Raw genomic sequence first — 57,671 nt, 5'->3', positions numbered from 1 at the left:
GGTTGACTGGACCCCGGTGGCCGGTTGCGGGGCGGCACGGCCCACGACGATCTGCTCCCCGTCGGCCAGCAGGCGGGCCAGGTTCAGGGCGCTGGTGTCCGTACCGGGCAGCGCTCCCCCGGCGGCGTCCACGGCGTCCGCCACGCGGGCCCCCGCGGGCAGCCGGCGCAACCCCGGCCTCCTGACCTTGCCGGCGACGTCCACGACCAGCACCGGCTTCGCCCCGGGCGCGGGGCTCGGCGCCCGTGGCCCGGCCGCCGCGGAAGCCCGCGCGGCGACGGGGGCCTCGGCCGCGGCGGGCAGCGCCGCGGCGACCGGCGGCACCGCCACGGTGCGCGGCCGGCCGGTCCAGAAGTGGTGCACCGCGAAGGCGAGGGCGACGAGGAGGACGAGGGCCAGGGCGGCCGCCGTCTTCGCCTCGATGCCGCAGCGGACGGAGAGCCAGGTGGGGAGGCGCTCGGTGAGCGCCAGGCGCCAGGCGCCCGCGGCGCGGCGCCCCGGCGGATCCGGCGCCCCCGGCGCAGCCGCTCGTTCCGGCACGGCCAACCGCTCCGGCCCATCCGGTCGTTCCGGTGGATCCGGAGCCGCCGCGCCCGCCCCACCCCGTGGCGCGGGACGGGTCGGCGGACGGTCGAAGAGGGCGGCGGCCCGTTCCCGGACCGCGCCGGCGGCGGGCCCGGGTGCGGGCACGCGTGCGGACGGGTGCCTGCGGTGGCGAGGAGTTGCGGTGGTCGATCCCATGTCAGGGACGGTAGGCGGACCGGCGCCAACGAGATGATCTTGCCCAAGTCCTGTGGATCGTCCAGAGGTTGTGGATAACCCCGTCACCCGAAGGAGGTCACAGCGGGGAGACGACCGCCCCCAGCAGCCCGGGCCCCGTGTGGGCGCCGATCACCGCCCCGACCTCGCTGAGGACGAGGGTGTTGAGCCCGGGGACCCGCGCCCGCAGCCGCTCCGCCAGGGCGGACGCGCGGTCCGCGGCGGCCAGGTGGTGGACGGCGATGTCCACCGGACGGGTGCCCGCCCGTTCGACGACGATCTCCTCGAGCCGCGCCAGCGCCTTGGAGGCCGTACGCACCTTCTCCAGCAGCTGGATGCGGCCCTCGTCCAGCTGCAGCAGCGGCTTCACCGCGAGCGCCGACCCGAGCAGCGCCTGCGCCGCGCCGATGCGTCCGCCCCGGCGCAGGTAGTCCAGGGTGTCCACGTAGAAGTACGCCGACGTGTCCGACGCCCGCTTCTCCGCCGCCGCCACGATCTCGTCCGCGGAGCCGCCCGCCTCCGCCGCCTCGGCGGCGCTCAGCACCGGGAACCCGAGGGCCATGGCGACCATCGCGGTGTCCACGACGCGCACCGGGACGGGCGCGTCCGCCCCCGCGAGCAGCGCGGCGTCGTAGGTGCCGGAGAACTCCGCCGACAGGTGCAGGGAGACGATCTCGGTCGCGCCCGCCTCCGCCACCGTGCGGTAGGCGGCGGCGAATTCCTCGGGGCTCGGCCGCGACGTGGTGACGGGCTTGCGGCGTTGCAGGGCGCGGGCGACCGCGGGCGCCGACACCTCGGTGCCCTCTTCCAGCGCTTCGTCGCCGATCACCACCGCCAGGGGGACCACGGTGATCCGGTGCCGGGTCAGGGCCTCCTGCGGCAGGTAGGCCGTGGAATCGGTGACGATAGCGACATGGGACGACATGTGCGGGAGGTTACCCGCGCCGAAGGCCGGGCGACAGTACGGCTCCGTCGAGGTGAACCCCGGTGAACGTCCCCGCGGCCCGTCCCGGCCCCGCCCGGCCCCTCACAGCGCCTTGGGCGGCTGTCCGGTGCCCGGCTCGGGCATCCGCCCGCGCCGCGTCCCCGGCTGAGTGCGCGGTTCCGGTTCCGGCAGCGCCGAGGGCGCCCAGTGCCGCAACGCCCCGGCCTCCAGGTCGATGTCGCGGCCCAGCGCCGCGAGGTCGTCGTCGGCGAAGCGACGGGCCCGGTCCTGGGCGGCCCAGCGCAGCGAATCCGCGGAGTGGGTGATGCGCCGCGTGCGCTCCTCCAGCTCGCCGATCCGGGCCGCGATGCGGGTGCGGTCGGGCTCGCGCTCCAGCAGCCGCAGCTCCGCGTCGAGCTCCCGGGCGTGGGAGCTCAGCCTGGCGAGCAGCGCCACGGCCTCGCTCAGCGACGGGTCGACGGCGGCCTGCCCCTCCAGTGCCGCTTCCGTGCTCGTGACGGACGTACGCAGCGCCAGGCGCAGCTCGGCGAGCTTCCCGGCGGGCCCGGGCCTGCTGTACCGGCGGGCCTTCAGGCCGGTGTCCTCGACCACGCGGCGGGCCTCGATGCTGGTGCGCTCCACCCCGCGCTTGACCGCCCGCGCCGTCTTGACCGCGGCGACGACACCGAGCGCCACGAAGGAGGCGAAGAGCAGCAGGATCACGGCGACGGCGACATCCACGGCGGCTCCTCTGCCCGGTCGGCCCGGTCCGTCCGACCGGCCCGATCTGCTCGATCGGTTGTATGCCCACCGTAAACGGACGGGGGCGGGCGAGGGTTCCGGGAGAACCCCCACCCGCCCCTTACACCGAGTGCGCCGACCTGCTCCGGCCTGCTCCGACCTGCTCCGGCCTGCTCCGGCCTGCTCCGGCCTGCTCCGGCCGGACGATCAGCCGCGCATCAGGCGCTCAGGCCATCACGCGGGGACGATGTTCACCAGCTTCGGCGCCCGCACGATCACCTTGCGGACCCCTGCGCCGTCCAGCGCGGCCACGACCGCAGGGTCGGCCAGGGCCTGGGCCTCCAGGTCGGCGTCGGAGATCGTCGGCGGCACCTCCAGACGGGCCTTGATCTTGCCCTTGATCTGGACGACGCAGGTGACGGTCTCGTCCACCACGTACGCCGGGTCGGCCACCGGCAGGTCCTCGTGCGCCAGGGAGCCCTCGTGCCCCAGCCGCCGCCACAGCTCCTCGGCGATGTGCGGGGCCAGCGGCGCGATCAGCAGCACCAGCGGCTCGGCGACCGAGCGCGGCACCGGACCGCCCGCCTTGGTCAGGTGGTTGTTCAGCTCGGTGATCTTGGCGATGGCGGTGTTGAAGCGCAGGCCCTCCAGGTCCTGGCGGACGCCGTCGATCGCCTTGTGCAGGGCGCGCAGGGTGTCCTCGTCCGGCTCGGCGCCGGTCACCGTGACCTCGCCGGTCGTCTCGTCCACGACGTTGCGCCACAGCCGCTGCAGCAGCCGGTACTGGCCGACGACCGCGCGGGTGTCCCAGGGCCGGGAGACGTCCAGCGGGCCCATCGCCATCTCGTACAGGCGCAGGGTGTCGGCGCCGTACTCGGCGGCGATCTCGTCCGGGGTGACGGCGTTCTTCAGGGACTTGCCCATCTTGCCCAGCTCGCGCTTGACCTGCTCGCCGCCGTACCACCAGCCGCCGTCGCGCTCCTCGACCTCGGCCGCCGGGACGGGGAAGCCGCGGCCGTCGCGGTAGACGTAGGCCTGGATCATGCCCTGGTTGAACAGCTTGTGGAACGGCTCCACCGACGACACGTGGCCCAGGTCGAACAGCACCTTGGACCAGAAGCGCGCGTACAGCAGGTGCAGCACCGCGTGCTCGGCGCCACCGACGTACAGGTCGACGCCGCCGTGCGGCTGACCCTCGCGCGGCCCCATCCAGTACTGCTCGATCTCGGGGTCGACCAGCTTCAGGTCGTTGTGCGGGTCCAGGTAGCGCAGCTCGTACCAGCAGGAACCGGCCCAGTTGGGCATGGTGTTGGTCTCGCGGCGGTAGCGGCGCACGCCGCGCCCGTCACCCAGGTCCAGCTCGACGTGGACCCACTCCGCGTTGCGGGACAGCGGGGTCTCCGGCTCGGTGTCCGCGTCGTCCGGTTCGAAGGTGCGCGGGGAGTAGTCCTCGACCTCGGGCAGTTCCAGCGGCAGCATCGACTCGGGCAGGGCGTGGGCGACGCCGTCCTCGTCGTAGACGATCGGGAAGGGCTCGCCCCAGTACCGCTGGCGGCTGAACAGCCAGTCGCGCAGGCGGAAGTTGATGGTGCCCTCGCCGATGCCGCGCTGCTCCAGGTACGCGATGACCTTGCGCTTGGCGTCGGCGACCTCCAGGCCGTTCAGGTCGATCTCGTCATTGGCGGAGTTGATCGCCGGGCCCTGGCCGGTGTACGCCTCGCCCTCCCAGCCCTCGGGCGGCCGGACGGTGCGGATGATGGGCAGCTCGAAGACGGTGGCGAACTCCCAGTCGCGCTCGTCCTGCCCGGGGACGGCCATGATGGCGCCGGTGCCGTAGCCCATCAGGACGTAGTCGGCGACGAAGACCGGGACGCGGGTGCCGGTCAGCGGGTTCACGGCGTACGCGCCGCTGAAGACGCCGGTCTTGTTCTTGCCTTCGGTCTGCCGCTCGACGTCCGACTTGGACTGGGCCTGCTTGCGGTACTCCGCGACGGCCTCGGCCGGGGTGGCCGCGCCGCCGGTCCAGGCGTCCTTGGTGCCCTCCGGCCAGGCGGCCGGCACCACGGTGTCGACCAGCGGGTGCTCGGGGGCCAGCACCATGTAGGTGGCGCCGAACAGGGTGTCCGGACGCGTGGTGAAGACGGTGATCGGGCTCTCGCCGTGGCCCTCGACCGCGAAGTCGACCTTGGCGCCCTCGGAGCGCCCGATCCAGTTGCGCTGCTGCAGCTTGATCGCCTCGGGCCAGTCCAGGGCGTCCAGGTCGGCCAGCAGGCGGTCCGCGTAGGCGGTGATGCGCATCATCCACTGGCGCAGCTTGGCCTTGAAGACGGGGAAGTTCCCGCGCTCGGAGCGGCCGTCGGCGGTGACCTCCTCGTTGGCCAGCACGGTGCCCAGGCCGGGGCACCAGTTGACCGGGGACTCCGAGGCGTACGCCAGGCGGTAATCGCCCAGGACGGCGTCACGCTCGGCGGGGCTCAGCTCGGCCCACGCCCGCCCCCCGGGTGTCTGCCGCTCGCCCTTCTCGAACTGCTCGACCAGCTCGCCGATGGGGCGGGCGCGGTCGGCCTGGGGGTCGTACCAGGAGTTGAAGATCTGCAGGAAGATCCACTGGGTCCACTTGTAGTAGTCCGGGTCGATCGTGGCGAACGACCGGCGCTTGTCGTGGCCCAGGCCCAGCCGGCGCAGCTGGGACTTCATGTTGTTCATGGCCGCCTCGGTGGTGACCCGAGGGTGCTCGCCGGTCTGCACGGCGTGCTGCTCGGCGGGCAGGCCGAAGGCGTCGAAGCCCAGGGTGTGCAGCACGTTGTGCCCGGTCATCCGCTGGAAGCGGGCGAAGACGTCGGTGGCGATGTAGCCCAGGGGGTGGCCGACGTGCAGTCCCGCACCCGAGGGATACGGGAACATGTCCATGATGAACTTCTTGGGCTTGGCCAGCTCGCCGTCCCCGGCCAGGTCACCGGTGGGGTTCGGGGCGGCGAAGGTCTGGTGCTCGTCCCAGAAGTCCTGCCAGCGGCCCTCGATGTCGGCGGCCAGGGCGGCCGTGTAGCGGTGGGGCGCAGCCGCCTCCGCGGCGGGGGTGGTCTCGCTCATCGTCCTTCGTACTCCATCGCTGTCATGACGGCCTGCGGCCCGGCCGCCGTACGGACATCTGCCTGCTCACTGCGGAAACGAAAAAGCCCCTCGCACAGGAGGGGCGCCGCACTGACATCGATCGTGGTCAGCGCGGCTTGCTAAGCAGAAGGCGTACGGCACGCATGCGGTCAGGGTACCCCAGAGCGGGAAGGGCCCGCACCGAGGTTCCCCCCGGTGCGGGCCCTTCCGTGCCGTTTCCGGACCTGATCAGCGGTGGTGCGGCCGGTACGAGTCGAGGTAGCCGCGTGCCGGGGTGCCGACGCCGGTCACGTCGTCGTAGCCGACGACCGCGGACAGCGAGCTGTCCTTGCCGAGGCTGCGGAGCGAGGTGATCGTGCCGTCCGCCGCGTCGAAGCCGTTGGCGTAGTCCACGCGGACGACCGCGAGGTCCTTGCCGCGGCCCAGCGGGTGGTCGGTCACGTCGTGGTACGCGCCGGTGCCGTAGCGGTCGTAGATCAGCGGGTTGGCGAAGCCGATCGGCACGCCGTGCCGGGCCTGCTGCGCCAGCGCCTGGACGCCCGCGATCACCGGTGCGGCGAGCGAGGTGCCGCCGATCCGGTACTCGCCGTACTGGAAGGACCCGTCCGGGAAGGCCTGGGTCTGGCCGACCAGGAAGCCGGTGTTCGGGTCGGCGACGGCCGAGATGTCCGGCTCGACGCGCTGCTTGACCGTGCCGCCGTTGGCCAGCGCGAGCGAGTTGGGAACCACGCCGCGCTGGTAGAAGGGCTGCGCGTAGAGCTTGCTGGTGCCGCCGCCGGCGCCGGAGGTGTAGGCGCCGGGGAAGGCCGTCCAGCTCGAGCCGTCCTCGGCCAGCGTGGCCTTCAGGGTGCCCCAGCCGGTCTCCCACTGGTACTTGTCGCCCTTGCCGACGGCGAGCGAGGTGCCGCCGACGGAGGTGACCCAGGGGGAGTTCGCCGGGGTGTCGACCTGCTTCGCGCCGTGCGCCGCGACGTTGTCGCCCGCGTCGCCGGAGGAGAAGTAGAAGCCGATGCCCTCGACCGCGCCGATCTGGAAGATCTGGTCGTACGCGGCGGCGATGTCAGGGGTCTCGTTGCTCTCGATGTCGCCCCAGGAGTTGGAGACGATGTCGGCGAGCCGGTGGTCGACGATCTTGCCGAGCGCGTCGAGCAGGTCGTCGTCGGTGCAGGAGGAGGCGCCGACGTAGGTGATGTCGGCGGCCGGGGCGACCGCGTGCACCGCCTCGACGTCCAGGGTCTCCTCGCCGTACCAGCCGGAGGCGTCGCACTCGTCGGGGCTCGTGTAGCGGTAGTCGGCCGGCAGCACCTGGGAGAGCTGGCCGCGCTTGTAGGCCGCGTCGCCGTTGCGGGCGGCGTACTTCTTGGCGTCGGCGACGATCGTCGGGGACGCGAACGCGTCGGTGATGGCGACGGTGACGCCCTTGCCGTTGTACGAGCCCGCGCCGTAGGCGGCGCGCAACTGCTTGCCCGTGTAGCCCTTGACGGCGTACGGGGCGCGCGTGCCGTAGGCGACCGGCAGCTTCTTGTTCGTGTTCGACCCGTAGTAGGTGGAGAAGGGGCCGGAGTTCTTGAAGACGGCGCCGGGCGGCGGCAGCGTGTCCTGGTGCTGCGCGCGCCGCGGGGAGTTGTCCAGGCCGGTGACGGTGAGCACCGCGCCGCCCAGGGAGGCGGGGACGGAGGCGGTCCCGGTCGGGGCGTGGTAGGTCTTGGCGCCCTTCGCGTAGTTGTGGAGCTGGGTGCCGAACGCCTGCTCCGCGTCGGCGACGTCGCCGGTCACGGTCAGGTAGTGCTCGTCGACGCCGGTGACCTTCAGCCCGGAGGACTCCAGCCACTGCCGCGTCTGCGCGATCTGCTGCGCGGAGGCGCCGAAGCGGGCCTTGGCCTGCTTCGCCGAGAGGAACGTGCCGTACGAGGCGGAACCGGGGTCGGACACGGCCTGGGCGTAGGCGGCCAGGCCCTGGGCGTCACGGCCGGCCAGGTACACCCGGAGGGTGACCTTGGCCGAGTCGGCGGTGGCGCCCTTGTCGGCCTTGGCGGTGGCCCAGGCCGGCTTGCTTCCGGCGAGGCTGTGACGTCCGTGCGGTGCGTCGGCCTGGGCGGTGGGTATGCCCATCGCCAGCGCACCGGCGACCAGAGGCAGTGTCGCTGCCAGGGCCAGGCCGGCCCGCCTTCTCGAGCGGGTTGAGCTCATGAAACCCCCTGCTGTGTGAAGTTCGCGCGGAGTGGCGGCGCGCCGGAGACGGCAGCGCGCGTGGACCGCCACGCCACTCTCGCGGTGAACAGCTCATGCCAGGGACATGTGTTCGCCAAGAAGGACTCAAGGAAGGCCCACGAAAGGGCAATTGGGGCGGCAATCCGATCCGGAATGCGGACATATGGTGCCGGAGAGCGGACGCTCCGGTGAAGGACCGATCATCCTTGCCGAACGGAGCCCGAACAAACCAACGTTAGCAGTTCGTAATGATCCTCATCCCGGGTTGTCGAAAGACGATCGTTCAGGCCACCCGTACGAGTTAGCGTCTGCCGCATGCGCACCAACCGACAGTCCCCGGACGGTCGCCGGACCCCCCCGATACCGGCGAGCGACATCCTGTCCGGGGCCCTTCGCGCCGCACGGTCGCCCCGCGCCTGGGCGATCGCCGGCACCGCCGCCGCCCTGCTCGTCCTCGCCGTCACCGCGGGTCCGTACCTGCGGGCGTTCCTGGACTTCGGCGCCGGCGTCCTCACCCTCGTCTCCCTGAGCTGCACCGTCATCTGGGGCCTGGTGTCCACCGACACCGTCTTCCTCGGCCCCCGCGAACGCCTGCTCACCCAGGGCATCCACCGCGGTCTGGGCGTCGCCGCTATCGGATTCCTGGTCCTGCACGTGACGACGAAGGTCGTCGAGGTGCGGGTCACCACCGCCGGCGCCTTCCTCCCCCTCGGCGTGACCGGCCGGGACGGCCTCATCGCCCTCGGCGTGCTCGCCGCCTACCTGATGATCCTGGCCGCCGCCACGGGCGCCATGCGCAGCGTCTTCGCCGCCAACCGGCACCCCGTGCGGTGGCGCATCCTGCACAGCACCGCCTACGCGTCCTGGTGCATGGCGCTGATCCACGGCCTGCAGTCCGGCCGCTCCGCCAAGTCCTGGATCATCGTCGCCTACGGGATCTGCCTGGTGGGTGTCGCCATCGGGCTGATCTACCGGCTCCGCAGGACCCGTGGCGAGGCGCTCTTCCCCGAGACGCGGGAGCGCTCGGCCTCCTTCCGCAAGCTCGGCGGCGAACGGGCCGCGTCCCGGGGCGGTTCCGGCCGCCGGCGTGCCGTGCCCCGGGAGGAGAACGGGCCCAGCCTGGCCAGCGCCTACAGCGAACCGCTGCCGCCGCTGCCCAACTTCCCCACCGCCCAGCAGTACACGGCTGTTCCTCCCCCGGCCCCGGACCGTACCCTCGGCATGGATCCCGCGGCCGCCACGATGCAACTGCCGCAGGTGCCCGCCGACCCCCAGGCGACGTACCAGCAGCAACCGCAGGTGCCGTACCAGCAGCAACCCCAGCAGACCGGCTGGGACGGCACTCCCGCATGGGGCACCCCGGTGCCGGACGGCAGGCAGGGCGCGGATCCGCTGGGAGCCGACAGGCTCCAGCCGATCGCCTGGCAGCAGTCCACGCCCGGACCCTATGAAGGACAACGATGAGCGTTCCCGCCATACCGGACCGGTCACCCGCCCCTCGCCCGGGGGCGGGTGATGTGCTCCCCGACGTGCGTACCGTCGGGCTGCCCCGGATCACCGCGGGGTTCGACGAGGTGGAGCGCCTGGACCGGGTGACCCACCTCAATGTGCACGGTTCCATGCCGAGCATGACCGAGGGCGAACTGCTCGACCTCGCCGAGCTGATGGGCCTGCGCGGCCGTGGCGGGGCGGGCTTCCCCTTCTACAAGAAGCTCAAGGCCGTCGGTGAGGCCGCACGCCGGCGCGGCTCGCCGACCGCGGTGATGGTCAACGGCTGCGAGGGCGAACCGGCCTGCCGTAAGGACGCCGTCATCCTGCGCCGCGCCCCGCACCTCATGCTGGACGGGGCCCTGCTGTGCGCCGAGATCCTCGGCGCCCGCGAACTGGTCATCAGCGTCACGCGCGACACCAACGAGCAGTCCGTGCGCGACGCCCTGGCCGAGCGGGGCCTGGGCACCAAACGGGGCCGCCAGCTGAGGGCCCGGATCGTGCGCATGCCGGAGCGCTTCGTGTCGGGCGAGTCCTCGGGCATCATCTCGGCGGCCAACGGCGGCCTCCCCCTGCCGCCCGGCAAGAAGGTGAGCGCGAGCGAGTCCGGCCTCGGCGGCATGCCGACGCTCTTCTCCAACACCGAGACCTTCACCCAACTGGCCATCGGCGCCCGCATGGGGGCGATCCGCTTCGGCTCCGCGGGCGCCCCGGGCGAGCCCGGTACGGCCATGCTGACGGTGTCCGGCTCGGTGCCCCGGCAGACGGTCGTGGAGACCCCGACGGGTGTGCCGATGTCGTACATCCTGCAGATGTGCGGCGGGAACCCGGGGCAGGGCGTGCTCGTCGGCGGCTACCACGGCAACTGGATCGACCCCAGCGTCGCCTCGATGGTGACCATCGCCCGCGAGAGCCTGGAGGCCCACAAGGCCACCCTGGGCGCGGGCGCCCTGCTCCCGCTGGACCCGGGACTGTGCCCGCTGGGCGAGTCGCTGCGGGTCGCGCAGTGGCTGGCCGCCGAGACGGCCGGGCAGTGCGGGCCGTGCCGCCTCGGGCTGCCCCGTATGGCCGGACTGCTGCAGGACGTGCTCAACGGCGGCGGGCAGGCCGCGCTGGAGCAACTGCGGCAGACCGCGGTCGCGGTGAAGGGGCGCGGGGTGTGCAAGCACCCCGACGGCTCGATGCGCTTCGTGATGTCCACCATCAACGCCTTCACCGACGACCTCGCCGCCCACGTCCTCGGCGGCGGCTGCGGCCGCCCCACCGTGGGCGTGCTGCCGCTGCTGAAGTCCGACCCGCCGGCGCCGCGGGGTGGCGCCCCCGTCGGCGCCGCCGCGCAGACCAGCAACAAGCGGCTGAACGTCGACTGGACGCTGTGCAAGGGCCACGGCCTGTGCGCCGGCGTCCTCCCGGAGATCGTACGGCTGGACCGGGACGGCTACCCCGACATCGCCGGCACGCCCGTCCCGCCGCACCTGGACGCGGCCGCTCAGCGCGCGGTGGCCCGCTGCCCCGCACTGGCGCTGCGCATGGAGGAGGGCGGCCGCCGCTGACCCCGGCCACACGCGGGAGGGCCCGGCGCCGTCGCGGTGCCGGGCCCCTCCGGCGTACGGACCGCGGTGCGCCGGGGCATACGAAGAACCCGCCCGGTCGTGACGACCGGACGGGCAGTGTCCGCGGTGGGAAGTGGAGCTACGGGGATTCGAACCCCGGACCTCTTGCATGCCATGCAAGCGCTCTACCAACTGAGCTATAGCCCCGCGATGCCGTTCTCCCGGGTTCCCCCGGCGACCTGGGATACATTACACGGCCCCGGGGCAGGTACGCCAAATCGATTCCTGGCCCGCGGGCACGGCGCCCGGTACTGTCGGCTGACCCCGCCCCGGAAGAATCTGGAGAAGGCCGCAGTGACCGCGACGCAGCCGATCGCCGACACCGCGGCGCGCAGCTCCCGGGTCGGCAGGCCCACCCTCGTCGCGGCGCTGGTGTGCCTGGTGTCCTTCGCGGCGTTCTGGGCCGCCCAACGCGCGGCACACGTCTCGATGATCGACCTCACCGTCTACCGGGCCGAGGGCTGGTCGGTGCGGGGCGGGGACGACCTGTACGCGATGCGGGTCACCCACGCGCAGCTGCCCAACACCTATCCGCCGTTCGCCGCGCTGCTCTTCACGTCCCTGACACTGCTGGGCCCGGGTGCCGCGCGGATCGCGGCGACCGCGGTCAACCTCGGCCTGCTGGTCGTCCTGGCCCATCTGTCGCTCCGGCTGGCCGGGCTGCCGCGGCGGCTGCCCGCGGCGGCAGCCGCACTGGGCGTCGCGGCGGGCGCGGTGTGGTGCGAGCCGGTCTGGACGACGCTGCGCTACGGCCAGATCAACCTGCTGCTCGCGGTGCTCGTGCTGGGGGACCTCGCCGGGCGCAGGGGCCGGGTCGCGGGCATCGGCATCGGCATCGCAGCGGGCATCAAGCTGACACCGCTGCTGTTCGTGGCCTTCCTGGCCGTCGGCGGGGCGGTGATCGCCTGGCGGCGGCGGGAGCGCTGGAACACCTGGCTGCGGACGGCCGCCGTGGCGTCCGTCACCTTCGCCGCGACCATCGGCCTTTCCGCGCTCGTCCTGCCGCGCGACTCCCGGCGCTTCTGGACGGAGGTCGTCCTCTCCGCCGACCGCGCCGGCAACGGCGAGGACACGGCCAACCAGTCGCTGCGGGGCGTCCTCGCCCGCGCCCTGCACACCGGCGATCCCGGCACCTGGTGGCTCGTCGCGGCACTCCTCGTGGGCGCCGTGGGCGTGGCCGTCGCCACCGCCCACCTGGCGGCCGGGGAACTCGCCTGGGCGGTCCTGTCCTGCGCCGTCACGGCACTGCTGGTCAGCCCCGTCTCCTGGTCGCACCACTGGGTGTGGGCGGTCCCCCTGGTCGTCCTGCTGGCCGGCCAGGCCCTGCGGCGGAGCCGTCCCGCACGCTGGTGGGCCGGCGCCGCCGCGTACGCCGTCCTCTTCTGCTCGTACGCGCTCTGGCTCACCCCGCACGGCGACGGCGTCTCGCGTCCCGAACTCCACCAGTCCTCCGGGCAGATGGCCCTCTCGGCGGTCTACCCGGCCGCCGGGGCCGCGTTCTTGTGCCTGTCGGCGGCCGTCGCCGTCGCCCGGCGCCGCCCTCGCGCACCGCGCAGGACCCCCGTGGCGGCGGCCTGAGCGGCGCTCAGGCCCTCCGCCGCCGCAGCACCGCCACGAGCGCTCCGGCCGCCGCGGTGGCCGCCAGGGCGGCGGAGGTGACCGCGACGGCGTGCGCCGAGGAGTGGGCGGCGCTCAGCCGGCCCAGGAACAGCGTGCCGAAGGAGGCCACCCCGATCAGCTGACCGAGCTGGGTGACGGTGGCCAGCAGGCCACTGGCGTCCGCGGCGTCCTCGGGACGGACCTGCCCCAGGGCGAGGGTCAGGGTGGGGCTGAAGGAGGCGCCCAGCCCCAGGCCGACACCGAACAGGGCCACCAGGAAGGCCGGTTCGTGCTGCTGCCCGTCCCGCAGCAGCAGGCCGATCGCCGCGAAGGACGCACCGGCCACGATCAGTCCGCCCGGCGCCAGCCAGGCGTGGGCACGCGCGGGCAGCCGGCGCCAGGTGAGCCCGGTGCCGCCGAAGGAGACGGCCGCGGCGCTGAAGGTGAGCCCGGTGTGCAGGGCGCTGAGGCCCAGCCCGCTCTGCAGGTGGAGCGCGATGGCGAACAGGAACCCGGCGTTGAGGGCCATGGCGACCCCGATGACGGCGACGGAACGGAGCATGCCGGGTGCCCGCAGGACCCGCGAGGAGACCAGCGGCGCGCCACCGCGCCGGGCGAGCCGGGTCTCCAGCACGGCGAAGACCACGCACAGCACGACGCTGAGGCCGAGGCAGACCCAGCCCCACGCCGGCCAGCCCTCCTCCTGCCCCAGCACCAGGGGCACGGTGAGCAGGGTCACGGCCGCGCCGAGGGTGACCAGCCCGGGCAGGTCGAGACCGCGGCGGCGCTCGGCGGCGCCCTCGGAGTCGCGCGGGACGACCCGCGGGACCAGGACGAGCAGGACGAGCCCGATGGGGACGTTCACCAGGAAGGCCGGGCGCCACCCGGTGCCGAACAGGTCGGCGCTGACCAGCAGCCCGCCCAGGGACTGCCCGGCGGCGGCACCGGTGGCCAGGACGGCCGCGTAGACGCCGAGGGCGCGCACCCGCCGTTCGCCGGAGAAGTTGCGCTGGATGAGGCTGAGCACCTGCGGGATCATCAGGGCGGACCCGGCCCCCTGCACCAGTCGGAACGCGGTCAACTGCCCCGTCGACCCGGCGAGTCCGCAGGCCAGGGAGGCGGCGGTGAAGACGGTGAGCCCGGCCAGGAACGCCCTGCGGTGGCCCCACAGGTCACCGGTCCTGGCACCAGTGATGAGCAGGACGGCGTAGGAGATGGTGTAGCCGGCCACGATCATCTGCAGCCCGGCACCCGAGGCGTGCAGGTCGGTGCGGATGGTGGGCGCGGCCACGTTGACGATGAAGACGTCCAGCAGGGCCATGAACTGACCGGTGAGCAGGACGCCGAGCAGCTGTCCGGCACGCGGTCCGCGGCGGCCCGGAGGGCCGGCCGGGGCACGGCGTGCGGTAACGGTGGGATTCGCCATGGTCCGAGGCTGCGGGCGGTCCCGTACCGGTAACGAGAGCCCCCGGATCCTGGTACCGACAGCACCTGGCAGCCCCGCGTGGACGGGCGGACGATGGGCGCATGGCCGTACCGTCCCCGCGCCGCACCGAGCTCGCCGCCTTCCTGCGCAGCCGCCGCGCGCGCATCCGGCCGGAGGACGTCGGCATGCCGCCCGGCCTGCGCCGCCGTACGCCCGGGCTGCGGCGGGAGGAGGTCGCGCAGCTCGCCGGGGTGGGGGTGACCTGGTACACGTGGCTGGAGCAGGGCCGGCCGATCAACGCCAGCGTGCAGGTGCTGGACGCGGTGGCGCGCATCCTGCGGCTGGACGTGGCCGAGCGCAAGCACCTGTACCGGCTGGCGGGCGTGCCCTTCGTCCGCGAGCCGGTCTCCGACGCCGAGGCGGTGGGCGAGGAGGTGGAGGGCATCGTCGACGCCCTCGACCCGCTCCCGGCGGTGGTCTACAACGCCCGTTACGACGTGCTGGCCTGCAACTCCGGTTACCGGCGGCTCTTCCCCCAGGTGCGGATCGCCTCCCGCGCCGACCGCAACGTGCTGCTGCGCCTGTTCACCGGCCCGCCGTGCTGCTCGGCGTACGTCAACCGGGACGCCGAGCTGCCCCGGATGGTCGCGCAGCTGCGCGCCTCGTACGGCCGGCACGTGGGCGAACCGGCCTGGGAGTCCTTCGTCGGGCGGCTGGTCCGGGAGAGCGCGGAGTTCGCGCAGATGTGGGCGAGCGGGGACGTGGCGGCTCCGGGACAGCGGATCAAGGTGATCCATCACGCCTCGGTCGGCAGGATCCGGCTGACCTCGACCTCGCTGGCGGTCCAGGCGATGCCGGAGCACCGGATCGTGGTCTACACGCCGGCCGACGAGGAGAGCCGGGAGCTGACGGCGCGGCTGCGGGAGCTGGACGACCCGCTGGTGGGCTGCCCCCGGCACGCGCGCCCGCTCTCGGCGCTCGCCGCGGAACAGGAGCCGGCCGCGGAACGGACCGGGTGAAACGCGAGGATCCCGCCTCCCCTGGGGGAGACGGGATCCAATACCGCTGTGGAGCTACGGGGATTCGAACCCCGGACCTCTTGCATGCCATGCAAGCGCTCTACCAACTGAGCTATAGCCCCGCTGTCCTCGGGCTTTCCGCCCGGCGAACGAGAAGAAGCTTAGCCGGTCAGGGCCGGATTCCTGAAATCGGCTGCGCCCCGGCCCCGCCCCGGCTCCCGGCCCCGTCAGTCGTCGTCGCCGAGCACCGGCTCGGGCAGGGTCCCGGCGTTGTGCTCCAGCAGCCGCCAGCCGCGGGCGCCCTCGCCGAGGACCGACCAGCAGGTGTTGGACAGCCCGCCGAGCGCCTCCCAGCTGCGCGGGTCCAGCCCGAGGAGCCGGCCGATGGTGGTGCGGATGGCGCCGCCGTGGCTGACGACGACCAGCACACCGCCGTCGGGCAGCTTGTCGGCCGCCGCGAGCACCACCGGGGCGGCCCGGTCGGCGACCTCGGTCTCCAGCTCGCCGCCGCCGCGCCGCACGGGCTCGCCGCGCTTCCAGGCCGCGTACTCCTCGCCGTAGCGCTCGGTGATCTCGTCGTGGGTCAGGCCCTGCCACACGCCCGCGTAGGTCTCCCGCAGGCCCTCGTCGTACGAGATGTCCAGCTCCGTGACCGCGGCCAGTTCGGCGGCGGTGTCGGCGGCGCGCTGCAGGTCGGAGGAGATGATCGCGTCCGGCTGCAGCGCGGCCAGCAACCGGGCGGCGCGCTTGGCCTGCGCGACGCCGGTCGAGGTCAGCGGGATGTCCGTGGAGCCCTGGAAGCGGCCCTCCACGTTCCAGGAGGTCTGTCCGTGCCGCCAGAAGACGACGCGGCGGCCGCGACCCCGCGTGTGGCCGTTCAGATCAGCTCTCCGTCCTCGTCGGCGGCCGCGGTGGCGCGGGCGTGCTCCTCGGCCTTGCCACGGGTGGCGACGGCGTCCTTGGGGAGCTCGAGCTCGGGGCAGTCCTTCCAGAGCCGCTCCAGCGCGTAGAAGACCCGCTCCTCCGAGTGCTGGACGTGCACCACGATGTCGACGTAGTCGAGCAGGACCCAGCGCCCCTCGCGCTCCCCCTCACGGCGCACCGGCTTGACGCCGAGCTCCTCCTGCAGCCGCTCCTCGACCTCGTCGACGATGGCCTTCACCTGGCGGTCGTTGGGCGCGGAGGCCAGCAGGAACGCGTCGGTGATGGAGAGGACGTCGCTGACGTCGTAGGCGATGATGTCGTGCGCGAGCTTGTCGGCGGCCGCCTGGGCGGCGGTCTGAATGAGCTCGATGGAGCGGTCCGTGGCGGTCACAGGTAAGGCTTTCCGGTCGGGGACGTCGTACGTCCAGGGTCTCACGGACCGCGCTCGGTCCCCGACCGGTTATGGACCGCCCCGGGTCAGTTCTTCTCCGGCGGGCTGTAGTCCTGGCCCAGGACCACCGTGATGTCGGCGTTGGAGGCCACGCCGCCCTTCTTGGCGGCCTTGGCGGACAGGCCCAGCGTCTTGGCCAGCTCCTCCGCGTTCGTCTTCTGGTCGGCGTCGGCGTACAGGACCTGCGAGGTGGCCCGGGTGTCCGCGGTGGCGCCGGAGACGAAGGTGTAGCCGCCGCCGACGATCTGCACCTGGGCCTCGCCGGTGTTGGCGGCGACGCCGGTCGCGTTGCGCAGGGTGACCCGGGGGATGCCGTCGGAGTCGGTGTTGGTGACGGTGCCGCCGAGCACCTTCTTGACCACGTCCTCGGTGGCCTTCTCGCTCAGCGTGCCGTCGGGCTCCACCGGCAGCGCCTCGGTGGTGTAGTCACCGCCCTTGGCCTCCTCCGACAGGGCCGCCAGGCTGCTGCCGAGGTCCTTCTCGGTCAGCGGGGGCTCGATGACCTGGTTGAGCCCCTCGACGGTCTTGGTCGCCAGGTCCGGGTCGCTGTACATCTTCTTCAGCACGGCCTGGACGACCTGCCCGAAGCGGGCCAGCTGCTTGTCGGGCCCCTCGCCCGGTCCCCGGTAGACGGCGTACGCGACGGCGGCCTGGCCGCCCAGCTCCTGCTGCTTGCCGGGCTTGACGAGGGTCTTGCCGTCCTGCTTCTTGCCTGCCTTCACCGTGGCGTCGGTGTCGACGAGGACTCCGCCGAGGGACTCGACGAGGTTGTCCAGGTACGGGGTGTCCAGCCGCCAGGTGCCGCTGATCTTGGTGCCGAGCAGACCTTCCAGCGCCTCACGGGTGGGGGCGGAACCGTTCTCCACGACGGACTTGCCGAGCGTGGTGCTGCCGCCGTCGTCGCTGCTCACGGCGAGCGAGTTCGGCAGCAGGACGGTGGTGCCCTTCTTGGTGGTCGAGTTGCTGACCAGCAGCGCGGTCGAGGTCGCCTCGCTGCCGACCGGGCGCAGGTGCAGCACGATGACGTCGCGCTTCTGGCCGCCCGCGGCCTGCTGGGCGGTCCCGGAGTCCCCGCCGAGGCCGGGGATCTTGCCGGCCTTCCACAGGTAGCCGACGCCGCCGACGGCGGCCAGCACCAGGACGACGACCGCGGCGACCACGCGGTTGCGGCCGCGGCGCCTGGCCTCCTCGCGCCGCTCGGTGCGGGACTCGGTGAACTTCAGCCAGTCGATGACCTCTTCCGACTCCTCGGTCTCCTCGTCGACGAAGGAGAACTGGCCGGTGTGGTAGTCGGCTTCGGCCGCGGCGGAGCGGCCGGCGGCGGGCCGGGCCGGCGGCTCCTCGAAGGCGGGCTGCCGCTGGGCCGGAGGGGCCTGCGGCGGGGTCTGCGGGGGTGCCGGCGGCTGCTGTCCGTACTGCTGCTGCTCGTGGTACGGCTCCTGGTACTGCGGCTGCTGCGGGATCCACCCCTGGTACTGCTGCGTCTGCTGGGGCTGTTGGGGGTGCTGGGGTTGCTGCTGCGGCGGCTGCGGTTGCTGGTACTGCTGCTGCTCCTGCGGGTAGTACGGCTGCCCGGAGTACCCCTGCTGGTCCTGGTAGGACTGCTGCCGGCCGGTCTGCTCACCGGTCTGCTGGGCGTACGGGTCGTACTGGCCGTACTCGTTGCCGTAACCGTTTGCGTAGTCGCCTTGCTGCTGTGCGTAGGGGTCTTCTCCGTAGGGATCCTGACCGCCCCGCTCGGGTGTTCCCTCGGCGTATTGCCATCGGGGGTAGTCGTTCACTGGGGACCCCTCCAGTTGCCGATCAGCCGCTGATCACTTACCGGTACAGCCTGCGTTTGTCGATGTAGCGGACGACGCCGTCGGGCACGAGGTACCAGACCGGCTCCCCCTTGGCGACCCGCTGACGGCAGTCGGTCGAGGAGATCGCCAGGGCGGGCACCTCCACCAGGGAGACCCCGCCGGCCGGGAAGCCGGGGTCGGACAGGGTGTGCCCGGGGCGGGTGACGCCGATGAAGTGCGCCAGCGAGAACAGCTCCTCGGCCTTGCGCCAGGAGAAGATCTGGGCCAGCGCGTCCGCACCCGTGATGAAGAACAGCTCCGCCTCGGGGTGCTCGGCCCGCAGGTCGCGGAGCGTGTCGATGGTGTACGTGCGGCCACCGCGCTCGATGTCGCTGCGGCTGACCGAGAACTGCGGGTTCGACGCGGTGGCGATCACCGTCATCAGGTAGCGGTCCTCGGCCGCCGACACCTTCTGCTCGCTCTTCTGCCAGGGCCGGCCGGTGGGCACGAAGACCACTTCGTCCAGCTGGAAAAGGTGCGCCACCTCGCTGGCCGCCACGAGGTGACCGTGGTGGATGGGATCGAACGTCCCACCCATCACACCGATTCGCTCCTTCATGCGGATAGACCCTACCCGCATCGCCTGATCGAGCTCAGCGGTCGCGGTTGAAGCGGGTGGTGATGAAGAGCAGCAGCAGCAGCGCGAACAGCGCGCCACCGCCCGTGAGGTAGGGGCTCAGGCTCTCGTGGTTGCCGCCGCCCTCGCCCTCGGCGAGCGTGGTCAGAACGGCGGCGGTCGCGTAGGAGGTCATTCGGCTGTCCCTTGGTGGCTTCGGGGTCTGTCGACGGGCGGAGGACTCGGCAACATCGTACGGGCGGCCGGGGTGGAACTTCGCGGTGGCTCCGCGCGTCCTCACTAGGTACCCAACGGCCGAACAGGGGGGCGGGGACATATGTCCGGTCCGAACGATTCGAGTGGTGCGAACGGCGGCACGAGCGGCGCTGAGCGGCTGCCCGGACGCAACCGGCGGCGCTTCGAGGGCATCTCCTCGCGCGCGTACGAGCACCCGGCGGACCGTTCCGCGCTGGTGGCACTGCGCAAGCTGAGCGGCTTCGACACCGTCTTCAAGGCGCTCAGCGGCCTGCTGCCGGAGCGCTCGCTGCGGCTGCTGTTCCTCTCGGACTCGGTGCGCGTCGGCGACCAGCAGTTCGCGCACCTCAACGACATGCTGCGGGACGCCTGCTACATCCTCGACCTGCCCAAGGTCCCGGCGATGTACGTCACCCAGGACCCGCAGCCCAACGCGATGTGCATCGGGCTGGACGAGCCCATCATCGTCGTGACCACCGGGCTGGTGGAGCTGCTGGACGAGGAGGAGATGCGGGCCGTCGTGGGCCACGAGGTCGGCCACGCGCTGTCCGGCCACTCCGTCTACCGCACGATCCTGCTCTTCCTGACCAGCCTGGCGCTGCGGGTGGCGTGGATACCGCTCGGCAACCTCGCGATCATGGCGATCGTCACCGCACTGCGCGAGTGGTTCCGCAAGTCGGAGCTCTCCGCGGACCGTGCCGGACTCCTGGTCGGCCAGGACCTGCAGGCCTCGATGCGCGGCCTGATGAAGATCGCCGGCGGCAACCACCTGCACGAGATGAACGTGGACGCCTTCCTGAAGCAGGCCGAGGAGTACGAGGAGTCCGGCGACCTGCGCGACTCCGTGCTGAAGATCCTCAACGTCCTGCCGCGCAGCCACCCGTTCACCACGGTGCGGGCCGCGGAGCTGAAGAAGTGGGCGGCGAGCCGCGACCACCAGCGCATCATGGACGGCCACTACCCGCGGCGCAGCGAGGACAAGGACACCTCGGTCTACGACTCGTTCAAGGAATCCGCGAGCCACTACGCCGAAACGGTGAAGACGAGCAAGGACCCGCTCATGAAGCTGCTCTCCGACATCGGGGCGGGGGCCGGCGACGTCGGCGGCCGGCTGCGCGACCGCTTCACCGGGACGCCGGGCTCGGGCTCCGGCCCGTCAGGGCGCCCGCCGAAGGACTCGCAGGACCCGCCGCCGGAGGGCTGATCCCCGGTCCGGCCGCCGGGGCCGGGGCCAGCACCCCGCACACCGAGCCGATCTCGTGGCGGTGGTCGTAGGGGTCGACCCCGGGCTCCACCGGCGGCCGCTGCCCGGCCAGCAGCGGCAGAAAGTGCGCCACGGGGGCGGTCACGCAGGACAGCGGCCCGGCCTCGACGGCGGCCCGCAGCAGTTCCACGTGCTTGTCGCGCAGGTCCGCGCGGTCGAAGCGCAGCCGCAGCTCACGCCGCACGGTGAACAGCGAGGCCTGGCCGCTGCCCCCGGTGGCGGCCTGCACGACGTAGACCAGGGTGTGGTCCGTGACGACCTCCAGGGCCTCCTCCCCCGCCTCGGACACGGTCATGGTGCCGCGCACCTTGACCTCGTCGTCGGCGAGGGCGACGCGGGCGGGGTCGAAGCGCACCAGCCAGCCGGTCGCCGCGTGGCGCCCGTCGTCGGCGGGCCGCTCCAGGCTCCGGTCGAACTGGTCGAGCTGCCCGGGGTCCAGCATGGTGCGCACCGTGCGGATGTCCCCGCCGGTCAGCGCGTCGGGATCGGCGGAGGAGGCGACCAGGTAGTCCTTGGCGGAGACCAGGGCCTGCATGACCTGGCTCTCGCTGAAGTGCGCGGTGCGGCGCGCCGGCGGCAGGGCGTACCCGGTCCCGCCGGCCCGGTAGTGCTCGGCGCGCTGCCCGGCGAACGGCCGGGACCGGTCCACGGCGGCCACCGCGGCCGTGGGGGCGAGCGGCAGCAGGGTGATCTGCAGCGACTGCGCCACGGGAGGGGCGGGCTGGTCGTAGGGATTGCGTATGCCCAGGTAGACGGCGGTGCCGAAGGCCACGGCGATCAGGAGGACGAGGACCAGGGCCTGGCGCGGGGCGCCGCCACGGGCCCAGAGCCGACGGGTGCGCACCGAGCGGGCCGATCCGTCCAGCCGCTCCCGCGCGGAGAACTCCTGTATCCGGGCAGCGCGGACGAACGATTCGTCGAAGACGACGGATCGGTACTCGTCCTCACCACCTCCCGGGGAGCCCTCGGGGTTCCCCTCCGGTGGGTCTCCAGGCCCGGCCATACAACAAGCGTAGGTCTGTCAGGGCCCTTTAAAACGTCCTGGTACGAGACAAGTTCGCCAGGCGCTCAGGGGGTGTGGCTGACCGCCACCGGGGGTAGCGACGGGGCTCCGATCCGGCCCGTCGGGGAGGGCGGTACGGAGGGCTGGCGGGCCCCTCCGGCGCCCCGGTAGACCGCCGCGAAGGTCAGGGCGACGACACCGATGCCCATCACCACGGCGAGCACCCACGCCACGGTCCGGTGCCAGCGGCCGTGCCCCCGGTACGGGCGGCGCTGGGCGTAGAGGTCCTCGTACTCCTCGTCCTCCGCGGAGTGCTCGGTCTCCTCCTGGTCGTACGGACCGCTGCCGTCCTCCGCGCCCAGCACACGCGGGCGGGACGCCTCTGCCTCGGCCTGTGCCGTGGCGGCGGCGAGCATGCGCTCGTGGGCGCTCGGTTCGTGGAAGGCAGCCGCCCGTATGAAGGCCTCATCGAGCACCACGGACGCGAATTCGTCATCCGCGCCACCGTGGTCCTCGCCGTCCGGGAACGGCTTGCCCCCCAGTTCGTCCGGCACCCGTCCAGAATAGGGCCGATGACGCGGATTGGGCAGGCCGCTCGGAAACTCCGTCCGTCCGCCGGGGCCGGTCAGCCGCGGACGTGGCCGTCCCCGGTGTAGACGTACTTGGTCGAGGTCAGCTCCGGAAGGCCCATCGGCCCCCGGGCGTGCAGCTTCTGGGTAGAGATGCCGATCTCCGCGCCGAAGCCGAACTGCCCGCCGTCGGTGAACCGGGTCGAGGCGTTGACGGCGACGGCCGCGGAATCCACCAACCGGGTGAAGCGCCGGGCGGCCGGCTGCGAGGTGGTGACGATGGCCTCGGTGTGCCCGGAGGACCACAGACGGATGTGCTGCACGGCTGCGTCCAGCGAGTCCACCACGGCTGCGGCGATGTCGAGGCTCAGGTACTCCGTCTCCCAGTCCTCGGCGGTGGCCGGGACGACGGTGGCCTTGGTGCCGCTCTTCTCGGCCAGTTCCCGCACCCGCTCGTCGGCGTGCACGGTGACCCCGGCCCCGGCCAGCGCGTCCAGGGCGCGCGGCAGGAAGTCGGCGGCGATGTCCCGGTGCACCAGCAGCGTCTCGGCGGCGTTGCACACGCTCGGGCGCTGCGCCTTGGAGTTGAGCAGGACCGCGACGGCCGTGTCGAGGTCGGCCTGCGCGTCCACGTACACATGGCAGTTGCCGGTGCCGGTCTCGATCACCGGGACGATGGACTCCTCGACCACCGTCTTGATGAGGGAGGCGCCGCCGCGCGGGATGAGCACGTCGACCATGCCGCGGGCGCGCATCAGCTCGCGCACCGACTCCCGGCTCTCCCCCGGCACCAACTGGACGGCGTCGGCGGGCAGTCCGGCGCCGCCGACCGCGTCGCGCACCACCGTCACCAGCGCGGAGTTGGAGTGGCACGCGGAGGAGGAGCCGCGCAGCAGCACCGCGTTGCCGGACTTCAGGCACAGCGAGGCCGCGTCCACGGTGACGTTGGGCCGGGCCTCGTAGATGATGCCGACCACGCCCAGCGGCACGCGGATCTGGCGCAGGTCCAGCCCGTTGGGCAGCGTGGAGCCGCGCACCACCTCGCCGACCGGGTCGGGCAGGCCGGCCACGTCCCGCACGTCGGAGGCGATGGCGCGGACCCGCTCGGGGGTCAGCGTCAGCCGGTCCACGATCGCCTCGCCGGTGCCCGCCTCACGGGCGCGGGCGACGTCCTTGGCGTTGGCCTCGACGATCTCCCGCGTGCGGACGACCAGGGCGTCGGCGATGGCCAGCAGCGCGTCGTCCTTCACCGAGCGCGGCAGCGGCGCGAGGTCTTCGGCGGCCGCACGGGCGCGGTAGGCGGCCTGCAGCACCGGGCTCTTCGGCCACGGCGAGGGCAGGGAGGCGGCGAGGTCGTCGTTGCTGTGGCTGCGGCTGCTCATAGCGGCCAGGGTACGGCGTGGGCGCCGGCCGGCGGGACGGCTTTCCGGCCGGTGAGACCGTGCCGCGCACGGCGGCCCGGCCGGTGCGGCTCAGTAGGGGTGCACGCCGAGGGGCGCCGCCGGGGGCGGTCCGTAACCCTCCGCGAGGCGCTGGTGGTAGGTGTCCCGGTCGATGACCTCCAGGCCCACCGTCTCCCAGGGCGGCAGGTTGGCGGAGGAACGGTGCTCGCCCCACAGCCGCAGCGCGATCGCGGCGGCGTCGTGCAGGTCGCGGGCCTCCTCCCAGTACCGGATCTCGGCGTGGTCGGCCGCGTACCGGCTGGTCAGCAGGAAGGGGTGGTCGTTCGCGAGCTGCTCCAGCGCGCGCCGCACCTCGGCAAGCGGGGCCTCGGGCCCGCAGACGCTGAGCGTCACGTGCCAGAGCCGGGACACGGGGCGCTCCCGCGCGGGCGGGGCGGTGTCGTCGCTCGTCACGCTGACCAGTGTCCGCTCCGCCGTCCCTCGGGACGACGATGCCCCTGGGCGCCCTCGTCTCACCGGCGGCCTCCCTGTCGTCCCTGTCGTCGCGTCCCTGGCCGGATTCCGTGCTCCGCCCTCAAAGTCCAGCAGCCCGGAAGCGGGCGCGGGGCGGTTTTCACGAAGTAACCACGAAGGAGGTCCGCCTCAGTGGTGCAGGAGTACGAGGTCGTCCCGGTGCACGACCTCGCGCTCGTAGGCGGGGCCGAGCTCCCGCGCCAGTTCACGGGTGGAGCGCCCGAGCAGCCGGGGCAGCTCCTTGGCGTCGAAGTTCACCAGGCCCCGCGCGACGGCGTGGCCGGAGGTGTCGCGCAGTTCGACCGGGTCGCCGGCGGTGAAGTGGCCCTCGACCGCCGCGATGCCGGCCGGAAGCAGCGAGGTGCGGCGCTTGACGACCGCCTGCACGGCGCCGTCGTCCAGGATCAGCGCGCCAAGCGGGGTGGAGGCGTGGGCCAGCCACAGCAGCCGGTCGGCGGAGCGCTTGCCCGTGGCGTGGAAGAGGGTGCCGGTCCGCCGTCCGGCCAGGGCGTCCGCGGCCTGCGAGGCGGAGGTGAGGACGACCGGGATGCCGGCGCCGGCGGCGATCCGGGCGGCCTCGACCTTGGTGACCATGCCCCCGGTGCCGACGCCGGCCTTGCCCGCGCTGCCGATGGAGACGCCCTCCAGGTCCCGCGGCCCGTGGACCTCCTCGATGCGCGAGGTGCCCGGGAGGGCGGGGTCGCCGTCGTAGAGCCCGTCGACGTCGGAGAGCAGGACGAGCAGGTCGGCACGGACCAGGTGGGCGACGAGGGCGGCGAGGCGGTCGTTGTCGCCGAAGCGGATCTCGTCGGTGGCCACCGTGTCGTTCTCGTTCACGATCGGCAGGGCGCCCATGGCGAGCAGCTTGTCCAGCGTGCGGTAGGCGTTGCGGTAGTGCGCCCGGCGGCTCATGTCGTCGGAGGTGAGCAGCACCTGCCCGACCCGTACGCCGTACCGGGCGAAGGAGGCCGTGTACCGGGCGACGAGCAGGCCCTGGCCGACGCTGGCGGCGGCCTGCTGCCGCGCCAGGTCCCGGGGCCGCCGGGTGAGCCCGAGCGGTGCCAGGCCGGCGGCGATGGCGCCGGAGGAGACCAGGACGACCTCCTTGGCTGCCGCGCCCTCCTGGGTCCCGCGCGCCTTGGCCAGCACGTCCACGAGGGCGTCCACCCGGTCGGCGTCCAGGCCGCCGGCCGCCGTCGTCAGCGACGACGACCCGACCTTGACCACGACCCGCCGGGCCTCCGCCACGTCCTGCCTCGCGCTCGCCACGTCCGTCCCTTCCCTCTCCCTGCTTCGCAATCTACGGCAGTGGGGCGACCGGGCGCTGCCGCCTTCCACCCACCGGACGGCGACTGGGACAACGCGTAACGGGGCAGACGCGCCGTGAAGCCCGCGCCCGAACACCCCTTGACGAGATATGAAATTCATATAAGGGACTCTTCACTCCGTAAGTAAAAAAGTCACAAGAGAACCACCTCAATGGGAACGATTTGCCTGCGGATTCGAACACGGGGCAGCGTGCACGGGTACGGCGAACCGGCACCCCGGGCGGCCCAGCGCACGCTCGCGCGTCCGGGCGGTTCCGCCGGGCCGCCGAACGTACGACGATGGGAAGTTGCCGCTGTGAAACGTGCCGTGGGGAAACGGCCGGGAGTCCACCACTTCGGCCTCCTTCTGGCCCAGATGTGCGCCCTGATCGCGCAGGTGGTGGGCGTGGCCCTGCCCAACGGGGCCCTGATGGCGGGCGCCGCCCTCGCCGGTTGCGCCGCCGACGTCTGCCTGCACGCCGGCAAGCGCCCGCCGCCCAAGGCACTCGGGCTGCTCCAGGCGGAGGCGGTCACCCGGCAGTCCCTGCGCGACCTGCTGCTGATCGTCGGACTGCTGCGCCTGGACCAACGGGAGTCCGTGCTGTTCCACCTCGTGTGCCTCGGCGGCCTGTTGTACGTCCACGGCGCGCACATCGCCCTCCAGGGCGGGGCGGCGCTGGTGCAACGCGCACGCCGGCTCCCCGTCGTCACACGCAACATCGACACGTCCGAACTGCCGCTGCCCGCCCCGCCACCGCCCCTGATCACCCGTCAGCCGGGCCTGCGGCTGCTGCTGGTGGGGAGCCCGGCGACCTTCGGGCTGAGCGTGGCCGCGGCGACCGGGGCCACGGCGTACGCCGCCGACGGCGTCGCCCTGTCCGCGCTGCTGGCCACCGTGGCGCTGGCCCTGCTCGCCCGGTCCTTCATGCCCGGCAGGCGGCCACCGGGCGCGGACGAGGTCCTCGAGTGGTTCGACCGCTGGCTCGAGCGCTACCAGCCCACGGTCGGCATGTACTTCTCCGGGGGCGCGAGTTCCGCTTACCAGGCGAACATGTGGCTGGCCCCCCTGGCCGAGCTCGACGGGCGGCCGGTGATCCTGCTGCGCGAGCGCGGGATGGTGCCGCGCATCGGCCCGACCGATCTCCCCATCGTGTGCCTGCCGAAGGTCGCCGACCTCATGCGGCTCGGCGACTCCAGCCTCAAGGTGCTGCTCCACCCGGCCAACGCGCCCAAGACCTCACAGGTGCTGCGCATCCCGTCGATCATGCACGCCTTCGTCAACCACGGCGAGAGCGACAAGCTGTCCAGCTGCAACCCGTACGCGAAGGCGTACGACGAGGTCTGGGTGGCGGGCCCCGCGGCCCGGGAGCGTTACGCGCTGGCCGAGGTGGGCGTGGCCGACGAGGACGTCGTGGAGGTCGGCCGTCCGCAACTGGCCGGGATCCGGCCACATTCGGGCCCACCGGCGCCCGGGAGCACCCTCACGGTGCTCTACGCGCCCACCTGGGAGGGGTGGACCGACGACCCCGGCAACACCTCGATCACGGTGGCCGGTGAGGCCATCGTCCGCCGGTTGCTCGCCGAGCCCGCCGTCCGCGTGCTCTACCGCCCGCACCCGCTCACCGGCAGCGTCGACCCGCGGGCCGGTGCCGCCCACCGGCGGATCGTCGAACTGATCGAGGACGCCAACCGCCGGCGCCGTACGGACTCCGCCCTCCCCGGGCAGCGCGACCTCCTCCGGCACAGCGAGCGCGAACTGGCCCGGCTGACCGCCGCCTGGTCGCTGCCCGACGCCGACGACCTGGAGCGCATGGCCGACCGCGGCACGACGGGGGACGAGAGCGTCGCAGGCGCCGTACGACGGGCGACCGCGGCCTGGGAGGCCGCGTACTGGGCGGCGCATCCCGCGGACGAGCACCTGGTGATCGTCGAGGAGCGTCCCGGCCTCTACTCCTGTTTCGACCACTGCGACCTCCTGATCACCGACGTGTCCAGCGTGATTTCCGAGTTCCTGGTGAGCGGCAAGCCCTACGCGGTGACGAACACCACCGACCGGAGCGAGGCGGGATTCCGCGCGTCCTTCCCCACCGTGCGGGCCGGGACGGTACTGACCCCTGACGCGGCGGGACTGGGCGAGCTGCTGGCCGTGGTGCGCGGCACGGCCGAGGACACGCTGGCCACCGCGCGCGCGAACCTGAAGGAACACCTGCTGGGCCCGGCGGCGCCGTCCTCCGCGGAGCGCTTCCAGGAGGCCGTGCACGCCCTGGCGGCCCGGGTGGACGAGCGGCGGGCCAGGACGGCGGCGCGGAGCGCCCCCCAGGCCGTCCCACGGCAGCGCGCTGGGGTCGCGTGACCGGCACCACGGACGCGGGAGGGGGGCTGCGACGGAACGAGATCGTTCCGTCGCAGCCCCCCTCCCGCGGTCTTGGGGACGGAACTCAGTGCCGGGGCTGCTCCGGGTGGCGCAGGCACCAGCCGGCCCAGGCGGAGGCGACCATCTCGCGCACCTCGTGGCGGGCCGTCCAGCCCAGCTCCTCCTCGATCCGCGAGGCGGAGGCGACGACCCGGGCGGGGTCGCCGGGGCGGCGCTCGATGACCTGCGCCGTCGCGTCGGTGCGGCCGGTGACCGAGCCGATGATGCCCACCATCTCGGCGACCGAGACGCCCTCGCCGCGGCCGATGTTCAGCACCAGGGCGGCGGTCGGGTCCTCCGCCAGCCGGCGCGCGGCGGCGACGTGGGCGGAGGCGATGTCCTCGACGTGGATGAAGTCGCGCACGCAGGTGCCGTCGGGGGTCTCGTAGTCGTCGCCGAAGATCAGCGGGGGCTTCCCCTGGGAGAGCCGTTCGAAGACCATCGGCACGAGGTTGAAGATCCCCGCGTCACCCAGCTCGGGCGTGGCCGCGCCGGCCACGTTGAAGTAGCGCAGGCAGGCGGTGGCGATGCCGTGGGCGGCACCCGTCGCCCGGACCATCCACTCGCCGACGAGCTTGGTCTCCCCGTACGGGCTCATGGGCGCGCACGGGGTCTCCTCGGTCACCAGGTCGACGTCGGGCATCCCGTAGACCGCGGCGGAGGACGAGAACAGGAAGCTGGTCACCCCGGCGCGCACCGCGGCCTCCAGGACGGTCTGCAGGCCCTGGACGTTCTCCCGGTAGTAGTGGAGCGGACGCTCCACCGACTCCCCGACCTGCTTCTTCGCCGCGATGTGCACGATCCCGCGCACCGAGTGATCGCGCAGCACCCGGTCCAGCAGCTCCGCGTCCAGCACGGAGCCCTTCTCCAGGTGCACCCCGGCGGGCAGCCGCTGCGGGTCGCCGGTGCTCAGGTCGTCCACGACGACGACCTGCTCGCCGCCGTCGACCATGGCCTTCACCACATGCGACCCTATGTATCCGGCACCGCCAGTAATCAACCACGTCATCCGACGCATCCTAACGGCTCTCCCATGGCGGCCCCGAACCCCCTGCGGGACGGGCCCCGCGGTACACTCCGCCGACTTTTTGTTTACTATCCATTCATCCACACAACCGTTTGCCGTCGCCCCGCGTCGTAGGAACGGTTGGAGCGGGCCCCACCGCGGGACACCGCTCGCCCGACGGCCCGCGCAGCATCGCGGACGCGTCCCAGCCTCAACCGATCCGCTGCCCCGGTTCGGTGCCTGATTCGCCTCGAAAGGGTTCTGGTCCATGGAAATACCGCCGCTCGCGGAAGTACGGCGCCTCACCGAGAAGAAGCGGGACGCCTGGTGGACCGTTTTCCTGGTCGACCCCGTGGCGACCCCGTTGGTGCGCTGGACGGCCAGGTGGACCCGACTCACCCCCAACCAGATCACCTGGGGCGCCCTCTTCCTCGGCCTGGGAGCCGCGGCCTGCTTCGCGCTCGCCGACTGGAAGTACCTGATCATCGGCGCCGTGCTGTACCACTTCAGCTTCATCCTGGACTGCATGGACGGGAAGCTGGCCCGGCTCACCGGCAAGGGCTCCGAGTTCGGCGGCTGGCTCGATTACATCTTCGACCGCATCCGCGTGGTGTGCTGCGCCGCGGCCCTCATGGGCGGCCAGTTCTACCGCACGGACAACCCCGTCTACATGTGGCTCGCCCTCGCGGTGATCTTCCTCGACGCGCTGCGGTACCTCGACGCGCTGCAGATCTTCAAGGTGCGGCACGGCATGCGCAAGAAGATCCAGAAGCGCCTGCAGGAGCTCGACTCCGCCAAGCCGCACGCCTTCATGGAGGACCTGCTGCGCGAGCGCTCGGAGGACGAGACGCAGGCCGAGGCGGAGGCCAGGAACGAGGCCGAGGCCGAGACGGAGGCGGACGCGTCCGTGCGGACCGTCCCCGCGCAGTGGACCGGTCCTGACGCCGCCCGGCCGGCCGCCACGGTCGCGGCGGACGCCGCCACCCCGGCCGACCAGGCTTCGGACGCCGCGCCCGGACGGGTCATCGACCTTCAGGTGACGTTCAAGGACCGTTTCGGCCCCTACGCGGCCTTCCGCGACTTCCTGATCCGGCACCGGGTCCGGCCGCACCTGATCAGCGGCATCGAGTTCCAGATGGCGGTCTTCATCATCGCGCCGCTGACCGGTGCCATCATCGGGACCACGATCGCCGCGGCCGCGCTGCTGCTGATCTTCGAGTTCGCCATCATCTACAAGCTGCTGCTCTCCACGCGCGACTTCGAGCGCGTGATGGCCGACCTCGACGAGGAGGCCCGCTCGTACCACGAGAGCGACAGCGCGACGCCTCTGCAGACGTCCATGAGCTGAACCGCTCGCCGGCCGGTCCCCGGCCGGCAGTGCACGGACAAGGGCCGGCCCCCTCGGTGAGGGGGCCGGCCCTTGTCCTTCGCGGTCGCGGCTCAGGAGTCGAACGGGTCGAAACCCTCGAACTCCTTCTGGACGTCGTCCCGTTCGGCGTCCCGGTCCTTGCGGCGCTGCGCGGCCGGCCGGGGCTCGTCGAAGCGGTGGTCCTCGCCGCGGCGTCCGAGCATCTCCGCGCCGGCCGCGACGGACGGCTCCCAGTCGAAGACCACGGCGTCGTCCTCGGCGCCGATGACGACCTCGTCGCCCTCACGGGCGCCGGCCTTGACCAGCTGCTCCTCGACACCGAGGCGGGCGAGCCGGTCGGCGAGGTAGCCGACGGCCTCGTCGTTGGCGAAGTCGGTCTGGCGCACCCAGCGTTCGGGCTTCTCACCGCGGACGCGGTAGAAGCCGTCCTCGGCGGTGACGGTGAAGCCGGCGTCGTCCACGGCCTTGGGCCGGATGACGATACGGGTGGCCTCCTGGACCGGCTGGGCGGCGCGCGCCTCGGCAACGATGCCGGCGAGGGCGTAGGACAGCTCGTTGAGGCCCTTGTGGGCCACCGCCGACACCTCGAAGACCCGGTAGCCGCGCGCCTCGAGGTCGGGGCGGACCATGTCGGCGAGGTCCTGGCCGTCGGGGATGTCGACCTTGTTGAGGACGACGATCCGCGGACGGTCCTCGAGACCGCCGTACGCCCGCAGTTCCGCCTCGATCACGTCGAGGTCGCTCAGCGGGTCGCGCTCGGACTCCAGGGTGGCGGTGTCCAGGACGTGCACCAGGACGCTGCAGCGCTCGACGTGCCGCAGGAACTCCAGGCCCAGGCCGCGTCCCTCGCTGGCGCCCGGGATGAGCCCGGGGACGTCGGCGACGGTGAAGACGGTCGAACCGGCCGTGACCACGCCCAGGTTGGGGACGAGCGTGGTGAAGGGGTAGTCCGCGATCTTCGGCTTGGCCGCCGAGAGCACGGAGATGAGCGAGGACTTGCCCGCGCTCGGGTAACCGACCAGCGCCACGTCGGCGACCGTCTTCAGCTCCAGGACGAGGTCCCGGCTCTGCCCGGGCTCACCCAGCAGCGCGAACCCCGGCGCCTTGCGGCGCGCCGAGGCCAGCGCCGCGTTGCCGAGGCCGCCGCGGCCGCCCTGGCCGGCGATGAAGGTGGTCCCGTGGCCGACGAGGTCCGCGAGCACGTTGCCGTGCCCGTCCATGACGACGGTGCCGTCCGGGACGGGCAGGACCAGGTCCGTGCCCTCCTTGCCGGAACGGTTGCCGCCCTCGCCGGGCTTGCCGTTGGTGGCCTTGCGGTGCGGGTGGTGGTGGTACTCGATGAGCGTGGTGACCGACTGGTCGACGACCAGCGTCACATCGCCGCCACGGCCGCCGTTGCCGCCGTCCGGGCCGCCCAGCGGCTTGAACTTCTCCCGGTGCACGGAGGCGCAGCCATGGCCCCCGTTACCCGCGGCGACGTGCAGCTCGACGCGGTCCACGAAGGTGGTCATGCGGATGTTCCTCCAGATGCGTACGGGAATGTCTGTGGGTTAACGCGCCGAGGGCGGACCTGCTTCCCGGTCCGGGAAACAGGGTCCGCCCTCGGTGAAGTCGTATCGCGGCCGATCAGGCGACCGGGACGATGTTCACGACCTTGCGACCACGGCTGGTGCCGAACTCGACCGCACCGGCGGCGAGGGCGAACAGCGTGTCGTCCTTGCCACGGCCGACGCCCGAGCCGGGGTGGAAGTGGGTGCCGCGCTGGCGGACGATGATCTCACCGGCGTTCACGACCTGGCCGCCGAAGCGCTTGACGCCGAGCCGCTGGGCGTTGGAGTCGCGACCGTTCCGGGTGGACGATGCGCCCTTCTTGTGTGCCATCTCTCCTCAGTCCCTTACTTCGCAGCGGCGGGGATGCCGGTGATCTTCAGGGCCGTGTACTGCTGACGGTGACCCTGACGACGGCGGTAGCCGGTCTTGTTCTTGTACCGCAGGATGTCGATCTTCTGGCCCTTGTGGTGGTCCACGATCTCGGCCTGGACCTTGATCCCGGCCAGCACCCACGGGTCGCTGGTGACGGCGTCGCCGTCGACGACGAGGAGCGTCGAGAGCTCGACCGCGTCGCCAACCTTGCCAGTGGAAATCTTGTCAACCTCGACGATGTCGCCGACGGCCACCTTGTGCTGGCGGCCACCGCTGCGCACGATTGCGTACACGCGGAACTCACTCTCTCGCTCGGATCGTCACTCCTGACGCCAGCCGTCCCTGCGGTGCTGGGGGGCCTCTGCCGGCCGTGGCCGGTAGGAAGATGCTCAGGAATGGGCGTCAAAACGCCGAAGGTCAAGGTTACGGGGCGTCCCCGATGGGGTCAAACCGGGGCCTGCCCGACCCCGCACGCGCCGCGGGCCGTCCCCCGGTGGGGAACGGCCCGCGGACGGTGACGCGGGGTCAGGACGCCTCGGTGGGCGCCTCGGCCGTGGCCTTGGCGGCGGCCTTCTTCGCCGTCGTCTTCTTGGCCACCGTCTTCTTGGTGGCGGTCTTCTTGGCGACCGTCTTCTTCGCGGCGGCCTTCTTCGCCGGTGCCTTCTTCGCGGCCGTCTTGCGCGCGGCCCGCTTCTTCGGCTCCGCCTGCCCGGCCTCGGCGGCCTCCGTCCCGGCCTCGGCCGCCGGGGTCTCCTCCGGCTGCGCCTCGGTGCCGGGGACGACCACGACCGCGGCCTCCTCGCCGGCGGACGGCGCGCCCGCGGGGGCGGACACCCTGCGCGTGGCGCGACGGCGCACCGGCGCGGCCGGCGCCTGGACCTCCGCCACCGGCTCCGGCTCGGGGGCCGGGGCCGGAACGGCCGGCTCCGCCGCGGGGACGACCACGGTGGCGGCCTCACCGGCGGGGGCGCTCGGCGCGGTGGCCTTGCGGGTCGCCCGGCGCCGGCCGCGGACCGGTGAGGCGGGCTCCTGCGCCGTCTCGGCGGTGCCCACGACGGCGGGCGCCTCGGGGGCGGTGGCCGTCGCGGCCTCCGCCGCCTGGGGCTCGGTGACCGGGGCGGCCGACGGGACGACGGTGACGATCTCGGCCGTGGCGTCCGGCGAGCTCACGGGGGCGGTGACCCGCCGCGAGGCGCGCCGCCGGGAACGCCGGCCCGCCGCCGCCTCGGCCTCGGCCGGGCTGCCGTACCAGTCCTCGTCCCCGCCGACGGCGGGCACCAGCTCGGCCTCGGTGACCGCGACCGGCTCCAGCTCGGGAGCCTCCTCCGCGGCCTCCTCGGCCTCGGTGAGGGCGGCGGTCTCCGCGACCGCCGGCTCCTCCGCCGCGCCGCCACGACGGCGCTTGCGCTTGCCGCCGCCACCGGCCGCCGTGGCCTGGTCCATGTGGACGATGACGCCGCGGCCGTTGCAGTGCACGCAGGTCTCGGAGAAGGACTCCAGCAGGCCCTGGCCGACCCGCTTGCGGGTCATCTGGACCAGGCCCAGCGAGGTGACCTCGGCCACCTGGTGCTTGGTGCGGTCCCGGCCCAGGCACTCCAGCAGCCGGCGCATGACGAGGTCGCGGTTGGACTCCAGCACCATGTCGATGAAGTCGATCACGATGATGCCGCCCAGGTCGCGCAGCCGCAGCTGGCGCACGATCTCCTCGGCCGCCTCCAGGTTGTTCCTGGTGACCGTCTCCTCCAGGTTGCCGCCCTGGCCGGTGAACTTGCCGGTGTTGACGTCGATGACGACCATCGCCTCGGTCCGGTCGATCACCAGCGAGCCGCCGCTCGGCAGCCAGACCTTGCGGTCCAGCGCCTTCAGCAGCTGCTCGTCGATCCGGTACGTGGCGAAGACGTCGACCTCGGAGGTCCAGCGGCCCAGCCGCTCGGCCAGGTCCGGCGCGACGTGCGAGACGTAGCCGTGGATGGTCTCCCAGGCGGTGTCACCGCTGACGATGACCTTGCCGAAGTCCTCGTTGAAGATGTCGCGGACGACCCGGACGGTCATGTCCGGCTCGCCGTAGAGCAGCGACGGGGCGTTGCCGCTCTTGGCCTTCTTCTGGATGTCCTCCCACTGCGACTGCAGCCGCTCGACGTCACGGCGCAGCTCGTCCTCGCTCGCACCCTCGGCGGCGGTGCGCACGATGACGCCCGCGTCCTCGGGAACGATCTTCTTGAGGATCTGCTTCAGCCGGGCGCGCTCGGTGTCGGGCAGCTTGCGGCTGATGCCGGTCATCGAGCCCTCGGGCACGTAGACCAGGTAGCGGCCGGGCAGCGAGACCTGGCTGGTCAGGCGGGCGCCCTTGTGGCCGATCGGGTCCTTCGTGACCTGGACCAGCACCGACTGGCCGGACTTGAGGGCCGCCTCGATGCGCCGCGGGCCGTTGCCCATGCCCAGCGCCTCGAAGTTGACCTCACCGGCGTACAGCACCGCGTTGCGGCCCTTGCCGATGTCGACGAACGCGGCCTCCATGGACGGCAGCACGTTCTGGACCTTGCCCAGGTAGACGTTGCCGACGTACGAGGTGGCCTGCTCCTTGTTGACGTAGTGCTCGACGAGGACGCCGTCCTCCAGCACGCCGATCTGCGTCCGGTCGCCGTTCTCACGGACGACCATGACGCGCTCGACCGCCTCACGGCGGGCCAGGAACTCGGCCTCGGTGATGATCGGCACACGCCGGCGGCCCTGCTCGCGGCCCTCGCGGCGCCGCTGCTTCTTGGCCTCCAGACGGGTGGAGCCCTTGATGGACTGCACCTCGTCGACCGGCTCCGCCGGCTTGCGCGGCTCACGGATCTTGACGACCGTGCGCTCCGGAGCGTCCTCGCCCAGGCTCTCCTCGGCCGTCCCCTCGCCACCACGGCGACGGCGACGGCGACGGCGGCGGCTGGTGCTGCTGCTCTCGGCCGACTCCTCGTCCTCCTCGGACTCGTCCCCGGCGTCCTCGCCCTCCTCGTCCTCGCCGACCGCGCCCTCCTCGCCGTCGAGGGCCTCGCCGCGACGACGGCGGCGGCCACCGCGGCGGCGACGGCGGGACGGCCGCTCGCCGCCCTCACCCTCGTGCTCGTCGGCCTCGTGCTCGTCGGCCTCGTGCTCGTCGGCCTCGTCCTCCGCCTCGTCCTCCTGCGCGGGGGCGGGCTCCTCGGGGGCGTGCTCGGTCACGACCGCCTCCGCGGCCTCCACGGGCTCCCCGCGCCGGCGGCGGCGACGACGGCGCCCACCGGTCTCGGCGGCGTACTCGTCCGCCTCGGGCTCCTCCTGCTCCTCGCGCTCCTCGCGCTCGGCGGGCTGCTCCGCCTGCACCACACCGGGGGCCTGGAACACCGGAGCCTGGAACACGGCCATGGGCGGCCGTACGACCCGGCGGCGGCCCCGCGCGGGGGCGGGCTCCGCCTCGGGCTCGACCTCAGGGGCGGCCTCGGCCTCGGGGACCGCGGCGGGCTCGGCGCCCTGCGCCTCCTGGACCTCGATGACGATCGTGTCCGCGGGGACGCCGAACGCCTCCGCGACGGCCGCGACCGCGGCGACGCGGGCCTCCTCGACGGTGTCGCCGTAGCCGCGGATCTCGTAGGCGTCCTCGACCTCGACGGCCCAGCCGGAACCGTCCGGGACGGCCTTGGCGGTGTAGGTGCGCTGCTCAGGGGCGGCGCCCTCGGCGGCCTCGTCCCCGGCCTGGGCCGCTGCCTCGTCACGCGGCGCGAGAGCGCCCGGCTTCAGACGGCGGGAGCCGTCGTCGGCGGCGAGGAAGGAGGCGGCCGGAGCGGTACGCCGCCGCGAACGGGTCGTCCTGGACTTCTCGGCCTGGGGCTTCTCGGCCCTGCCCCGCTTCGGCTTCTCCGCGGGCTCCTCCTGCAGGGCCTTCGCGGGCGCGTCGGCGGCGGCCACGTCCTCGGCCGGCTCGGGGCTGGTCACCTTGCGCGTGGCACGGCGCCGGCCACGGGCCGGAGCCACAGGCTGCTCGGCCTGCTCCGCCCCGGGGGCGGCCTCGGCGTGCAGCGGCAGGTCGGCCTGGAGCTCCTTGGCCTGCGTGTCGGCGGCGGCCGTGGGGCCGGCCGTCTCCTCGCCGCCCGCGACCGGCTCGGGGCTGGTCACCTTGCGCGTGGCACGGCGCCGGGTACGCGCCGGAGCCGCAGGCTGCTCGGCCTGCTCGGCCCCGGAGGTCTCGGTGGCAGGGGCCTCCACGGCAGGGGTCACCGCGGCGGGGGCCTCAGGGGCGGCCGCAGGAGCGGTGGCCTTCCGCGTCGCGCGGCGACGGGCCGGGGCGGGGGCGGCCTCGGCCGCCTCCTCCGCGGACCCGGCCGGCTGCGGCTCCGGGGCGGAGGACTTGCGGGTCGCCCGGCGCCGGGTGCGCACGGGGGCGGGTTCGGCCTCGGAATCGGCGGATGGGGCCTCGGCCGGTATGGCCGGCGGCTCGGCGGCCCCCGCGGGGGCGCCGGACGTCAGGTCCTGACCGGCCTCACCGGCCGCGGGCGGTCCCGCGGGGCGGCTGGCCGCGCGGCGACGGCGGCGCGGAGCGACCGTCGCCTCCGTGTCGGTGCCGCCGGAGGCGGCTTCGGTGGCGCCGTTCTCGGGCGCTTCGTTCGGCTCGTTGGTCTCGAGCATGCGGGCATTTCTCCCGTCGCGTTCCCGGGCGCCGCGTCCTGGTCCGGTACGCGGCGGCCCGCGTCTCAGCGGGGCCGCCGCCCGGGGGCGCGGGCGCCACACGGGAACTGTCGTGTAGCTCGTCGGCACCGCACTGACGGACCGACGAAAGTCTCGTCTGATGTGTGCTGCCGGACCCGGGTTTCCCCGGATGCGTCGGCCGCACGACGACGACGGTCCTAGGCGGATCCCTCCGGCGCCGCCGCGACATCGCGGTCAGGCGCGAGCGGATCGTTCACCGTGCCGGTCTCCTCATCGAGCGGCCCCTGCGCCAGCCTGGTCACCGCAGCGGGGACCGGCGGCGCGAGGTCGGCCACCGCGCGGAGGCCGGACAGGACGTCGTCGGGTCGTACAGCAGGTGTCACATGCCGAACAACCAGCCGCAGTATCGCACAAGCTCCTGGTGTCGGCCTATCGGCATCCCGTTCGAGAATGCCGTCCTGGGCCCCGGCCACCTGCGGATCGACCGCTTCGAGCCGGGTCACGGCCTCGCGCGCGTCGAAAGTCCGCACGCCGTTCTTCGTCATCCGCTGGACCTCGACGGTCCCGGCGGCGAGGAATGCGGCCACGGCCCGCTCGGCCTCGGCGTGCTCCACACCGTCCAGCCGCAGCTGCCACACGGACGCCTCCAGCCGCTCGGCGAGCCCCGACGTGCGGGCCTCGACGGCCTCGACCACGTCGAGGCCGGCCGGCAGTGACTCGTCCAGCAGCAGGCGCAGCTTCTCCGGCTCACGTGCCTCCGCGAGCGCGATCTCCAGGTACTCGGCCTCGCTTCCGACGCCGGTGGGTGCGGCGTTGGCGTACGACACCTTGGGGTGCGGGGTGAAACCCGCCGAGTAGGCCATGGGCACCCCGGCGCGGCGCAGAGCCCGCTCGAATGCGCGCTGGAAGTCGCGGTGGCTGGTGAACCGGAGGCGGCCGCGCTTGGTGTAGCGCAGTCGAATGCGCTGCACCGCGGGTGCGGGCGGCGGGCCTTCGGGCTGTCGCTTGCCCAGTGTCGTTCAGTCCTTCGTACGTCTGGTCACCCCGGACGGGGTTGCTTGTGCCTTCCAGATTACTGGGGGTTCCGGCCTTCCGGTTCCGGACGGCTCGCCGGGGCCGTCCGGACCGGGCCCGTCCACGCGGTCCTGGACGCGCCGAGGGGCGCGCCGGGTGACCGTCCGCACCCCGCGCGCCCCTCGGGCCGCTTCCGCTCAGCGCTCCATGAACGCGAAGAGCTCCTCCCAGCGGTCGGTGATCCGCTCCGGCGAGTACCGCTGGACGTTGACCCGTGCCCGCTCGCCCATGGTGTCTCGCAGGTCCTGGTCAAGGATCATCCGCACGAGCTGACGCGCCAGCTCGGAGACGTTGCCCGGCGCGGCGAGCAGGCCGTCGACCTCGTCCTGCACGATCTCGTGGACGCCGGGGGCGCAGTCGAAGGCCACGCACGGCAGCCCGCAGGCCATCGCCTCCATCAGCGCCAGCGGGAAACCCTCGCCGCGGGAGGACTGGACGAACAGCGAGGCGCCGTGGAGCGCCCCGACGACGTCGTCGGTCTGCCCCATCCACTCGACGCTGTCGTCCAGACCCAGTGCGGTGCACTGCGCGCGCAGCTCGGCCTCCAGCTCGCCGGTGCCGTACAGCCGCAGCCTCCAGCCGGGCACCTGCGGAGCCGCTTCCGCCCAGGCGTCGAGCAGCATGTCGATGCCCTTCTGGTCGTCGAGCCGCCCGACGCTGGCGACGACCTTCTCGGTCCGCGGGGAGGACGACCCGGGCATCATCGGCAACGGGTTGGGCATGAACCCGACGTTGTTCAGGCCCCGCCGGATCCAGCGGTCGGCGTCCTCCTGCGTCAGCAGCAGCAGGCGGTCGGCCTCGGCGTAGTACTCCTCCACACGCCGGAACCGGGAGGACATGCGGGAGTACTCGTACGACTCGTGGCTCATGCCGATCACCGTGTGCCCGGCGGTGTCCGCGAGCCGGACCCATTCCATGGCCCACACCTGGGTGACGATGATCACCGCACCGGGACGGGCGGCGCGGAACAGCTCGGACAGCCGGTCCACGGCCTTGCGGACCTCGGCCTTCCGCCGGGCGTCCCGCCACAGGCCCACGACGTCGAGCACTCCGAGGGGCCGTCCCTTGCGGCGCTTCGGCCTCGGCCGGACGGCGTGCAGGGTCTCCGTCCCGAAGCCCGGGTCCTGACCGAGGTCCATCGGGTTGCGCGCCGGCGCGATGCCGATGACGCGCACCTGGTGGTCACGGCCTGCCAGCAACCGCGCCATCTGGGTCTGCCAGCGGGCCACGCCGCCGAGTTCGTCGACCTCGTTGGCAACGAAGAATATGTCCCGGCCCGTCATCGGGGCTCCCCTTTCGCACCGAAGAAGCGGTCGACGATCCGAGCCGCGGCGTCGCCCTGGTCGTACTCCCCGTAGGCCTCCACGAACTCCTTGAGCCGTGCCGAGTACGCCGACGCGGTGCCGTCCAGGTCGGCGAGGGCCGCGAACAGCCCATCGGCGTCCCGCACCACCGGGCCGGGCGCCTGCTCGAGGAGGTCGAAGTAGGTGCCGCGCGCGTCCTTGGCGTACTCCTCCCAGTCGTAGGCGAAGAACACCATCGGCCGTTGCAGCAGCGCGTAGTCGAACATCACCGACGAGTAGTCGGTGACCAGCGCGTCGGCCAGCAGGTAGAGCGGCGTGATGTCGTGCTCGTCGGAGACGTTGACAACCCGGTTCCCGACGGACGGCGGGAGGGTCACCTGGTTCAGGTAGTGGGTGCGCACCAGTAGGGTGCAGCGGTCGCCGAGTTCGTCGACGAAACGCTGCAGGTCGAAGGCGAACTCGAAGGGCGCGACCTTGCCGTTCTCCTGCGCCCGGAAGGTCGGCGCGTAGAGGACCACCGGCAGGTCCTTGCGGATGCCGAGCCGTTCGGCGAGCGCCTGCACCGCCGGGTCGGGGGTGGTGGCGTTGCGGCCGCGGACGAGGGCGTCGTTGCGCGGGTAGCCCGTGCGCAGCCACTTCTCCTCCGGCACCCGGTAGGCCCTGGCCAGGGTGCGCGCGTCGTGTTCGCTGCGCAGGACGAAGTGGTCGAAGCGGTCCAGCGAGCGCTGGTAGGCCTCGCGCTCGGCCTCGGGCTTCATGCGGTACACGGCCTCGTCGAAGCCCATGCGCTTGAGCGCGGAGCCGTGCCAGGTCTGGATGTAGGTGGTACCGCGGCGCTTGCCGAGCTTCAGGGGCATGCCCTGGTTGTCGATCCAGTACTCCGCCTGGGCCAGGGCCCGCAGGTGCCGGTACGACCAGCGGCGCACCAGCCGGGCGTCCGCCGGGAAGTCCTCCGGCCGGTCCGCGTAGGACCACACCGGCCGGAACTTCACGTTGCGCCGCCGCAGTTCCTCGTAGATCGCACGGGGGCTGTCGCTGTACTGCTTGCCGAGTTGGCTCTCGAAGACCACCGTGCCCTTGCGCACCGGGAGGACGCGCAGCATCCGGTGGTACATGCGCACCTTGACCGGGCCGGAGTTCAGGCTCTTGCGCAGGCCGGCGACCATGCGGTAGCCCGCCTTGGCGGGCCTGCCCACGAACCCGTCGAGGTTGCGGTGCATGAGCGCCATGGCCCGCTGGGCCGCCTTGCCCTGCTGGGAGAGCACGAAGGCGAGGTGGTGCTTGGTCGACACCTCCGGTTCGAGGTGGTCGGCGACGAGCCGGGTCAGCCGGGGCCGGATGCGTATCGTGCCCTGCTCCGGGAGCTCGGTGTCCCCCACCGTGATCCGGCTGAGGGTGCTCACGCCGTCCACGGTCAGCTTCAGGCGCACGTTCCACACCGGGTCCACCACGCCGACCGGGCGCAGCTTGCGGCTCAGCGGGGCCTCGGCCTCCCACGCGATGACGTCGCCCTCGTGACGGACGGCGCCGACGGGGAAGCGCAGGGGCCGCGCGCCGCTGTTGCGCGGCAGGAACTCCAGGGTCGCCTTGAGCTTGCTGTCCGGGGTGATCCGGCCGAGCGGGTTGACCACCGTTCCGGACATCGCGACCGTGCCCGACTGCTCGGTGTACGACGTGAGCCGGTTGCGGAGCTTCATCTTCGCCAGCGGGCGCCCGTGGTAACCGAGGTCGGTGACGTCGAGGATCCGGCGGCCCCGCGGGTCGTCGAGGTGCTCGGCGCACCAGTAGATCCTGCCGTCCCGCTCGACCAGCGGTGCGGACAGCTTCTGACGGTTGATCAGCGTGTCGATCGCGGGCATGAGGTTGGCCCAGTCGCCCTGCACCAGGAGGTAGGAGCAGATCCGCTGGATCGAGTTGGTCTCCGCGTACGCCTCGTCGGGGAAGCCCCGCAGGTAGTCGCGGGCTATCTCGGTGAACTGGTTCCGGTACTCCTCGCCCAGGAACGGCAGTTCGCGGAGGTAGAGCACCATGTCGTGCTTGAGGAACTTGCGGTCCTTGTGCTGCTTGAGCTCGTCGAGCCCGTGCGCCGCGAGGACGGCGTCGATGCGCCGGTGGATCTCGACCCGGTCGGAGAAGTTCCTGATCTCGTCGCGCCGGTTGCTGATCGACTTGACCTCCGACTTCTGGACGACGTTCCAGAAGTAGACCCGGTTGGGTATGAGGGTGATCCGCTTCGCGGTGATGTAGGCCTGGGCCGAGAAGAGCAGGTCCTCGTAGTGGATGCCCCGGGGGAACCGCAGGTCGTTCTCGAGCAGGAAGTCGCGCCGGTAGCACTTGTTGGTCGACAGCGTGTCGTAGAGGAGTTCCGGCACCTCCTCGATGGACTCGACGGTGCGGGTCGACCGGTACAGCGCGGGGTACCAGTCGGTCTCCTTGCCGTCCCGGCTGTCGACGTACACCCGCACGCAGACCCCGGAGACCAGGTCGGAGCCGGTGCGCTCGGCGGCCTCGAACATGTTCCGGCAGGCGTCGGACTCGAGGGTGTCGTCGCTGTCGAGGAACATCACGTACCTGCCCCGCGCCACGGCGATGCCCTGGTTGCGCGGCTCACCGCAGCCGCCGCTGTTCTCCGGCAGCCGGAGGGCGCGCACGCGGCCGGGATGGGCGGCCTCGAGGGACCGTGCGACCTCGAACGACCCGTCCGTCGAGCAGTCGTCGGCGATGATCACCTCGACCGTGCGGAGGCTCTGGTCGAGCACCGACCGGACCGCCACGGGCAACCGCTCCGCGTCGTTGTAGACGATGACGACAACGCTTACGTCCGGCGCGGTCTCCGCCGCTTCGGAGGACAAACTTGGCACGGCCACCTCTAGTCGGGGTACAGGGTCACCACGGGAAGAACCGCGCACGCGTCCACCGGGCGCGGCAAAACAGACGGATTTGCGGTCGTCCGGAGCCACGCTCGGCTACACGATGACCGCGAGGTGCACGGGAACCGTCTCTCCCATGAATGCAGGCTACAAAAAGGGTATCCCATGGCCAGAGCCCACCGGCGGGCATGAGGTGGGCGTCACGCCGCGCCCGGACCCCACCGGAACGAAGAACTCCGAGGCCCCGCCGCCGGCCCCGGGCAGGGGACGGCGGCGGGGCCTGGGGCAAACGTGATCAGGAATTGACCACCGTGAGGGGAAGCAGCTTCTTCCCCGTCGGGCCGATCTGGATGTGGGTGTCCATCTGGGGACACACCCCGCAATCGAAGCACGGCGTCCAGCGGCAGTCGTCGACCTCGGTCTCGTCGAGGGCGTCCTGCCAGTCCTCCCAGAGCCAGTCCTTGTCCAGGCCGGAGTCCAGGTGGTCCCAGGGCAGGACCTCCTCGTAGGTGCGCTCCCGGGTGGTGTACCAGTCGAGGTCGACGCCCTGCTCCGGGAGCGCCTTCTCGCACATGCGGGCCCAGCGGTCGTAGGAGAAGTGCTCGCGCCAGCCGTCGAAGCGGCCGCCGTCCTCGTAGACGGCGCGGATGACGGCGCCGACGCGGCGGTCGCCGCGGGAGAGCAGGCCCTCGATGATGCCGGGCTTGCCGTCGTGGTAGCGGAAGCCGATGTTGCGGCCGTACTTGCGGTCGCCGCGGATGGCGTCGCGCAGCTTCTCCAGGCGGGCGTCGGTCTCCTCGACGCCGAGCTGCGGGGCCCACTGGAACGGGGTGTGCGGCTTGGGCACGAACCCGCCGATCGACACGGTGCAGCGGATGTCGTTCTGGCCGGTGACCTCGCGGCCCTTCTGGATGACGTTCTTCGCCATGTCGGCGATCTGCAGGACGTCCTCGTCGGTCTCGGTGGGCAGCCCGCACATGAAGTACAGCTTCACCTGGCGCCAGCCGTTGCCGTAGGCGGTGGCGACGGTGCGGATCAGGTCCTCCTCCGAGACCATCTTGTTGATGACCTTGCGGATGCGCTCGGAGCCGCCCTCGGGGGCGAAGGTGAGACCGGACCGGCGGCCGTTGCGGGTCAGCTCGTTGGCCAGGTCGATGTTGAAGGCGTCGACGCGGGTGGAGGGGAGGGACAGGCCGATCTTGTCCTCCTCGTACCGGTCGGCGAGGCCCTTGGCCACCTCGGCGATCTCGGTGTGGTCGGCGGAGGAGAGCGACAGCAGGCCGACCTCCTCGAATCCGGTGGCCTTCAGGCCCTTGTCGACCATCTCGCCGATGCCGGTGATGCTGCGCTCCCGCACCGGGCGGGTGATCATGCCGGCCTGGCAGAAGCGGCAGCCGCGGGTGCAGCCGCGGAAGATCTCCACGGACATGCGCTCGTGGACCGTCTCCGCGAGCGGGACCAGCGGCTGCTTGGGGTACGGCCACTCGTCGAGGTCCATGACGGTGTGCTTGGACACCCGCCACGGCACGCCGGAGCGGTTGGGGACGACGCGGGCGATCCGGCCGTCGGCCAGGTACTCCACGTCGTAGAACTTCGGCACGTACACCCCGCCGGTGCGGGCCAGCCGGAACAGCAGCTCGTCGCGGCCGCCGGGGCGCCCCTCGGCCTTCCAGGCGCGGATCACGTCGGTGATCTCCAGGACGGCCTGCTCGCCGTCGCCGATCACGGCGGCGTCCAGGAAGTCCGCGATGGGCTCCGGGTTGAAGGCCGCGTGGCCGCCGGCGAGCACGATCGGGTCGTCCTCGGTCCGGTCCCGGGCCTCCAGCGGGATGCCCGCGAGGTCCAGGGCCGTGAGCATGTTGGTGTAACCGAGCTCCGTGGAGAAGCTGAGGCCGAAGACGTCGAAGGCCCTGACCGGGCGGTGGGCGTCCACGGTGAACTGCGGCACGCCGTGTTCGCGCATCAGCGCCTCGAGGTCCGGCCACACGCTGTAGGTGCGCTCGGCGAGGACCCCCTCGCGCTCGTTCAGCACCTCGTAGAGGATCATGACGCCCTGGTTGGGCAGCCCGACCTCGTAGGCGTCCGGGTACATCAGGGACCAACGGACGTCGCACTCGTCCCAGGGCTTGACGGTGGAGTTCAGTTCCCCGCCGACGTACTGGATCGGCTTCTGCACATGCGGCAGCAGGGCCTCGAGCTGGGGGAAGACCGACTCGACAGGCATCAGAGGTGTCTTTCGTGAGCTGGCAAGGGTGACCATTCAGCGTAACGCGTCACAGAGGGCTTCCAGGCCGCGTCCGCGCGGCGCCCGGCCCGGGCGCTCCGGGACGCGGCGGCGCGGTGGTGGCCGTCCCGGGCCCGGCTCAGCCGGCCAGCGTGCCGCGGTCGGCCCGGGGCCACTCCTGCGGGAGCTGCCGCTCGGCGGCGGCGGCGCGGTCGCGTTCGAGCTGGTAGAGCACGCCGTAGGCGAAGGTGTCCTCGCCGGCCTCGCGGGCGTCCGAGGTGAGGCGGAGGACGGCGTCGCGGCAGATGACGCTGTCCTGGTGCTCGCCGAGGAGCTGCTGGACGGCCTTCATGCGCTTGGTGTGCTTCTTGGCGGGCTTGCGCAGCGCCGGGACGGCCTGGGCCGCCTCACTGCTGTAGCGGGCCCGCTTGGCGGCCTTGCGGGCGTCGTGGAGGACGAGGTCGCGCTCGTGGCCTGGTTCCATCTCCAGGGCCGACTCGACACGGGTGCGCAGCCGTCGGTGGTCGCGGCGCACGGCCTTGGGGACGGCGTCGGTCGCCGGGGCCGCGGCCGCGTCGAGCAGGGGCGGGTCGGCGAGCAGTGACTCCAGGGTGTCCAGGAGCCGGAAGTAGCGCCTGCCGCCGAGTTCGCGCAGGAGTTCCTTGCGGGCGCCCTCGTGGACGGGGGCGTCGCCGCCGATGCGCGCGGTGAGGACCTCCGTCACGAGTTCCTCCGGCAGTTCGGCCTCGCGGTCGCGGAGGCGCTCGGCGAGGACCTCGCGGTCGCGTTCCAGGCCCAGCACCCCGGCGAGCCACTTCAGCTCGTCGCCGACGGGGTCGGTCGCCTCGCGGTCGAGTTCGCGGCGGAAGGACTTGAAGGCGCTGCGCAGCCGCCGGGTGGAGACCCGCATCTGGTGGACGGAGTCCGGTTCGTCGCGGCGGACCTCCGGGTCCCAGCCGGTGATCGCGGCGACCTGCTGGTGCACGTAGGCCAGGGCGACGTCCCCGGCGGTGTCGGTGGAGGGCGGCGGCTGCGGCGGCCCGGGTGCGTCGGCCAGGCGCTTTCCGAGGGCGCGGGCGAGCTTCGAGGGGGACTTCGAGCGCCGCAGGCCCGCCGCACGGAGCCGCTTCTCGACGGCGTCGAGGAGGGCGGTGTCGCCGTCGATGAGTTCGGTCTCGACCTCGGTCCAGGCGGTCTCCGAACCGTCGCCGTGGTCGAGGAGGGTGGCCCGGACGTGGTCGTGGGCGATCTCCACCAGGGGTGCGCCCCCGGCGTCGACGAGGTGCACCCGCTTGCGGGTGTTGCGCAGCCGGACGACCGGGACGAGCTCGCGGTCGCGGACGATCGCGGCGACCTCGGCGAGCAGCGACTTGGGGACCCTGGGGCCGCCCTTGCGGCCCTGCTTGCCGAGCGGCGCGTGCACCTCGGTGCGGGTGTCGGCCTGTGAGCTCGGCAGTTTCAGGTGCCAGCCGGCGTCGTCGCCGCCGGTGCGGCGCCGCAGCGTGATCTTGTGGGTGGCCAGCCGCAGGTCGGAGGTGTCGACGTAGACGGCGTCCAGCTCGGCCGGTTCCAGGACGCGCACCGCCGCGACCCCGGGCAGACCTTCGAGATCGGGATCACTGGTCTGCTCGGCGGCCTCGTACTTGCGCTCGGTCTCCGCGACACGCTTCCCCATGTCAGGAACCTAATCGCGGGTTCGCCCGGCCGCAATGGTGCGTTCACCCGGTGGAAGGGGTCAGGCCGACATGGGCCGCTTCATGTGGATGGCCTGCAGCAGCCCGATGGCGATCCAGACCGCAAACATCGACGATCCGCCGTACGAGACGAACGGCAGCGGCAGACCCGCCACGGGCATGATGCCGAGGGTCATGCCGATGTTCTCGAAGGACTGGAAGGCGAACCAGGCGACGATGCCGGCCGCGATGATCGTGCCGTACAGGTCGGTGGCGTTCCGGGCGACGCGGCAGCCGCGCCACATGATCACGCCCAGCAGCACGATGATCAGGGCCGCCCCGACGAAGCCGAGCTCCTCCCCCGCCACGGTGAAGACGAAGTCGGTCTGCTGCTCGGGCACGAACTGCCCGGTGGTCTGGCTGCCGTCGAACAGGCCCTTGCCGAGCAGCCCGCCGGAGCCGATGGCGATGCGCGCCTGGTTGGTGTTGTAGCCGACGCCCGCGGGGTCGAGGGCGGGGTTGGCGAAGGCGGCGAAGCGGTCGATCTGGTACTGGTCCAGGACGCCGAGCTGCCAGACCGCGATGGCGCCGCCGGCGCCCGCCGCGATCAGGCCGAGGACCCAGCGGTTGGAGGCGCCGGAGGCCAGCAGCACGCCGAGCACGATGACCGCCATCACCATGACCGAGCCGAGGTCGGGCATCAGCATGACGATCGCCATCGGCAGTATGGCGAAGCCGAGCGACTGGGCGACCGTGCGGTGGTCGGGGAAGAGCCGGTCGCCCGCGTCGACGCGGGCGGACAGCATCATCGCCATGCCCAGGATGATGGTGATCTTGGTGAACTCGGACGGCTGCAGGGAGAAGCCGCCGCCCAGCACGATCCAGGCGTGCGCGCCGTTGACCGTGGACCCCAGCGGGGTGAGGACCGCGGTCACCAGCAGCACCGAGATGGCGTAGAGCACCGGCACCGCGCCCCGCAGCCGCCGGTGGCCCAGCGCCACCGTGCCGGCGGCGAGGGCGAAGCCGATGGCGGTGTTGAGGATGTGCCGCAGCAGGAAGTAGTACGGGTCCCCGTGGGTGAGCTCGGTGCGGTTGCGCGTCGCGGAGAACACCAGCGCCGTGCCGATCAGGGACAGCGCGAGGGCGGCGCCGAGCAGCAGCCAGTCCATCCGGCGCAGTATCGAGTCCCGGGCCAGGAGCTTGCCCAGGGTGCCGCGTTCCGGGGTGAAGCGACGCGTCGCGTAGCCGTGCGCGCTCATGACCAGTACCTCCTGCCCAGCAGGAGCTTCTCGGTGCGCTCCGGGGGCAGCGCGGCGGCGGCCAGCGCCGTGTCCCGCGGCGCGGAGGGCACCTGCGGCACGTCGGCCCAGGAGGCCTTGGTGATCTTGATGGTGCCGTCGGAATCGATCTTCGGCAGCTTGCTCAAGGGGTGCGGGAGCAGCGCCTTCTTGTTGTCGATCGACCCGTCCTCCTGGACGCCGTACATCGCCTCGTAGATCTTGCGGACGGCCGGACCGGAACCACCGGAACCGGTACCACCCTGGGAGATCGTCATGACGATCGCGTAGTCCTTGCTGTACGTCGTGAACCACGACGTGGTCTGCTTGCCGGCGACCTCCGCGGTACCGGTCTTGGCGTGCAGCGGGATCTTGTCCTGCGGCCAGCCGCCGAACCGCCACGCGGCCGTACCGTGCGTGACGACGCCCTCCAGGGCCTCGTTGATGTACTTCAGCGTGTTCTTGGTGGCCGGCGCGTGCCCGTTCACCTTCGGCTTGATCCGGGTGACCTTCTTGCCGTCGGCGCTGATGATCGCCTTGCCGATGGTGGGCTGGTAGAGCGTGCCGCCGTTGGAGATGGCCGAGTAGATGTTGGCCATTTGGATCGGGGTGACGAGCGTGTCGCCCTGGCCGATGGCGTAGTTGACCGAGTCACCGGCGCGCATCACGTAGCCGTCGACGCAGTTCTCGCGCGCGATCTGGCTCGCGTAGTCCTGCTTGTCGCTCTTGGCGACCTTGCACCAGTAGTTCTTGTTGGCCTCGTAGTAGTCCCGCTTCCACTGCCGGTCCGGGATCCGGCCGGTCACCTCGGAGGGCAGGTCGATGCCGGTCACCGAGCCGAGGCCGTACTCCTTGGCGGTCTTGTAGAACCAGTCCTTGGGGTGCTTCTTGGGCTTGGTGCCGCCGTCCTTCAGCCACTGGTCGTACGACAGGCCGTAGAAGACGGTGTCGCAGGAGATCTCCAGGGCGTGCGCGAGGGTGATGGAGCCCGCGCTCTCCCCTTCGAAGTTGTTGAAGACCCGGCCGCCGATGGTCATCGACGACGGGCAGGGGTAGCGCCCGTTGATGTCGTAGCCGGCCTTCACGGCGGCCGAGGTGGAGATCGCCTTGAAGGTCGAGCCGGGGGCCGACTGACCCTGTATGGCCCTGTTGAGCAGCGGGAAGTTGGACTTCTTGCCCGTCAGCTTGGCGTAGTCCTTGGCGGAGATGCCGCCGACCCAGACGTTCGGGTCGTAGGTGGGCGCGCTGGCCATCGCGATGACCTGGCCGGTGTGCACGTCCATGACGACGACCGCGCCGGAGTCCGCCTTGTAGAGGCTGCCGGTGACCTTGTCGAAGGTCTTCCGGGCGACCTTCATCGCCTCGTCGAGCTCCTTCTCGGCGACCCTCTGGACGCGGGCGTCGATGCTGGTGACCAGGTGGCTGCCGGGCTCCGCGGCGGTCTCGCCCGCCTTGCCGATGACCCGGCCGAGGTTGTCCACCTCGTAGCGGGTGACGCCGGCCTTGCCGCGCAGCTCGCTGTCGTAGGTGCGCTCCAGGCCCGAACGGCCGATCTGGTCCGAGCGCAGCAGGGACTGGCCCTTCTTCTCCGCGGCGGTCAGCTCGTCGTCCGTGACGGGCGAGAGGTAGCCGAGGACCTGGGAGGTGTTGGACCCGAAGGGGGAGGTGTAGCGGCGCACCGCGGTGGGCTCGGCGGTGATGCCGGGGAAGTCCTCACGGCGCTCCATGATCTGCAGCGCCTGCTGGGTGGTGGCCTCGTCGGTGATCGGGATCGGCTGGTACGGCGAGCCGTTCCAGCACGGCTTGGGGGTCTGCGAGTCGCAGAGCCGGACCTTGCCCAGGACCTCTTCCGGCTTCATGTGCAGCACGTCGGCGAGCCGGGTCAGCACCGCCTTGCCGTCGTCCTTCTGCTTCAGCAGGTCGGTGCGGCTCGCGGAGACCACCAGCCGGGTCTCGTTGTCGGCGAGCGCCACGCCCTTGTCGTCCAGGATCGACCCGCGGACGGCGGGCGCGACGACCTCCTGGACGTTGTTGCTGTTGGCCTGCGCCGTGTACTCCTGGCCGTTGCGGATCTGCAGGAACCACAGCCGCCCGCCGAGGGTGAACAGCAGGGACAGGACGAGGATCTGCAGGACCACCAGCCGGATCGTGACCCGCGGCGTCCGCCCCGTCTCAGGGATGTTGCTCACGCCGCCACTCCCGCTTCTCCGCCCGCTCGGCACGACACCGCGCGCTTCGTCGTCGGCCGCGGCCCGGCGGCCTCGCGTGCGTCGCTCACAAGCGCCGCCCTCCCTTGGCGACGCTCCCCACCCTGCCCAGAAGGCTCGAACGCTGGCCGCCGATGCGTGCGCCGAAGCCGGGGCCGGAGGCGTCCTCCCCGAGCGGGTCGCCCTGGTACCGGCGGGCCAGTGCCATGATCCACGGCACGGTGAACGGCGCGAGCAGCAGGTCGTACAGGGCGGCGGTGAACAGCAGCTTGCCCAGGCCGACGTGCTGGGCCGCGGTGTCGCCCACGAGGGCGCCCACGGCCGCGTACAGCACCGTGGAGCCGACGGCGGCGCCCACCACGACCAGCATCGGCCGGGTGGCCGACCGCAGCTGACCGCCGTCGGGCTTGACCAGGCCCGCGATGTAGCCGACGACGCACAGCACCAGGGCGTAGCGGCCGGCGGCGTGGTCGGCGGGCGGGGCGAGGTCGGCGAGCAGGCCGGCGCCGAAGCCGATGAGGCAGCCGGCCACGTGGCCGTACGTCAGTGCGAGGCCGAGGACGACGAGCAGCAGCAGGTCGGGGACGGCGCCGGGCAGGTGGAGGCGGGCCAGGACGCAGACCTGGACGACCATGCCGGCGACGACGAGGCCGGTGGCGAGCAGCGCGCGCTTCATCGGACCTCCTCCTGTCCGTAGAGCGAGGACTGAGAGGGGCTCACACTGGGCGTCGCCGTGACGGTGACCGTCGGGACCGGCTTCGGCCCGGCGGGCAGCACCGCGTCACGCGGGTCCTTGCGCGGGCCCTGGACGACGACGCCGACGATGTCGAGCTTGGTGAAGCCGACGAACGGGGTGACCTCGACCGTGCGGGTGAGGCCGCCGCCCGCGGGGTCGACCTTGGCGACCGTGCCGACCGGCACGCCGGGGACGAAGGGCTTGTCCGCCTGCGAGCCGAAGGTGACCAGCCGGGAGCCCTTCTTCACGTGGGCCTTGCCGTTGAGGAGCTGCACCCGCATCGGCCGGTTGCCCTGGCCGGTGGCGAAGCCGAGCTCCGAGGACTTCTCCAGCCGGGTGCCGACCGTGAAGTCCGGGTCGCAGGCGAGCAGGACGGTCGAGGTGGAGGGGCCGACGGTGGTGACCCGGCCGACCAGGCCGTCACCGTTGACGACCGTCATGTCGCGCTGGATGCCGTCGTTGGCGCCGGAGTCGATGGTGACCGTCCAGGAGAAGCCCTGGGCGGCTCCTATCGCGATGACCTGCGCGCCCTTGACCCGGTACTGACCGGCTCCGGCGAGCTTGAGCAGCTTGTCGAGTTCGCGGGCCCGCTCGCGCGTGACGTCCTTGCTGCCGAGCTGCTGCTTCAGCTCGGCGTTCTCCCGCTCCAGTTCGCTGATGCGGCTGCTGCGGTCGCCGGAGTCGCGTACCGCGTCCACCGCGTTGTCCACCGGGTCGACCGCGGCCGCGACCCCGTCCTCGACGGGGCCGAAGACGGCGGCCGCGGCGGACCGGGCGCCGTCGAGCGGTGAGTCCTCACCGCCGCGGATGTCGACGGTGATCAGCGCGAAAGCGATCGCCACCAGCAGTACCAGCAGAAGCCGGCTCTCTCGTGTGTCCCTCACGGGGGCCAGTCCGTGCCTTCCTCGTCAGAGCGTGTGAGCCCGTGGGCCCGATGGGCCGTGCCGGGAGGTAGAACGATCCGGCGTACGGGCGGGACTTCACCCGTACGACGGATCGTGAGGACTCATCTGCGCGGCTGCGCGTCCAGGACCTGCTGCAGCGCCTCGAACTCCTCGACGCACTTGCCGGCGCCGAGGGCCACGCAGTCCAGCGGGGACTCGGCGATATGGATCGGCATGCCGGTCTCGTGGCGCAGCCGTTCGTCCAGGCCGCGCAGCATCGCACCGCCGCCGGCCAGGACGATGCCGCGGTCCATGATGTCGCCGGACAGCTCGGGCGGGCACTTGTCGAGGGTCGTCTTGACCGCGTCGACGATGGCGTTGACCGGCTCCTCGATCGCCTTGCGCACCTCGGCTGCGGAGATGACCACCGTCTTGGGCAGGCCGGAGACCAGGTCGCGGCCGCGGATCTCGGTGTGCTCCTCGTTCTCGACCGCGAAGGCCGAGCCGATGGTGAGCTTGATCGATTCCGCGGTGCGCTCGCCCAGCAGGAGGCTGTACTCCTTCTTGATGTGCTGGATGATCGCGTTGTCCAGCTCGTCGCCCGCCACCCGGATGGACTGCGCGGTGACGATGCCGCCGAGCGAGATGACGGCGACCTCGGTGGTGCCGCCGCCGATGTCGACGACCATGTTGCCGGTCGCCTCGTGGACCGGGAGCCCGGCGCCGATCGCGGCGGCCATGGGCTCCTCGATGATGTGCACCTGGCGCGCGCCGGCCTGGGTGGCCGCCTCGATGACGGCGCGGCGCTCGACGCCGGTGATGCCGGAGGGCACGCAGACCACGACGCGGGGGCGCGCAAGGTAACGGCGCTTGTGGATCTTGAGGATGAAGTAGCGCAGCATGCGCTCGGTGATCTCGAAGTCCGCGATCACCCCGTCCTTGAGAGGACGGACCGCGACGATGTTGCCGGGGGTCCGGCCGATCATCTTCTTCGCTTCGGAGCCGACCGCCAGGATGCCGCCCGTATTGGTGTTGATGGCGACGACGGATGGCTCGTTGAGGACGATCCCGCGACCCCTGACGTACACCAGCGTGTTGGCGGTGCCGAGGTCGACAGCCATGTCACGGCCGATGAACGACATGTTGTTCGCCATGAGGATACGTCTGGCCTTCCCGAGCTGGAGCGATGTGGGGGTGAGCACGGCGGATGCGCTGCTGTGCGCTGAGCCGGAGGTGCGGAGATTCCATGGTAGTCGCGCCCGACAGGGCACGGGGTCAGGGTTCCGCCGCCATTGTCATCAGAACACACAGCTGTCCTCTGCAATGGTGACGCCGTGTCGGCGGAATTGGTTCCCCCGAACCCCCGGCATATGCCTGCGGGCGGCCGGGAAATTTCCGGCCGCCCGTTGAGCTGATCGGGCGTCAGCAGTGAATTCGGGGCGAATCGTCGCGGAGGATCAGGCCAGGCCGGGGAAGAAGATCTTGATCTCGCGCTCGGCGGACTCCTCGGAGTCCGAGGCGTGGATCAGGTTCTCCCGGACGATCGTGCCGAAGTCGCCGCGGATCGAACCGGGGTCGGCGGCGATCGGGTCGGTCGGGCCGGCCAGCGTGCGCAGTCCCTCGATGACCCGCTCGCCCTCGACGACGAGGGCGACGGCAGGGCCGGAGGCCATGAACTCCACCAGCGGCTCGTAGAAGGGACGGCCGACGTGCTCGGCGTAGTGCTGTTCGAGGATCGCGCGGTCGAGCGTGCGCAGTTCCAGCGCGGTGATGCTCCAGCCCGCCTTGCGCTCGATGCGGCCGAGGATCTCGCCGACCAGGCCGCGACGTACGGCGTCCGGCTTGAGAAGGACGAGGGTGCGCTGGGACACGGTGTGACTCCTATGTGCGGGGTGCGGGTACGACGACATTACCGGGGATCCCCACGGCCCACGGCACCCCCTGGGTCCGGGGCACGAGGCGTGCGATCAGGCCGGCTGCGCGGCCCGCGCCGCCTTGGCCTCGTCGACCTTCCGGCCGAAGTGGACGGCGGCCCACCACAGGGCGGCGAAGACCGCGCCGAGGAAGAACATCACCGGGACGGCGAAGCCGCTCACGATCAGCCCGGCCTGCAGCAGCCAGCCGACGGCCAGCCCGCCGCGGCGCCCGAGCATGCCGCACAGCAGCACGCACAGGGCCATGGCGATGCCGCTGACCGTCCATACCGTGCCGGCCGTCAGCTCCGGCTGCTTCATCGCCACCAGACCGGCGAAGCCGATCACGAAGAACTCACCGATCAGGGTGCTCGCGCACAGGGTCCGCATCCGCTTGGTTCCGCTTCCCGCTCGTCACTTCCGGCCCAGCAGCAGCCGGGCCTCTCCCACGGTGATCACCGAACCGGTGATCAGCACCCCGGCGCCGGAGTACTCCCCCTGATCCTCGGCGAGCGTCACGGCCGCCTCGATCGCGTCGTCCAGCCGCGGCTCGACCTGCACACGCTCGTCGCCGAAGACCTCGACCGCGAGCGCGGCCAGCTCGTCCACGTCCATGGCGCGGTGGGTGGAGTTCTGGGTCACCACGACCTCGGTGAAGACCGGCTCGAAGGCCTCCAGCAACCCCCGTACGTCCTTGTCGCCGCTCGGCCCGACCACGCCCACCAGGTGGGTGAAACCGAAGGCCTCACCCAGCGCGGCGGCCGCCGCCCGGGCCCCCGCCGGGTTGTGCGCCGCGTCCAGCACCACGGCGGGGCTGCGGCGCACGACCTCCAGCCGGCCCGGCGAGGTGACGCCCGCGAAGGCGGTGCGGACGGTGTCGACGTCCAGGGTGCGGGCGTGCAGGGTGCCGATGCCGAAGAAGGCCTCCACCGCGGCGAGCGCCACCGCCGCGTTGTGGGCCTGGTGCTCACCGTGCAGCGGCAGGAAGACCTGCTCGTACTCCCCGCCCAGACCGCGCAGGGTCAGCATCTGCCCGCCGACGGCCACCTCGCGGTGCGTGACGCCGAACTCCATGCCCTCCCGGGCGACCGTCGCGTCCACCTCGACGGCCCGCTTCAGCAGCACCTGGGCCGCCTCCACGGGCTGCTGGGCCAGCACAGCGGTGGCGTCCTTCTTGACGATCCCGCTCTTCTCCACCGCGATCTCGCCGGCCGTCTCGCCCAGGCGGTCGGTGTGGTCCAGGTCGATCGGGGTCACGACGGCGACCGTGCCGTCCACCACGTTGGTCGCGTCCCAGCTGCCGCCCATGCCGACCTCGACGACGGCCACGTCCACCGGGGCGTCGGCGAAGGCGGCGTACGCCATGCCGGTCAGCACCTCGAAGAACGACATCCGGTACGGCTGCGAGGCGTCCACCATCTCCACGTACGGCTCGAGGTCGCGGTACGTCTCGATGAAGCTCTCCGGCGCGATGGGACGGCCGTCGAGGCTGATCCGCTCGGTGACGGACTGCACGTGCGGGCTGGTGTAGCGGCCGGTGCGCAGGTCGAAGGCGAGCAGCAGCTGCTCGATCATGCGGGCGGTGCTGGTCTTGCCGTTGGTGCCGGTGATGTGGATCGAGGGGTAGGAGCGCTGCGGCTCGCCCAGGATGTCCATCAGCGCGGTCATCCGGTCCAGGGACGGCTCCAGCTTCGTCTCCGGCCAGCGGCCGGCCAGCTCCGCCTCGACCTCGCGGAGGGCCTTGTCGACCTCCGGGTCGGCGGGGCGGGCCGGGACGCCGTCGTCCTGCGGCACCGGTCCTCCGGCCCGGAGGGTACGGCTGCCCGCCTCGATCACCGCCAGGTCGGCCTCGCGGCCGGGGTCGATGTCGGCTTCGTCCTCGTCGCCGCCCAGACCCATCGCGGCCAGCGGGTCGGAAAGGGGCTCGTCGTTCTCGGGGCGCGGGTTGCTCACGACCACATTGTACGAAGCGGCCAGGTAGATCCGGGGTGTGGGCAGGCGTTTCCGCCTGCCCACCCCGGGTGCGTCAGCCCTGCGGCAGCGAGGACAGCTGCGCGGTGATGCGGGCCATGTCCGCCTCGGCCGCCGCCAGGCGGGTGCGGATCTTGGCGACGACGGGCTCCGGTGCCTTCGCGAGGAACGCCTCGTTGCCCAGCTTCGCCGTGGCCTGCGCCTTCTCCTTCTCGGCGGCGGCCAGGTCCTTCGCGAGCCGCTTCCGCTCGGCGTCGACGTCGATCGCCCCGGAGAGGTCCAGCGCGACCGTCGCGCCCGCGACCGGGAGGGTCGCCGTCGCGGTGAAGCCCTCGCCCTCCGGCTGCAGGCGCAGCAGCTGGCGGACCGCCGCCTCGTGGGCCTCCAGGCCGGTGGAGCCGAGGTCGAGCCGGGCCGGGACCTTCTGGCCCGGCTGCAGGCCCTGGTCGGCGCGGAACCGCCGGACCTCGGTGACCAGCGACTGCACCGCCGCGATCTCCTTCTCGGCGGCCGCGTCGCGGAAGCCGGAGTCGGCCGGCCAGTCGGCGATGACGACCGACTCGCGCCCGGTGAGCGTGGTCCACAGCGTCTCGGTCACGAAGGGGACCACCGGGTGGAGCAGCCGCAGCAGCTTGTCCAGGACCTCGCCCAGCACGCGCCGGGAGACCTCGGCCGGGCGGCCGCCCGCCAGGAAGGTGGTCTTGGACAGCTCGACGTACCAGTCGAAGACCTCGTCCCACGCGAAGTGGAACAGGACGTCGCTGAGCTTGGCGAACTGGTAGTCGTCGTAGAGCGCGTCGGCCTCGGCGACCGTGGCGTTCAGCCGGGACAGGATCCAGCGGTCGGTGGCCGACATCTCCTCGGGCGCGGGCAGGTCGCCCTCGACCGTGGCGCCGTTCATCAGCGCGAAGCGCGTGGCGTTCCAGATCTTGTTGGTGAAGTTGCGGGAGCCCTGGACCCAGTCCTCGCCGATCGGCACGTCGGTGCCGGGGTTGGCACCGCGCGCGAGCGTGAAGCGCAGCGCGTCGGAGCCATAGGTGTCCATCCAGTCCAGCGGGTTGACCGCGTTGCCGAAGGACTTCGACATCTTCTTGCCGAACTGGTCGCGGACCATGCCGTGCAGGGCGATGGTGTGGAACGGCGGGGTGCCGTCCATCGCGTAGAGACCGAACATCATCATCCGGGCGACCCAGAAGAAGAGGATGTCGTACCCGGTGACCAGGACGGAGTTCGGATAGAACTTCGCGAGGCTCTCGGTCTCCTCGGGCCAGCCGAGCGTGGAGAACGGCCACAGACCGGAGGAGAACCAGGTGTCGAGGACATCGGTCTCCTGGGTCCAGCCCTCGCCGCCCGGGGGCTCCTCGTCGGGACCGACGCAGACGATCTCGCCGTCCGGTCCGTACCAGACGGGGATGCGGTGACCCCACCACAGCTGGCGCGAGATGCACCAGTCGTGGAGGTTGTCGACCCAGTCGAAGTACCTCTTCTCCATCTCCTGGGGGTGGATCTTGACCTGGCCGTCGCGGACGGCGTCACCTGCGGCCTTCGCCAGCGGGCCGACCTTGACCCACCACTGCATGGACAACCGCGGCTCGATGGTGGTCTTGCAGCGCGAGCAGTGGCCGACGGAGTGGACGTACGGGCGCTTCTCGGCGACGATCCGGCCCTCGGCGCGCAGCGCGGCGACGATGGCGGAGCGGGCCTCCAGCCGGTCCAGTCCCTGGAAGGGACCGTGCGCGGTGATGACCGCGCGCTCGTCCATGACGGCGAGGTTCGGCAGACCGTGGCGCTGGCCGATCTCGAAGTCGTTCGGGTCGTGCGCGGGCGTGACCTTGACGGCCCCCGTGCCGAACTGCGGGTCGACGTGCTCGTCGGCGACGACCGGGATGCGGCGGCCGGTCAGCGGCAGCTCGATCCCGCGGCCGACGAGGTGCCGGTAGCGCTCGTCCTCCGGGTGGACGGCCACGGCGGTGTCGCCGAGCATCGTCTCGGCGCGGGTCGTCGCGACGACGATGGAGTCCTCGCCCTCGCCGTAGCGGATCGAGACCAGCTCGCCGTCGTCGTCCTGGTACTCGACCTCGATGTCCGAGATGGCCGTCAGACAGCGCGGGCACCAGTTGATGATGCGCTCGGCACGGTAGATGAGCTCGTCGTCGAAGAGCTTCTTGAAGATGGTCTGGACGGCCTTGGACAGGCCCTCGTCCATGGTGAAGCGCTCACGCGACCAGGCCACGCCGTCACCGAGGCGCCGCATCTGCCCGGAGATCTGCCCGCCGGACTCCGCCTTCCACTGCCAGACGCGCTCGATGAACGCCTCGCGGCCGAGGTCGTGGCGGGACTTGCCCTCCTTGGCGAGCTCGCGCTCGACGACGTTCTGCGTGGCGATGCCGGCGTGGTCCATGCCGGGCTGCCACAGCGTCTCGTACCCCTGCATCCGCTTGCGGCGGGTGAGGGCGTCGATCAGCGTGTGCTCGAAGGCGTGGCCCAGGTGGAGGCTGCCGGTGACGTTCGGCGGCGGGATGACGATGGTGTACGGCTTCTTGTCGCTCTTGGCGTCGGCCTCGAAGTAACCGCGCTCTACCCAGCGCTCGTACAGGGGCCCCTCTACCTCGGCCGGCGCGTACTGGGTCGGCAGTTCGGGGGTCGCGCTGTTCGGTCCGCTCTCGGCGGCCTGCTGAGTGTTGTCGGTCACGGCGCTCAGTTTACGGGCGGGGCGGGCCCCGTTACGAATCCGCCGGTGCCCGGGCGCGAGACGCGGGGACGGGCCCCCGAGGACGCGCGCCCGCCGCGGGGCCCGGCGGGGGCCCTCGCGGTCCGGTTCCGGGGGCGCGTGGTGCCGGGAGCCGGGAGACCCCCGCCGGTCCCCGGGGATGGGCCACCGCCTCCGAACCACCGGCGGACGAGCGACTCCTGACGGGAAACCGGCAGACCGGACGGGTCGGCGGTACCCGTCCGCACCGGTGGTCAGGGTGATCAACCGGGCATCTGCACCGTCTTGTTACCAAGTCCTGACGACGTCGGTGTAAAGACGGCCTAAACAATCCGCAAGGATGAGTACGAGGAGACAGCAGTTCAACGAGGGGACTCACCGATGAGCTTCAACCAGCCGCCGCCGCAGCCGGGTTACGGCGGCTGGTTGAAGCTCATCGGTGAGTCCCCTCGTTGAACTGCTGTCTCCTCGTAC

At 72.1% G+C, this 57,671-nt stretch carries 42 protein-coding genes and 2 tRNA genes (1 of these 44 running past the window's edge); 7 read left to right on the top strand and 37 right to left on the bottom strand.

Annotation, left to right across the window (positions count from 1 at the left end):
* The 5 genes from PV341_RS05340 to PV341_RS05320 form a co-directional block, all read right to left on the bottom strand.
* Positions 1-540, bottom strand: partial view of a ComEA family DNA-binding protein gene (locus PV341_RS05340; protein ID WP_500322971.1) — the 5' portion only. The gene continues 204 nt to the left of window position 1, outside the view; only the first 540 of its 744 coding nucleotides appear in the window; the start codon lies at positions 538-540; its stop codon lies beyond the left edge, outside the window.
* Between the two features lie 298 nt (positions 541-838).
* A complete protein-coding gene (locus PV341_RS05335; protein ID WP_500322969.1) occupies positions 839-1,684 on the bottom strand; it encodes a DegV family protein in 846 nt (281 codons plus the stop codon).
* 102 nt (positions 1,685-1,786) lie between these two features.
* A complete protein-coding gene (locus PV341_RS05330; RefSeq protein ID WP_500356871.1) occupies positions 1,787-2,425 on the bottom strand; it encodes a hypothetical protein in 639 nt (212 codons plus the stop codon).
* A gap of 234 nt (positions 2,426-2,659) precedes the next feature.
* Complete coding sequence (gene leuS / locus PV341_RS05325; protein WP_500356869.1) at positions 2,660-5,515, bottom strand: leucine--tRNA ligase; 2,856 nt, start codon at positions 5,513-5,515, stop codon at positions 2,660-2,662.
* Positions 5,516-5,764: 249 nt separating this feature from the next.
* Positions 5,765-7,726 carry a S53 family peptidase gene (locus tag PV341_RS05320; RefSeq protein ID WP_500322964.1) on the bottom strand — a complete coding sequence of 654 codons (1,962 nt, stop codon included), beginning with the start codon at positions 7,724-7,726 and terminating at the stop codon, positions 5,765-5,767.
* A gap of 336 nt (positions 7,727-8,062) precedes the next feature.
* On the opposite strand from PV341_RS05320, the gene PV341_RS05315 reads away from it, so the two are divergent.
* Together PV341_RS05315 and PV341_RS05310 are read left to right on the top strand one after the other, a co-directional pair.
* Entirely contained in the window at positions 8,063-9,211 is a 1,149-nt protein-coding gene (locus PV341_RS05315) for a hypothetical protein (protein WP_500322963.1), read from the top strand.
* Positions 9,208-10,788, top strand: a complete 1,581-nt coding sequence (locus PV341_RS05310) for an NADH-ubiquinone oxidoreductase-F iron-sulfur binding region domain-containing protein (RefSeq protein WP_500322961.1) — start codon at positions 9,208-9,210, stop codon at positions 10,786-10,788. The genes PV341_RS05315 and PV341_RS05310 overlap by 4 nt, the downstream gene beginning before the upstream one ends.
* A gap of 134 nt (positions 10,789-10,922) precedes the next feature.
* Here the strand turns inward: PV341_RS05310 and PV341_RS05305 are convergent.
* Positions 10,923-10,995 (bottom strand) — tRNA-Ala (locus PV341_RS05305).
* Between the two features lie 147 nt (positions 10,996-11,142).
* Between PV341_RS05305 and PV341_RS05300 the strand changes: the two genes are divergently transcribed.
* On the top strand, positions 11,143-12,426 hold the full coding sequence (locus PV341_RS05300; protein ID WP_500356868.1) for a glycosyltransferase 87 family protein: 1,284 nt from the start codon (positions 11,143-11,145) through the stop codon (positions 12,424-12,426).
* 7 nt (positions 12,427-12,433) lie between these two features.
* On the opposite strand, the gene PV341_RS05295 is transcribed toward PV341_RS05300, so the two are convergent.
* Positions 12,434-13,873, bottom strand: a complete 1,440-nt coding sequence (locus tag PV341_RS05295; protein WP_500356866.1) for an MFS transporter — start codon at positions 13,871-13,873, stop codon at positions 12,434-12,436.
* Positions 13,874-13,974: 101 nt separating this feature from the next.
* On the opposite strand from PV341_RS05295, the gene PV341_RS05290 reads away from it, so the two are divergent.
* Complete coding sequence (locus tag PV341_RS05290) at positions 13,975-14,892, top strand: helix-turn-helix transcriptional regulator (protein WP_500322955.1); 918 nt, start codon at positions 13,975-13,977, stop codon at positions 14,890-14,892.
* Positions 14,893-14,941: 49 nt separating this feature from the next.
* On the opposite strand, the gene PV341_RS05285 is transcribed toward PV341_RS05290, so the two are convergent.
* From PV341_RS05285 to PV341_RS05260, 6 genes are all read right to left on the bottom strand, one after another.
* Positions 14,942-15,014: transfer RNA gene (locus PV341_RS05285), tRNA-Ala, on the bottom strand.
* Between the two features lie 105 nt (positions 15,015-15,119).
* Positions 15,120-15,773 carry a histidine phosphatase family protein gene (locus tag PV341_RS05280; protein WP_500323059.1) on the bottom strand — a complete coding sequence of 218 codons (654 nt, stop codon included), beginning with the start codon at positions 15,771-15,773 and terminating at the stop codon, positions 15,120-15,122.
* Entirely contained in the window at positions 15,770-16,207 is a 438-nt protein-coding gene (rsfS, locus tag PV341_RS05275) for an RsfS/YbeB/iojap family protein (protein ID WP_499511854.1), read from the bottom strand. Before rsfS ends, PV341_RS05280 begins: the two co-directional genes overlap by 4 nt.
* A gap of 86 nt (positions 16,208-16,293) precedes the next feature.
* Complete coding sequence (locus PV341_RS05270) at positions 16,294-18,048, bottom strand: LCP family protein (RefSeq protein WP_500322953.1); 1,755 nt, start codon at positions 18,046-18,048, stop codon at positions 16,294-16,296.
* Positions 18,049-18,085: 37 nt separating this feature from the next.
* Positions 18,086-18,667 carry a nicotinate-nicotinamide nucleotide adenylyltransferase gene (gene nadD, locus PV341_RS05265; protein ID WP_499511856.1) on the bottom strand — a complete coding sequence of 194 codons (582 nt, stop codon included), beginning with the start codon at positions 18,665-18,667 and terminating at the stop codon, positions 18,086-18,088.
* A 34-nt stretch (positions 18,668-18,701) separates the two neighbouring features.
* Positions 18,702-18,860 (bottom strand): hypothetical protein, encoded by a 159-nt coding sequence (locus tag PV341_RS05260; RefSeq protein WP_018556595.1) that lies wholly within the window; start codon positions 18,858-18,860, stop codon positions 18,702-18,704.
* Between the two features lie 141 nt (positions 18,861-19,001).
* Here PV341_RS05260 and PV341_RS05255 point away from each other — a divergent pair, with 141 nt between their 5' ends.
* On the top strand, positions 19,002-20,123 hold the full coding sequence (locus PV341_RS05255; protein ID WP_500356864.1) for a M48 family metallopeptidase: 1,122 nt from the start codon (positions 19,002-19,004) through the stop codon (positions 20,121-20,123).
* Here the strand turns inward: PV341_RS05255 and PV341_RS05250 are convergent.
* The 5 genes from PV341_RS05250 to proB all read right to left on the bottom strand — a co-directional run bounded on the left by PV341_RS05250 (position 20,044) and on the right by proB (position 24,919).
* The gene (locus tag PV341_RS05250; RefSeq protein WP_500356862.1) at positions 20,044-21,186 is read right to left on the bottom strand and encodes an SCO2583 family membrane protein; all 1,143 of its coding nucleotides are present in this window, start codon (positions 21,184-21,186) and stop codon (positions 20,044-20,046) included. The genes PV341_RS05255 and PV341_RS05250 overlap by 80 nt on opposite strands.
* 65 nt (positions 21,187-21,251) lie before the next feature.
* Complete coding sequence (locus PV341_RS05245) at positions 21,252-21,740, bottom strand: SCO2584 family spore wall biosynthesis protein (protein ID WP_500322949.1); 489 nt, start codon at positions 21,738-21,740, stop codon at positions 21,252-21,254.
* Positions 21,741-21,811: 71 nt separating this feature from the next.
* A complete protein-coding gene (locus PV341_RS05240; RefSeq protein ID WP_500322948.1) occupies positions 21,812-23,137 on the bottom strand; it encodes a glutamate-5-semialdehyde dehydrogenase in 1,326 nt (441 codons plus the stop codon).
* A gap of 90 nt (positions 23,138-23,227) precedes the next feature.
* Positions 23,228-23,674, bottom strand: a complete 447-nt coding sequence (locus PV341_RS05235) for a DUF8830 family protein (RefSeq protein WP_499511861.1) — start codon at positions 23,672-23,674, stop codon at positions 23,228-23,230.
* 126 nt (positions 23,675-23,800) lie between these two features.
* Positions 23,801-24,919 carry a glutamate 5-kinase gene (gene proB / locus PV341_RS05230; protein WP_500323057.1) on the bottom strand — a complete coding sequence of 373 codons (1,119 nt, stop codon included), beginning with the start codon at positions 24,917-24,919 and terminating at the stop codon, positions 23,801-23,803.
* A 387-nt stretch (positions 24,920-25,306) separates the two neighbouring features.
* Between proB and PV341_RS05225 the strand changes: the two genes are divergently transcribed.
* The gene (locus PV341_RS05225; RefSeq protein WP_500322947.1) at positions 25,307-27,331 is read left to right on the top strand and encodes a hypothetical protein; all 2,025 of its coding nucleotides are present in this window, start codon (positions 25,307-25,309) and stop codon (positions 27,329-27,331) included.
* Positions 27,332-27,416: 85 nt separating this feature from the next.
* On the opposite strand, the gene galE is transcribed toward PV341_RS05225, so the two are convergent.
* A complete protein-coding gene (gene galE, locus PV341_RS05220) occupies positions 27,417-28,400 on the bottom strand; it encodes a UDP-glucose 4-epimerase GalE (RefSeq protein WP_500356860.1) in 984 nt (327 codons plus the stop codon).
* Between the two features lie 265 nt (positions 28,401-28,665).
* On the opposite strand from galE, the gene PV341_RS05215 reads away from it, so the two are divergent.
* Positions 28,666-29,745 carry a CDP-alcohol phosphatidyltransferase family protein gene (locus PV341_RS05215; protein WP_500322944.1) on the top strand — a complete coding sequence of 360 codons (1,080 nt, stop codon included), beginning with the start codon at positions 28,666-28,668 and terminating at the stop codon, positions 29,743-29,745.
* Between the two features lie 92 nt (positions 29,746-29,837).
* Here PV341_RS05215 and obgE read toward each other — a convergent pair whose 3' ends face one another.
* From obgE to PV341_RS05125, 18 genes are all read right to left on the bottom strand, one after another.
* Positions 29,838-31,277 carry a GTPase ObgE gene (gene obgE, locus PV341_RS05210; protein ID WP_500322943.1) on the bottom strand — a complete coding sequence of 480 codons (1,440 nt, stop codon included), beginning with the start codon at positions 31,275-31,277 and terminating at the stop codon, positions 29,838-29,840.
* Positions 31,278-31,392: 115 nt separating this feature from the next.
* The gene (gene rpmA, locus PV341_RS05205) at positions 31,393-31,647 is read right to left on the bottom strand and encodes a 50S ribosomal protein L27 (protein WP_449706282.1); all 255 of its coding nucleotides are present in this window, start codon (positions 31,645-31,647) and stop codon (positions 31,393-31,395) included.
* Positions 31,648-31,661: 14 nt separating this feature from the next.
* Positions 31,662-31,982, bottom strand: coding sequence for a 50S ribosomal protein L21 (rplU, locus tag PV341_RS05200; RefSeq protein WP_018556584.1), 321 nt, complete (start codon positions 31,980-31,982; stop codon positions 31,662-31,664).
* Between the two features lie 232 nt (positions 31,983-32,214).
* Positions 32,215-36,333 (bottom strand): Rne/Rng family ribonuclease, encoded by a 4,119-nt coding sequence (locus tag PV341_RS05195; RefSeq protein ID WP_500356858.1) that lies wholly within the window; start codon positions 36,331-36,333, stop codon positions 32,215-32,217.
* Between the two features lie 218 nt (positions 36,334-36,551).
* The gene (locus PV341_RS05190; protein ID WP_499511869.1) at positions 36,552-37,325 is read right to left on the bottom strand and encodes a TIGR03936 family radical SAM-associated protein; all 774 of its coding nucleotides are present in this window, start codon (positions 37,323-37,325) and stop codon (positions 36,552-36,554) included.
* 240 nt (positions 37,326-37,565) lie between these two features.
* Positions 37,566-38,711 (bottom strand): glycosyltransferase, encoded by a 1,146-nt coding sequence (locus tag PV341_RS05185; protein WP_500322941.1) that lies wholly within the window; start codon positions 38,709-38,711, stop codon positions 37,566-37,568.
* Entirely contained in the window at positions 38,708-41,593 is a 2,886-nt protein-coding gene (locus PV341_RS05180) for a bifunctional glycosyltransferase/CDP-glycerol:glycerophosphate glycerophosphotransferase (protein ID WP_500322940.1), read from the bottom strand. The genes PV341_RS05185 and PV341_RS05180 overlap by 4 nt, the downstream gene beginning before the upstream one ends.
* 304 nt (positions 41,594-41,897) lie before the next feature.
* Entirely contained in the window at positions 41,898-43,826 is a 1,929-nt protein-coding gene (locus tag PV341_RS05175; protein ID WP_500322939.1) for a TIGR03960 family B12-binding radical SAM protein, read from the bottom strand.
* A 139-nt stretch (positions 43,827-43,965) separates the two neighbouring features.
* Positions 43,966-45,501 (bottom strand): CYTH and CHAD domain-containing protein, encoded by a 1,536-nt coding sequence (locus tag PV341_RS05170; protein ID WP_500356856.1) that lies wholly within the window; start codon positions 45,499-45,501, stop codon positions 43,966-43,968.
* A gap of 60 nt (positions 45,502-45,561) precedes the next feature.
* Complete coding sequence (gene rodA, locus PV341_RS05165; RefSeq protein ID WP_500322937.1) at positions 45,562-46,758, bottom strand: rod shape-determining protein RodA; 1,197 nt, start codon at positions 46,756-46,758, stop codon at positions 45,562-45,564.
* Positions 46,755-48,965, bottom strand: a complete 2,211-nt coding sequence (mrdA, locus tag PV341_RS05160; protein ID WP_500322936.1) for a penicillin-binding protein 2 — start codon at positions 48,963-48,965, stop codon at positions 46,755-46,757. The genes rodA and mrdA overlap by 4 nt, the downstream gene beginning before the upstream one ends.
* Positions 48,966-49,050: 85 nt before the next feature.
* Entirely contained in the window at positions 49,051-49,659 is a 609-nt protein-coding gene (mreD, locus tag PV341_RS05155) for a rod shape-determining protein MreD (RefSeq protein ID WP_500322935.1), read from the bottom strand.
* Positions 49,656-50,603: a rod shape-determining protein MreC gene (gene mreC, locus PV341_RS05150; protein ID WP_500322934.1), complete on the bottom strand. Its 948-nt coding sequence runs from the start codon at positions 50,601-50,603 to the stop codon at positions 49,656-49,658. Before mreC ends, mreD begins: the two co-directional genes overlap by 4 nt.
* Before the next feature lie 122 nt (positions 50,604-50,725).
* Entirely contained in the window at positions 50,726-51,745 is a 1,020-nt protein-coding gene (locus PV341_RS05145; RefSeq protein ID WP_499516833.1) for a rod shape-determining protein, read from the bottom strand.
* A 315-nt stretch (positions 51,746-52,060) separates the two neighbouring features.
* Positions 52,061-52,474 carry a nucleoside-diphosphate kinase gene (gene ndk / locus PV341_RS05140; RefSeq protein ID WP_500322933.1) on the bottom strand — a complete coding sequence of 138 codons (414 nt, stop codon included), beginning with the start codon at positions 52,472-52,474 and terminating at the stop codon, positions 52,061-52,063.
* A gap of 96 nt (positions 52,475-52,570) precedes the next feature.
* Positions 52,571-52,906, bottom strand: coding sequence for a DUF4233 domain-containing protein (locus tag PV341_RS05135; protein WP_499511878.1), 336 nt, complete (start codon positions 52,904-52,906; stop codon positions 52,571-52,573).
* Between the two features lie 24 nt (positions 52,907-52,930).
* Positions 52,931-54,415 (bottom strand): bifunctional tetrahydrofolate synthase/dihydrofolate synthase, encoded by a 1,485-nt coding sequence (gene folC / locus PV341_RS05130; RefSeq protein WP_500323055.1) that lies wholly within the window; start codon positions 54,413-54,415, stop codon positions 52,931-52,933.
* 127 nt (positions 54,416-54,542) lie between these two features.
* Positions 54,543-57,179 carry a valine--tRNA ligase gene (locus PV341_RS05125; protein ID WP_500356854.1) on the bottom strand — a complete coding sequence of 879 codons (2,637 nt, stop codon included), beginning with the start codon at positions 57,177-57,179 and terminating at the stop codon, positions 54,543-54,545.
* Positions 57,180-57,671: the final 492 nt, after the last annotated feature.

It is taken from the genome of Streptomyces sp. PA03-1a (assembly GCF_033792805.1).
In the GTDB taxonomy this organism is placed as follows: Bacteria; Actinomycetota; Actinomycetes; order Streptomycetales; family Streptomycetaceae; genus Actinacidiphila.
Note: the sequence above shows the minus strand (reverse complement) of the source record. Positions and strands in the feature narration are given on the sequence as shown.

What these genes read in the sequence shown, in the direction of transcription:
- PV341_RS05320 (WP_500322964.1), bottom strand. Translation starts at nt 7,726, where the DNA reads ATGAGCTCAACCCGCTCGAGAAGGCGGGCCGGCCTGGCCCTGGCAGCG.
- PV341_RS05135 (WP_499511878.1), bottom strand. Translation starts at nt 52,906, where the DNA reads ATGCGGACCCTGTGCGCGAGCACCCTGATCGGTGAGTTCTTCGTGATC.
- PV341_RS05260 (WP_018556595.1), bottom strand. Translation starts at nt 18,860, where the DNA reads ATGACCTCCTACGCGACCGCCGCCGTTCTGACCACGCTCGCCGAGGGC.
- PV341_RS05175 (WP_500322939.1), bottom strand. Translation starts at nt 43,826, where the DNA reads ATGCCTGTCGAGTCGGTCTTCCCCCAGCTCGAGGCCCTGCTGCCGCAT.
- PV341_RS05195 (WP_500356858.1), bottom strand. Translation starts at nt 36,333, where the DNA reads ATGCTCGAGACCAACGAGCCGAACGAAGCGCCCGAGAACGGCGCCACC.
- mreD (WP_500322935.1), bottom strand. Translation starts at nt 49,659, where the DNA reads ATGAAGCGCGCGCTGCTCGCCACCGGCCTCGTCGTCGCCGGCATGGTC.
- PV341_RS05335 (WP_500322969.1), bottom strand. Translation starts at nt 1,684, where the DNA reads ATGTCGTCCCATGTCGCTATCGTCACCGATTCCACGGCCTACCTGCCG.
- PV341_RS05185 (WP_500322941.1), bottom strand. Translation starts at nt 38,711, where the DNA reads ATGACGGGCCGGGACATATTCTTCGTTGCCAACGAGGTCGACGAACTC.
- PV341_RS05240 (WP_500322948.1), bottom strand. Translation starts at nt 23,137, where the DNA reads ATGAGCAGCCGCAGCCACAGCAACGACGACCTCGCCGCCTCCCTGCCC.
- galE (WP_500356860.1), bottom strand. Translation starts at nt 28,400, where the DNA reads ATGACGTGGTTGATTACTGGCGGTGCCGGATACATAGGGTCGCATGTG.
- leuS (WP_500356869.1), bottom strand. Translation starts at nt 5,515, where the DNA reads ATGAGCGAGACCACCCCCGCCGCGGAGGCGGCTGCGCCCCACCGCTAC.
- PV341_RS05215 (WP_500322944.1), top strand. Translation starts at nt 28,666, where the DNA reads ATGGAAATACCGCCGCTCGCGGAAGTACGGCGCCTCACCGAGAAGAAG.
- folC (WP_500323055.1), bottom strand. Translation starts at nt 54,415, where the DNA reads ATGGGTCTGGGCGGCGACGAGGACGAAGCCGACATCGACCCCGGCCGC.
- PV341_RS05250 (WP_500356862.1), bottom strand. Translation starts at nt 21,186, where the DNA reads ATGGCCGGGCCTGGAGACCCACCGGAGGGGAACCCCGAGGGCTCCCCG.
- obgE (WP_500322943.1), bottom strand. Translation starts at nt 31,277, where the DNA reads ATGACCACCTTCGTGGACCGCGTCGAGCTGCACGTCGCCGCGGGTAAC.
- PV341_RS05255 (WP_500356864.1), top strand. Translation starts at nt 19,002, where the DNA reads ATGTCCGGTCCGAACGATTCGAGTGGTGCGAACGGCGGCACGAGCGGC.
- PV341_RS05145 (WP_499516833.1), bottom strand. Translation starts at nt 51,745, where the DNA reads ATGTCGTTCATCGGCCGTGACATGGCTGTCGACCTCGGCACCGCCAAC.
- PV341_RS05315 (WP_500322963.1), top strand. Translation starts at nt 8,063, where the DNA reads ATGCGCACCAACCGACAGTCCCCGGACGGTCGCCGGACCCCCCCGATA.
- rodA (WP_500322937.1), bottom strand. Translation starts at nt 46,758, where the DNA reads ATGAGCGCGCACGGCTACGCGACGCGTCGCTTCACCCCGGAACGCGGC.
- PV341_RS05295 (WP_500356866.1), bottom strand. Translation starts at nt 13,873, where the DNA reads ATGGCGAATCCCACCGTTACCGCACGCCGTGCCCCGGCCGGCCCTCCG.
- PV341_RS05310 (WP_500322961.1), top strand. Translation starts at nt 9,208, where the DNA reads ATGAGCGTTCCCGCCATACCGGACCGGTCACCCGCCCCTCGCCCGGGG.
- nadD (WP_499511856.1), bottom strand. Translation starts at nt 18,667, where the DNA reads ATGAAGGAGCGAATCGGTGTGATGGGTGGGACGTTCGATCCCATCCAC.
- rpmA (WP_449706282.1), bottom strand. Translation starts at nt 31,647, where the DNA reads ATGGCACACAAGAAGGGCGCATCGTCCACCCGGAACGGTCGCGACTCC.
- PV341_RS05290 (WP_500322955.1), top strand. Translation starts at nt 13,975, where the DNA reads ATGGCCGTACCGTCCCCGCGCCGCACCGAGCTCGCCGCCTTCCTGCGC.
- PV341_RS05170 (WP_500356856.1), bottom strand. Translation starts at nt 45,501, where the DNA reads ATGGGGAAGCGTGTCGCGGAGACCGAGCGCAAGTACGAGGCCGCCGAG.